The 41812-nt window shown below is 73.3% G+C and carries 37 protein-coding genes; 19 read left to right on the top strand and 18 right to left on the bottom strand.

What is annotated here, in order from left to right; genetic code table 11:
• Together B0E53_RS07395 and B0E53_RS07390 are read right to left on the bottom strand one after the other, a co-directional pair.
• Positions 1-1892: ATP-binding protein (locus B0E53_RS07395; protein WP_246835286.1), on the bottom strand; the 1892-nt coding region annotated here is incomplete at its 3' end.
• A 224-nt stretch (positions 1893-2116) separates the two neighbouring features.
• Positions 2117-3520, bottom strand: a complete 1404-nt coding sequence (locus tag B0E53_RS07390) for an FGGY family carbohydrate kinase (RefSeq protein ID WP_107075314.1) — start codon at positions 3518-3520, stop codon at positions 2117-2119.
• Between the two features lie 259 nt (positions 3521-3779).
• On the opposite strand from B0E53_RS07390, the gene B0E53_RS07385 reads away from it, so the two are divergent.
• Positions 3780-5699, top strand: coding sequence for a chorismate-binding protein (locus B0E53_RS07385; RefSeq protein ID WP_107075313.1), 1920 nt, complete (start codon positions 3780-3782; stop codon positions 5697-5699).
• 70 nt (positions 5700-5769) lie between these two features.
• Here B0E53_RS07385 and wrbA read toward each other — a convergent pair whose 3' ends face one another.
• Together wrbA and B0E53_RS07375 are read right to left on the bottom strand one after the other, a co-directional pair.
• Positions 5770-6387: an NAD(P)H:quinone oxidoreductase gene (wrbA, locus tag B0E53_RS07380; protein ID WP_107075312.1), complete on the bottom strand. Its 618-nt coding sequence runs from the start codon at positions 6385-6387 to the stop codon at positions 5770-5772.
• 302 nt (positions 6388-6689) lie between these two features.
• Complete coding sequence (locus B0E53_RS07375) at positions 6690-7028, bottom strand: hypothetical protein (protein WP_246835285.1); 339 nt, start codon at positions 7026-7028, stop codon at positions 6690-6692.
• Between the two features lie 230 nt (positions 7029-7258).
• Between B0E53_RS07375 and B0E53_RS07370 the strand changes: the two genes are divergently transcribed.
• A complete protein-coding gene (locus B0E53_RS07370; RefSeq protein ID WP_168215256.1) occupies positions 7259-7987 on the top strand; it encodes a YsnF/AvaK domain-containing protein in 729 nt (242 codons plus the stop codon).
• Between the two features lie 115 nt (positions 7988-8102).
• The gene (locus tag B0E53_RS07365) at positions 8103-9206 is read left to right on the top strand and encodes a winged helix DNA-binding domain-containing protein (RefSeq protein ID WP_107075309.1); all 1104 of its coding nucleotides are present in this window, start codon (positions 8103-8105) and stop codon (positions 9204-9206) included.
• 50 nt (positions 9207-9256) lie between these two features.
• On the opposite strand, the gene ugpC is transcribed toward B0E53_RS07365, so the two are convergent.
• The 4 genes from ugpC to B0E53_RS07345 are packed head-to-tail and all read right to left on the bottom strand — an operon-like array spanning position 9257 to position 13655.
• Positions 9257-10465: a sn-glycerol-3-phosphate ABC transporter ATP-binding protein UgpC gene (gene ugpC, locus B0E53_RS07360; protein WP_107075308.1), complete on the bottom strand. Its 1209-nt coding sequence runs from the start codon at positions 10463-10465 to the stop codon at positions 9257-9259.
• A gap of 11 nt (positions 10466-10476) precedes the next feature.
• Complete coding sequence (locus tag B0E53_RS07355; protein ID WP_107075307.1) at positions 10477-11313, bottom strand: carbohydrate ABC transporter permease; 837 nt, start codon at positions 11311-11313, stop codon at positions 10477-10479.
• Position 11314: 1 nt separating this feature from the next.
• Positions 11315-12316, bottom strand: coding sequence for a sugar ABC transporter permease (locus B0E53_RS07350; RefSeq protein ID WP_107075306.1), 1002 nt, complete (start codon positions 12314-12316; stop codon positions 11315-11317).
• 55 nt (positions 12317-12371) lie between these two features.
• Positions 12372-13655: an ABC transporter substrate-binding protein gene (locus tag B0E53_RS07345; protein ID WP_107075305.1), complete on the bottom strand. Its 1284-nt coding sequence runs from the start codon at positions 13653-13655 to the stop codon at positions 12372-12374.
• Between the two features lie 251 nt (positions 13656-13906).
• On the opposite strand from B0E53_RS07345, the gene B0E53_RS07340 reads away from it, so the two are divergent.
• From B0E53_RS07340 to B0E53_RS07330, 3 genes are all read left to right on the top strand, one after another.
• Positions 13907-14611 (top strand): VOC family protein, encoded by a 705-nt coding sequence (locus tag B0E53_RS07340; RefSeq protein ID WP_107075304.1) that lies wholly within the window; start codon positions 13907-13909, stop codon positions 14609-14611.
• A 182-nt stretch (positions 14612-14793) separates the two neighbouring features.
• Positions 14794-15225: a hypothetical protein gene (locus tag B0E53_RS07335; RefSeq protein ID WP_107075303.1), complete on the top strand. Its 432-nt coding sequence runs from the start codon at positions 14794-14796 to the stop codon at positions 15223-15225.
• A 47-nt stretch (positions 15226-15272) separates the two neighbouring features.
• Positions 15273-15548: a hypothetical protein gene (locus B0E53_RS07330; RefSeq protein WP_107075302.1), complete on the top strand. Its 276-nt coding sequence runs from the start codon at positions 15273-15275 to the stop codon at positions 15546-15548.
• A gap of 59 nt (positions 15549-15607) precedes the next feature.
• Here B0E53_RS07330 and B0E53_RS40055 read toward each other — a convergent pair whose 3' ends face one another.
• The 5 genes from B0E53_RS40055 to B0E53_RS07305 all read right to left on the bottom strand — a co-directional run bounded on the left by B0E53_RS40055 (position 15608) and on the right by B0E53_RS07305 (position 19918).
• Complete coding sequence (locus B0E53_RS40055; RefSeq protein ID WP_107075301.1) at positions 15608-16303, bottom strand: hypothetical protein; 696 nt, start codon at positions 16301-16303, stop codon at positions 15608-15610.
• 73 nt (positions 16304-16376) lie between these two features.
• Positions 16377-17309 carry a rhomboid family intramembrane serine protease gene (locus B0E53_RS40050; protein WP_107075300.1) on the bottom strand — a complete coding sequence of 311 codons (933 nt, stop codon included), beginning with the start codon at positions 17307-17309 and terminating at the stop codon, positions 16377-16379.
• Between the two features lie 42 nt (positions 17310-17351).
• Complete coding sequence (locus B0E53_RS07315) at positions 17352-17990, bottom strand: L,D-transpeptidase family protein (RefSeq protein WP_107075299.1); 639 nt, start codon at positions 17988-17990, stop codon at positions 17352-17354.
• 415 nt (positions 17991-18405) lie between these two features.
• On the bottom strand, positions 18406-19197 hold the full coding sequence (locus tag B0E53_RS07310) for a DUF4184 family protein (RefSeq protein WP_107075298.1): 792 nt from the start codon (positions 19195-19197) through the stop codon (positions 18406-18408).
• A gap of 22 nt (positions 19198-19219) precedes the next feature.
• Entirely contained in the window at positions 19220-19918 is a 699-nt protein-coding gene (locus tag B0E53_RS07305; protein ID WP_107075316.1) for an HAD family hydrolase, read from the bottom strand.
• A 210-nt stretch (positions 19919-20128) separates the two neighbouring features.
• Here B0E53_RS07305 and B0E53_RS07300 point away from each other — a divergent pair, with 210 nt between their 5' ends.
• Positions 20129-21466 (top strand): hypothetical protein, encoded by a 1338-nt coding sequence (locus B0E53_RS07300; RefSeq protein ID WP_246835283.1) that lies wholly within the window; start codon positions 20129-20131, stop codon positions 21464-21466.
• A gap of 35 nt (positions 21467-21501) precedes the next feature.
• On the opposite strand, the gene B0E53_RS07295 is transcribed toward B0E53_RS07300, so the two are convergent.
• A complete protein-coding gene (locus tag B0E53_RS07295) occupies positions 21502-24204 on the bottom strand; it encodes a glucosidase (protein ID WP_107075296.1) in 2703 nt (900 codons plus the stop codon).
• A gap of 42 nt (positions 24205-24246) precedes the next feature.
• Here B0E53_RS07295 and B0E53_RS07290 point away from each other — a divergent pair, with 42 nt between their 5' ends.
• The 12 genes from B0E53_RS07290 to B0E53_RS07240 all read left to right on the top strand — a co-directional run bounded on the left by B0E53_RS07290 (position 24247) and on the right by B0E53_RS07240 (position 38828).
• The gene (locus tag B0E53_RS07290; protein WP_107075295.1) at positions 24247-26190 is read left to right on the top strand and encodes an amylo-alpha-1,6-glucosidase; all 1944 of its coding nucleotides are present in this window, start codon (positions 24247-24249) and stop codon (positions 26188-26190) included.
• Positions 26191-26321: 131 nt separating this feature from the next.
• A complete protein-coding gene (locus B0E53_RS07285; protein ID WP_107075294.1) occupies positions 26322-27647 on the top strand; it encodes a glycosyltransferase family 4 protein in 1326 nt (441 codons plus the stop codon).
• A gap of 131 nt (positions 27648-27778) precedes the next feature.
• A complete protein-coding gene (locus B0E53_RS40045; RefSeq protein ID WP_281492840.1) occupies positions 27779-27913 on the top strand; it encodes a hypothetical protein in 135 nt (44 codons plus the stop codon).
• Positions 27914-28112: 199 nt separating this feature from the next.
• A complete protein-coding gene (locus B0E53_RS07280; RefSeq protein WP_107075293.1) occupies positions 28113-28922 on the top strand; it encodes a metal-dependent hydrolase in 810 nt (269 codons plus the stop codon).
• A 5-nt stretch (positions 28923-28927) separates the two neighbouring features.
• Positions 28928-29851, top strand: a complete 924-nt coding sequence (locus tag B0E53_RS07275; protein WP_107075315.1) for an amidohydrolase family protein — start codon at positions 28928-28930, stop codon at positions 29849-29851.
• 146 nt (positions 29852-29997) lie between these two features.
• Entirely contained in the window at positions 29998-31113 is a 1116-nt protein-coding gene (locus tag B0E53_RS07270) for a LacI family DNA-binding transcriptional regulator (protein ID WP_107075292.1), read from the top strand.
• Between the two features lie 36 nt (positions 31114-31149).
• A complete protein-coding gene (locus tag B0E53_RS07265; protein ID WP_107075291.1) occupies positions 31150-32451 on the top strand; it encodes an extracellular solute-binding protein in 1302 nt (433 codons plus the stop codon).
• Positions 32452-32517: 66 nt separating this feature from the next.
• Positions 32518-33492 (top strand): sugar ABC transporter permease, encoded by a 975-nt coding sequence (locus B0E53_RS07260; protein ID WP_107075290.1) that lies wholly within the window; start codon positions 32518-32520, stop codon positions 33490-33492.
• Positions 33492-34370 (top strand): carbohydrate ABC transporter permease, encoded by an 879-nt coding sequence (locus B0E53_RS07255; RefSeq protein ID WP_107075289.1) that lies wholly within the window; start codon positions 33492-33494, stop codon positions 34368-34370. The genes B0E53_RS07260 and B0E53_RS07255 overlap by 1 nt, the downstream gene beginning before the upstream one ends.
• Positions 34367-36589, top strand: a complete 2223-nt coding sequence (yicI, locus tag B0E53_RS07250; RefSeq protein ID WP_107075288.1) for an alpha-xylosidase — start codon at positions 34367-34369, stop codon at positions 36587-36589. The genes B0E53_RS07255 and yicI overlap by 4 nt, the downstream gene beginning before the upstream one ends.
• Positions 36586-37989 (top strand): GH1 family beta-glucosidase, encoded by a 1404-nt coding sequence (locus B0E53_RS07245; RefSeq protein WP_107075287.1) that lies wholly within the window; start codon positions 36586-36588, stop codon positions 37987-37989. Before yicI ends, B0E53_RS07245 begins: the two co-directional genes overlap by 4 nt.
• 290 nt (positions 37990-38279) lie before the next feature.
• Complete coding sequence (locus tag B0E53_RS07240) at positions 38280-38828, top strand: DUF1062 domain-containing protein (RefSeq protein WP_107075286.1); 549 nt, start codon at positions 38280-38282, stop codon at positions 38826-38828.
• Between the two features lie 60 nt (positions 38829-38888).
• Here the strand turns inward: B0E53_RS07240 and B0E53_RS38570 are convergent, their stop codons facing one another.
• The 4 genes from B0E53_RS38570 to B0E53_RS07220 all read right to left on the bottom strand — a co-directional run.
• Entirely contained in the window at positions 38889-39026 is a 138-nt protein-coding gene (locus B0E53_RS38570; protein ID WP_210405975.1) for a hypothetical protein, read from the bottom strand.
• On the bottom strand, positions 39023-39799 hold the full coding sequence (locus B0E53_RS07235; protein ID WP_146167611.1) for a hypothetical protein: 777 nt from the start codon (positions 39797-39799) through the stop codon (positions 39023-39025). The genes B0E53_RS38570 and B0E53_RS07235 overlap by 4 nt, the downstream gene beginning before the upstream one ends.
• A gap of 58 nt (positions 39800-39857) precedes the next feature.
• Positions 39858-40451, bottom strand: coding sequence for an NTP transferase domain-containing protein (locus tag B0E53_RS07225; protein WP_107075283.1), 594 nt, complete (start codon positions 40449-40451; stop codon positions 39858-39860).
• 142 nt (positions 40452-40593) lie between these two features.
• The coding region (locus B0E53_RS07220) for a bifunctional 3'-5' exonuclease/DNA polymerase (RefSeq protein ID WP_107075282.1) at positions 40594-41812 on the bottom strand (1219 nt) is incomplete at its 5' end.

Here is a 41812-nt window from a genome sequence, read left to right as displayed (position 1 = left end):
GCCCGCGCGGGCGCGGCGGCCAGCAGCTCGGCCGGGATCCGGACCCGGGCCACCAGGCCCTCGTGGCCGCCCCGCAGCCGCACCCGCACGCCGTGCCGGGCGCCCAGGTGGCTCACCACGAACAGGCCCATCCGCTCGGACGCGGCCACGTCGGCCGCCGGCGGCTCGGCCAGCACCGCGTTCGCCTCGGCCAGCGCGGCCGGGCTCATCCCCAGCCCCTGGTCGATGATCTCCACGTACGCGCCCGGGCCCTCGGCGCCGGCGACCACCCGCACCACCGTGTCCGGCCGGGAGAAGGCGGTGGCGTTCTCCAGCAGCTCGGCGAAAAGGTGCACCAGGTCACCCACCGCGTGCCCGACGACGTGCAGGTCGGACCGGGAGTCGTGACGCACCCGCTGGTACTGCTCGATCTCGGCACTGGCCGCCAGCAGCACCGCGCCGAGGCCGACCGGCCGGTTCCACCGCCGGCTGGACTCGGTGCCGGCGAGCACCAGCAGGCTCTCGTCGTTACGGCGCATGCGGGCGGCCAGGTGGTCGAGCTTGAACAGGTTCTCCAGCTGGTCCGGGTCGCTCTCCTCGCGTTCCAGCTCGTCGAGGAGTTCGAGCTGCCGCTCGACCAGCACCTGGCTGCGCCGGGCCAGGTTGACGAACATGGCGTTGACGTTGCGCCGCATCATCGCCTGCTCGACCGCCACGTCGACGGCGCTGCGGTGCACCGCCACGAACGCCTCGGCCAGCTCGCCGAGCTCGTCCTGCGAGTCGACCACCGCCGGCGGTACGTCGATCACGCCCACCGGGCGGTCGACCGCGCGCAGCCGGTCGAGGGTGTGCGGCAGCTCCACCTGCGCGATCCGCAGCGCCTGGCCGCGCAGCAGCCGCATCGAGCGGGCCACCGACCGGCCAACCAGCAGCGAGATCAGCACGGCCACCAGGAGCACGCCGACGATGCCGCCGACCACCAGCAGGGTGTCCCGCAGCTGCCGGGCGCTGGCGTCGTCGGCCTGGCGTACGGCGTCGTCGAGGACCTCGCCCTCGAGCTGGCGGAGCAGTTCCTGCCGCTGGTCGCTGGCCGCCCACCACTGCGTCGCGGGCAGCAGCGCCGGCTCGGCGGTCCCGCTGGGCAGGGTCTGCTCCTCCAGCCGGGCGGCCGAGACGAACGCCGGATCCACCGAGGTCTGGTCGTAGCGGCGGACCTGGTCGGCGGTCGCCGCCACCCGGAACGCGCCCAGCGCGGTGAGCTGCTGCGCCCGCAGGTCGGTCAGGGTGACCTGGTCGTCCACCTCGTACCGGCCGGATCGGGCGGCGGCGTAGAGCTCGGCGCGGATCCGCGAGGACAGCTCCTTGACCCGGGAGAGCTGCACGTACCGCAGCACCGCGTTGGTCAGCGCCCGCTGGTCGTCGCCCGGCGACGGCTCGGCGAGCAGGTCGAGCAGGGCCGCGATGGCCCGGTGGTAGTTGCTCAGCACGGTGTCGCTGGAGAGCACCGCCGGTGGCACGGCGGCGCGGATGTAGACGACCTGGTCGTACGCCTCCAACACCTCGGAATAGGCCACCCGCCAGGCGGCGTCGGCGTCGGCGAGGGGTTCGGCCGCGGCGCGCAGCTCGGTCATCGCCCGGTCGGAGGCGTCCTGCAGCGGCTTGAGCGCGGTGACCGCGGCGTCCCGGCCGGCGCTGCCCCCGGCCTTGCGCAGTGCGGCCAGCTCCCCGGCGGAGCGGTCCCGCTCCTGCTGGAGGCGGTCCACCGCGGTGCTGATCTGCCGGCCGATGCCGACCTGCTGGGCGAAGTCGCTCAACGCGGTGGTCTGCCCCACCAGCCCGCGGGTCTGCACGCCGGCGAGCACCAGGAACGCCACCGAGGGCAGCACCAGCACGGTGGCGAGCTTGGTGCGCATCCGCCAGTCCCGCAACCGGAAGCGCGAGCGCCGCCGGTGCGGCGCCACCCGGTCCTCGGACGTGCTCCGGCGCGACCGCGGCGCCGTTCCGCGAGCCGGGTCGGGACCTGCGCCCAATCTTTCCTCCTCGGTCCCCCTCGGCTCCACCGGTTCGGGGAGCGGAGTCCATCCAACCAGGCCGGCGGGCGGTGTCAAACGCTCAGCCAGCCGCACGACCAGGAAGGTCAGCGCGGTGGGCGGGAGCCTACGGTGTTCGGCGCGTTCCGGTCGTCCGTCCGGCCGATGCCGGCCACGTGCGCCGCCTCCGCGACCCGGCCGAGGGCCACCAGCGCGGCCCCGGTGGCCCCGATCTCCGGGTTGCGCTGGTAGTGCACCGCACGCGGGGCCAGCGCGTCGACGAACGCGGCCCGCCACCAGGCCGAGGCAGCCATCGCGCCGCCGCCCAGCACGACCTCGGCCGGCGCGCCCACGCCGGCCTCCACCAGGGCCAGGTCGTCGGCCACCAGCCGACACAGCTCGGTCATCAGCACGGCGAGGATGTCGACCGCGGTGGTGCCGAAGCTCAGGCCGCGCAGGTCCCCGGAGCCGGCCGGGGCGATCCCGGGCGGCCGGTCCCCGCCGAGGCGCGGGTTGGCGCGCAGGGTCAGCTTCGCGCCGGCCCGGGTCAGCGCGGCCTCCAGGTCGGCGCCGGGCGGCAGCCGCAGCTCGCGGGACGCCCAGGCGAACAGGTTCCCGCCGCTGGAGTACGCCGCCCCGGTGACCACGTGCTGGTGGTCGACCCGGTAGCGCCAGAGCTGCTCGGGCAGGGGCGGCAGCGGCGCCCCGGCCGGCACCGCCTGGATGAGGCGTACCGCGGCGGAGGTGCCGACGGTGACCGCGGCGCGGGAGGGGTCGACGCAGCCGGAGCCCACGTTGGACGCCGCGCCGTCGCCGACCGGGGCGGCCCAGCGGGCGTCGGCGAGCTGCGGCCAACGCTGGGCGTGCTCGACGCGGAGTCGGCCGCGCCACCGCTGCGGGGCCAGCGCCGGAAGCTCCTCGGGGCGTACGCCGGCCAGCTCGCACGCCTCGGGGTCCCATTCCAGCCGCCGCAGGTCGAGCAGCCCGGTGCCGGAGGCCATCGACACGGACATCGGCGCCTCGTCGAGCAGCACGCCGAGGACGTACTCGACCAGCCCGCCGAAGCGGGCGACCGGGCTGCCGCAGTGCGCCCGCAGCCAGGGCAGCCGCACGGTCCAGTAGCAGCGGTGCCACCAGGCGCCGGTGCGCTCGTGGAAGGCGTCCGGATCGGCCGGGCCGACGGCGCCGGCGGGGGCCTCCGGCCGGGTGTCCATCCAGGTGAGCACCGGGCCGAGCGGCGCGCCGTCGGCGCCCAGCGGCAGCACCGAGTGCCACTGCGCGGAGGTAGCCACCAGCTCCACGTCGCGCAGGTGCCCACCGGCGGCCAGCTCGTCCAGGCACTCCGCGAGGCAGGCCAGGTAGCGAGGGCCGTCCAGCGTGCCGCTGCCGTCGTCGCCGGTCGCCAGGTGCACCTTGCGGCGGGCCAGCGCGCCGGGGCGCGGGACGGCGTCCCCGTCCAGCACGAGCCCGCGCACCGAGGAGGTGCCCAGGTCAAGAGCGAGAATGTCCATCGCGGGTCAACCTACCCGCCGGGAGCGGCGGCGAAGCCAAGATCCGCCGGCCGGCACGGCGATCGGGTTCCCCGGCGCGGTCCGCTCGCGTACAGTGATCGCCATGCCCGCGCACCTGTCCTGCTGGTGGCCCGCCGACCCGGCGGCCCACTTCCGCGCGTAGCTTCCCCACGCGGCCGCCCGACGAGGCGGCCGCCGGTCTCTCCCCGGCACCCCGGGGCCGCCCCACCGGCGGCCTCCGGCCCACCGAGGAGACCCCATGACCCGCCCGCACGACCCGCTCGCCGCCGTCGCGGCCGGCCGCGACCCCGGCCCGTTCGCGCTCGTCCGCCGCGAGGGCGCCGACCACGTCGATTTGTTCGCCGGTCCGGTACGCACCGTCGACCGGCTCGCCGAGATTCCGCTGCCCGACGACGCCCCCGGACCGCGCACGCTGGCCCTGGTCCCCTACCGGCAGATCGCCGAGCGCGGCTTCGCCTGCGTGGACGACGGCCTCCCGCTGGAGTGCCTGCTGATCTCCGAGCACCGGCGGCTCCCGCTCGACGAGGTGCTGGCCGCCCTGCCCGACGCGCCGGTGGTGACCCGCGACGCCGCCTTCGACGTCTCCGACGCCGGGTACGCGGACACCGTCGGCCGGGTGCTGACCGACGAGATCGGCCGGGGCGAGGGCGCCAACTTCGTCATCCACCGCACCCTGCGGGCCACCGTGCAGGGCCCGCCGCTGGTGGCCGCCCTGGCCGCGCTGCGCCGGCTGCTGCTGCGCGAGCGGGGCGCGTACTGGACGTTCGTGGTGCACACCGGCACCCGGATCCTGGTCGGGGCGAGCCCGGAACGGCACGTCAGCGTGGACGACGGCCTGGTCATGATGAACCCGATCAGCGGCACCTTCCGGCACACCGGCGCGGCGGCCGACCGGGAGGAACTGCTGCGCTTCCTCGACGACCCGAAGGAGGTCGAGGAGCTGTACATGGTGCTCGACGAGGAGCTGAAGATGATGGCCACCGTCGCCGAGCACGGCGGCCAGGTGGTCGGGCCGTACCTGAAGGAGATGGCGCACCTCGCGCACACCGAGTACCTGCTGGCCGGGCGGGGTTCGTTGGACGTCCGGGAGGTGCTGCGGGAGACCATGTTCGCGCCCACGGTCACCGGCAGCCCGATGGAGAACGCCTGCCGGGTGATCGCCCGCCACGAGCGGACCGGCCGGCGCTACTACGCCGGGGTGCTCGCCCTGCTCGGCCGCGACGAGCAGGGCCGGCAGACCCTCGACGCGCCGATCCTGATCCGCACCGCCGAGCTGTCCCCCGCCGGCGAGCTGCGGGTGCCGGTCGGAGCGACCCTGGTGCGGCACTCCACCGCCGCCGGCGAGGTGGCCGAGACGCACGCCAAGGCGGCCGGGGTGCTGGCCGCGCTCGGCCTCGGCCCGGACGCCCCGGCCCGCGACGCCGGGCCCGCGCTCCGGTACGCCGACGACCCCGAGGTGCGCGCCGCACTGGCGGCCCGCAACACCCCGTTGGCCCGGTTCTGGCTGGACCAGCGCGTCGCGGGGTCGTCCGCGCTGCCCGGGCTGGCCGGCCGAAGCGCGTTGATCGTGGACGGTGAGGACACCTTCACCGGGATGCTCGCCCACCAGCTCGGCGCGCTCGGCCTGGCGGTGACCCGGCGGGACTGGCACCGGGCCGGCCCGGTCGACGGGTTCGACCTCGTGGTGGCGGGCCCGGGCCCGGGCGACCCGAACGACCTCGCCGAGCCGAAGATGGCGAGCATGCGGGCCCTGCTGGCCGGGCTGCTCGCGGCGGGCCGCCCGACCCTGGCGGTCTGCCTCGGCCACCAGCTCCTCGCCGGGCTGCTCGGGCTGCCGCTGCACCGACGCGACGCGCCCTACCAGGGGCTGCCGAGGGACGTGCCGGTGTTCGGGGCGACCCGCCGGGTCGGCTTCTACTCCAGCTTCACCGCCCGGGCCGACGCGGACCGGGTCGCCACCGGGTACGGCCCGGTGGAGCTGTCCCGGGACCCGGCGGACGGGGCGGTGCACGCGCTGCGCGGGCCGGGCTTCGCCGGGGTGCAGTTCCACCCGGAGTCGGTGCTCAGCCGCGATGGCATGGCGGTCCTGGCGGACCTGCTCGGGCATCTGCTGGCCCATCCCGCGCTGACCGGGCATGGACCGGCCGATCGGGGGTAGGGCGAGAGGCGACCGGTGGTGGGACGAGCCGAGAGCTCTCATCCCACCACCGGTCGCCACGGGTCCAGGGTCAGCCGGCCATGCCCTTCTTGAGCGCCGCACCCATCTGCACGGCCCGCTTGGCGGTGAGCGCCGTGGCGGCGAGGGCCACGTGGTCCGGGGCGATCTCGCCGTTGTTGCTGGTGTGCGAGGCGCCGTACGGGTTTCCGGCGACGAACTGGCTGGGGTCGGTGTAGCCGGGGGTCACCACGATGCCGCCCCAGTGGTAGAAGACCGTGTACAGCGACAGCAGCGTGGCCTCCTGGCCGCCGTGAGAGGTGGCCGTCGAGGTGAAGCCGCTGTAGACCTTGTTGGCCAGCGCACCCTGGGCCCAGAGTGGGCCGGTGGTGTCGATGAACTGCTTGAGCTGGGCGGCGACCATGCCGTACCGGGTGGGCGAGCCCATGATCACCACATCGGCCCAGGAGAGGTCGTCCGGCTGCGCCTCCATCACGTCCTGGGTCTCCAGCCGGTGCGCCTGCCAGCCCGAGTTCGAGCGGATCGCCTCGTCCGGCGCCAGCTCACGTACCTTGCGCAGGCGTACCTCCGCGCCGGCCTCCCCGGCGGCCTCGACCGCCGCCTGCGCCATCTGGTAAGTGATGCCGGTCGCGCTGTAGTAGATCACCGCGACCTTGACCTGGCCATCCATCAGACGATTCCTCCTCGGTGTCGGGTCAGCTCCGGCGACTACCCGTTGCTTGCGACGTCAAACGTCGGGCGTGTACGTGGACCTGCTGGTGGTGCACCGTCGACTGAGCTGAGCCGATACCTTGCCGCCGCTCAAGATTTGCGCAAGTTCCGCTGGAAACCGCTTCCCCCGGGTCCGGGCGCCCGGGGATCCTGATGCCACCGGTGCCGGCGTACCGCCGCCCCGCACCGGGCACCTGAACGGGGGATCGCGCTCCGCCGGCAACGCGGCTGGCGTAGCGCGATCAGGGGCACCGGCCGGGCTCAGTGGTTGAGCTTGTCGCGCAGGTCGGTCACCCGCTTCTCCAGCCGGTTCACCGCCTGCTCGTTGTTGATGAAGGTGCTGATGCCGGCGGCGAGGGCCAACCCGAGCAGCACCGCCAGGGCGCTGAGCACCAGACCGCCGATCGCCACCCCGCGTCCGGTGACGCCGGGACGCCGGCTCATCCGCAGTCCGACGATGGCCAGGATGACCCCGATGATCCCCAGCAGCAGCCCGACCGAGGCCAGGATCGCGGTGAGCACGCTGAGCAGGGCCGCCACGCCGAACACCAGCGAGAAGGTCGCAGCCGCGCTGGTCTTCGCCCCGCTCGCCGATCCCATGGGCCGAGCGCCGCCTCGCATGGGTTCACTGGACGCTGTCATCACGTACACCTCGCATTCTTCGCATCGGACACCGGCGGCGCTTCCCCGCTCTGCCGGCGCTCATGCCTCGCAACCCGGGTCGTTTCCGGCACCGCTGCCACTCCTCCTCCTATTCGTCCCGGTTCCGGGGAATGCCGGGCGGGCCGCCCGGGGATCCGGGTGGTGACCCACGAGAGGAAGGACGAACCATGCGACTGACGGAGCAGCAGGTCCGCTCGCTGTACGGGCAGGACGTCCAGGACCGCTCGGGCGCGAAGATCGGCAGCGTGGGCCAGGTCTGGGCCGATCCCAACGGCGAGGCGACCTGGGTCAGCGTGAAGACCGGGGTGATGGGCCACCACGAGTCGATGGCTCCGCTCGATACGGCCCGGATGCAGCCGGACGGCCGACTCCAGGTGCCGTACGACAAGGCGACGGTGCGCAGCGCTCCCAGTGTGGAGACCGGCACCGACCAGCCGCTCAGCACCGACCAACTCACCCAGCTCTACCGGCACTACCAGCTCGGGGAGCAGGCCGGGCCGGCGCCGCAGCGGATGCCGGGCGCCCCTGAGGTGGTCCGCTCCGAGGAGCGGCTGCGGGTCGGCACCCAGAGCGAGCCGGCCGGCGCCGCACGGCTGAACAAGCGCGTGGTCACCGAGAACGTGGAGACCAAGGTGCCGGTCGAGCATGACGAGGTGACCGTCGTCCACGAGCCGATCAGCGAGGCCGACCGGGACGCCGTCCGGGCCGGCATCGGCGAGGAGCAGCGCGAGATGGAGCTGCGCGCCGAGCACCCGGTGGTCGCCAAGGACCAGGTCCCGGTCGAGCGGGTCCGGCTGAACAAGGACGAGGTCGTCGAGGAGCAGCCGGTCAACGCGCAGGTCCGTCGGGAGCTGGTGGACGCCGACGTGCCGGAGCGGGCACGCCGCAACCGCTGACGCGACGGCATCCCGGGCGGGTGGGCCACGGCCCACCCGCCCGGTCGTCCGTCCCGCCGGGAACGTCGCACCGCCGACCTATGCTGACCGTCCACGTCGATGGGAAGGCCACCTCGTGACCGTACGTCTCACCGGCGCCGAGGCGCTGGCGCTGCGGATGACCAGCCTGCTGCTGCGCCCGCACCCGACCGCGCGCCCGGAGAGCGTGGCCGAGGTGGTCGAGTGGTTCGGCGCCATGCAGGCCCAGGACGCGGCGAGCGGCCTCTGGTCGCTCGGCGTACGCCTGCCCGGCCGGACCCAGGACGACGTGCGCGCGGCGCTGGAGCGGCGGGAGGCGCTGCGCACCTGGCCGATGCGGGGCACGGTGCACCTCGTGCCACCCCGGGACGCGCGGTGGATGCTGGCGGTGACCGGCGTGCGGGTGCTGGCCAGCGCGGCCACCCGGCGGGCCCAGCTCGGCCTGAGCGAGGCCGACGCGGACCGCGCCGCCGACGTGCTGGGCGAGGCCCTCGCGGGTGGGGGCCGGCTCACCCGGGCCGAGTGCCTGGCCACGCTGCGCGCCGCCGGCCTGGCCACCACCGGCCAGTGCGGCTACCACCTGCTCTGGTACGCCAGCCAACGCGGCGTCACCTGCATCGCCCCGCACGTGGGCACCGAGCAGACCTTCGCGCTGCTGGACGAGTGGGCGCCGGATCCGCGCCGCCCCGAGCGCGACGAGGCGCTGGGCGTGCTGGCCCACCGGTACGTCCGCGGCCACGGCCCGGTGACCCGGCACGAGCTGGCCCGGTGGACCGGGCTCACCGTCACCGACGCCACCCGGGGCATCGCGGCGGCCGGCGAGGCGCTCGCCCCGGTCGAGGTGGACGGGGTGCCGGCGGTGGTCGACGCCGCCCTGCTCGACGCGCCGCGGGCGCCGGTCGACGCCGTGCACACCCTGCCCGGCTTCGACGAGTACCTGCTGGGCTACCGCGACCGCACGCTGATGCTCGACCCCGCGCACGCGAACGCCGTCGTCCCCGGCAACAACGGGATCTTCCAGGCCACGGTGGTGCGCGGTGGCCGGGTGGTCGGCACCTGGAAGCGGACCGTGGGCAAGCGGGCGGTCACCGTGACCGTGCAACCGCTGGCGCCCTTCGACGCCGCGCTGCGGGCCGGCGTCGAGTCGACCCTCGCCGGCTACGCCGACTTCCTCGGGCTGCCACTGCGGCTGACCTGGTGACCCGCGGCCGGGCCGGCGGGCGGCGCCCACCGGCCCGGGCCCGGTGCCGTTCAGTCGGCCAGCGCGCCCGACGCCCGCCCCTCGTGCAGCGTGAGGTTCCGTCCGGTGGACGGGTCGAAGAGGTGGATCTTCTCCAGGTTGAACCAAACCCGCCGCGGCTCGCCCTCGCGCACCGGCGACTCCGCCGACAGCCGGGTGACCAGGCTCGACCCGGTCCCGGTGAAGTCGGCGGCGCCCGCGTCGGCGGCCAGTTCCTCCAGCTCGGCGGCGCTGGCCCGCTCCCCCTCGACCGTGAAGTAGACGTACTTGTCGGAGCCCATCGACTCGACGATGTCGACCGGCGCGTCGAACTCCAGGCCCCGGCGGCGGGTCTCGTCGTCGATCAGCGCGGCGTCCTCGAAGTGCTCCGGACGGATGCCGAGGATCAGCTCGCGCGGGGCGTCGCTGCCGTCGAGCTGCCGGCGTACCCGGTGCCCGATCGGCACGTCCCCCAGCGCCGTACGCAGGTGACCGTCCTCGACGGCGGCGTGCAGGAAGTTCATCGACGGGGAGCCGATGAAGCCGGCGACGAAGAGGTTGCGCGGGTGGTCGTAGAGCTCCTGCGGGGGGCCGACCTGCTGCACCGCGCCGCCCCGCATGATCACCACGCGGTCGCCGAGGGTCATCGCCTCGGTCTGGTCGTGGGTCACGTAGACGGTGGTGGTGCCGAGCTGCTTCTGCAGCCGGGACACGACGGTGCGCATCTGCACCCGCAGCTTCGCGTCCAGGTTGGACAGCGGCTCGTCCATGAGGAACGCCTTGGGCTGGCGGACGATCGCCCGGCCCATGGCCACCCGCTGCCGCTGCCCGCCGGAGAGGTTGGCCGGCTTGCGGTCCAGCAGCGGGGTCAGCTCCAGGACCTTGGCCGCCTCCTCCACCTTCTGGTGGATGGTCTCCTTGTCCAGCTTGGCCAGCCGCAGCGGGAAGGCCATGTTCTCCCGAACGGTCATGTTCGGGTAGAGCGCGTAGGACTGGAAGACCATGGCGATGTCGCGGTCCCGGGGCGCCTTGTCGTTGACCCGCTCCCCCGCGATGCGCAGTTCCCCGGAGCTGATGTCCTCCAGCCCGGCGATCATGTTCAGGGTGGTGGACTTCCCGCAGCCGGAGGGGCCGACCAGGATGACGAACTCGCCGTCGGCGATCTCCAGGTCGACGTCCCGCACCGCGGTGGTCCCGTCCGGGAACCGCTTGCTCACCTTGTCCAGCACGATGTCAGCCATGACAACACCACCTATCCCTTGACTGCGCCGGAGGTCAGGCCGGAGACGATGCGGCGCTGGAAGAAGAGCACGAACAGGATGATCGGAACGGTGATCACTACGGCGGCGGCGCAGATCGCCCCGGTGGGGTCCTCGAACTGCGACGCGCCGGTGAAGAACGACAGCGCGGCCGGCACCGTGCGGGAACGCTCGGTGGAGGTCAGCGAGATGGCGAAGAGGAAGTCGTTCCAGCAGAAGATGAAGACCAGGATGGCCGTGGTGAACAGCCCCGGCGCGGCCAGCGGGGCGATCACCCGCCGGAACGCCTGGCCCTGGGTGGCGCCGTCCATCTTCGCCGCCTTCTCCAGGTCCCAGGGGATCTGCTTGAAGAACGCCGAGAGCGTGTAGATCGCCAGCGGCAGGGCGAAGGTGATGTACGGCAGGATCAGCCCCGGCCAGGTGTCGAAGATGCCGAGCTGCCGCTCGATGTCGAACAGCGGCGACACCAGCGACACCTGCGGGAACATGGCGATCAGCAGGGACACCCCGACCAGCAGCTTCTTGCCGGGGAAGTCCAGCCGGGAGATCGCGTACGCGGCCATCGCGCCCAGCACCACCGCGACCAGGGTGGCGATCAGCGCGATGCCGATGGAGTTGACCAGGGCCCGGACGAACTGGTCGGTGTCGAAGATCGTCCGGTAGTTGTCCAGCGTCCACTCCCGGGGCCAGAACTTCCCGTCGGTGAGGGTGGCCGGGGTCTTGAACGACAGCGAGGCGATCCAGAGCACCGGGACGAGCGCGAAGACGACGACGATGACGTCCAGCAGGCCCCAGCGCACCTTCGCCCGCGTGGTGGTTTCGACTGCCATCTCAGCGCCTCTCCCCGTCGTCGCTGCCGGGAGCAGCGGTGCCGAACAGCTTCACGAACACGAACGCGATGATCGCCACGGTGAGGAAGATCAGCACCGACATGGTGGAGCCGATGCCGAGGTTCAACCCCCGGATCAGGTTGTTGTAGGCGAGCATCGACACCGACGAGGTCTCGTTGCCGCCGGCGGTGAGCACGAAGATGTTGTCGAACACCCGGAACGCGTCCAGGGTGCGGAACAGCAGGGCGACCAGGATGGCCGGCTTCATCACCGGCAGCATCACCTTGGTGAACCGCTGCCAGGCCGTCGCGCCGTCGGTGGAGGCGGCCTTGAGCAGGTCCTCCGGCACCAGCGCCAGCCCGGCCATCAGCAGCAGCGCCATGAACGGGGTGGTCTTCCAGATCTCGGCCAGCATGATGATCGCCAGCGAGCTGGCCCGCTCGGTCAGCGGGGCGCTGCCGTCGAACAGGTTGGCCAGGTAGCCGGTGCCGGGCGTCCAGGCGTACCGCCAGGAGAAGGCGGCGACCACCGTGACGATGCCGTACGGGATGAGCGCCGCGGTGCGGACGATGCCCCGGCCGACCAGCGTCCGGTGCATGATCAGCGCCAGGCCCATGCCGAGCACCAGCTCGACCGCGACGGTGACCACGGTGATCAGCGCGGTCACCCCGAACGCCGTCCACCAGAACTGGTTGGTCAGCACGGTCGCGTAGTTCTCCAGCCCGATGAACTCGCGCTGGTCGGGGAAGCGCAGGTCGAAGCGCTGGAGTGACAACCAGACCGAGTAGAGGATCGGGTAGGCGGTGACCAGCACCATGACCAGCGCGGCCGGCGCGCAGAGCAGCCAGCCGAGGCGCCGTTCGGCGCGCTTGTTCTCGCTCAGCGGGGGCCGGGCCCGGCGGCCGGCCCGCTGGGTCGGGACGGCCGCGTGCCGGCCGCCGCCCCGGGCGGCGGTCTCGTCGGCGGCGACGTCCGCGCCGGCGGGAGTGGCGTTCACACTCACGGTGCCACCTTCTTTCGCGACTGCGGGGCTCGCGGGATCGGCTCACTCCTCGCGCTCACGGCAGGACCCCCTTCGACTTCAGGGCGTCGGCGATGGCGTCGCGCAGCTCGTTCGCGGTCTGCTCGGGCCGGATGGCCGACGGCGGCGACAGGATCGCCGACATGACCGTGGAGATGCTCTGGTATGCCGGGGTCAGCGGCCGGACCGCCGGCTCCTTCAGCTCCTCCAGGATGGTGTCCTTCATCGGGTACGCCTTGTCCATCTCCGGGTCGGCGTAGACCGACTCGATGGTGGGCGGCACGCCGTCGTTGACCGCGGAGAACTTCTGGTGCTCGGCGTCGCGGATGCACTTCGCCGCCTCGAAGGACTCCGTCGGGTGCTTCGAGTAGGTGCTGACCGCCATGTTGACCCCGCCGATGGTGACCTTGCTCGGGGTGTTCGCGTCGATGCCGGGCATCCGCGCCCACTTGACCTTCTTCGCCAGGTCCGGGGCCGCCTCCTGCATCGCCGGGTAGACGAAGGGCCAGTTGACCTCGAAGGCGCCGCCGCCGGACTGGAACTCCAGCCGGACCGGGTCCTCCGTGGCGTTGCTGAACGACGGCGACGTCACGCCCGAGGTGGCGAACTTCTTCAGCTGGTCGAGGGCCCGCACCGTGCCCGCGTCCATCACGGCCTGCTTGCCGTCGTCGCTGAGGATCTTCCCGCCCGCGCTCTCGGCCAGGGTGTTGTAGAGGACGACGAGGCCCTCGTACTGGGCCCCCATGGTGAGCACCTGGTACGGCTTGCCCTGCTGCTTGAGCTGCTGGGCGGCGGAGATCATCTCGTCCCAGGTCTTCGGCGGCTCCTGGACCAGGTCGCTGCGGTACCAGAGGAGCTGCACGTTCGTGTTCTTCGGCGCCGCGTAGAGCTTGTCCTCGTAGCGCGCGGTGTCCAGCGGGCCGGCGAGCGTGCCCTGCTCCACCTCGGCCTTGTCCTGGCCGGTCCACTCCCGGAGCCAGTGGGCGCTGGCGAACTCCTGGGTCCAGGTGACGTCGAGACCGAGCACGTCCATCCCGCTGTCCTGCGCCGCGAGCCGCCGCACCATCTGCACCCGCTGGTCGTCGGCCTGCCGCGGCAGCACCCGGTAGACGATCCGGTAGCGCCCCTGGGCCTGCGCGTTGCAGTCGTCGACCACCTTCTGCAGGTTCTGCTCGGGCGGGTAGTACAGGTTGATCGTGGGCGGGCCACCGTCGCCGCCGGAACCGCAGGCGGCCAGCGGGGCCACCAACGCGAGTGCGGCGGCTGCCGCCGCCGCACGCCGGGCCGGCCGCCGCGCGGCCGGGTCGGGGTCTGTCGTCATCGCCCTCCCCCTTTCTTCGGCGAAGAGCCGGGGAAGTCGCCCGTGCCCCGGCGCACGGCGAGACGGTCGGGGCGCCGGCGGTCGCCCCGCGCCCCGGGGCGTCTCGTGCGGCAGACAGTGCCCTGCCTGCGACGCTGCGAAACCTGACGGTCACGAGACGGATACGACAGCCACCTTCGTGGGGCGGATCACCTGGACCGGCCGCACCCCGCGAGCGGGTGGACGTCCGACCCGGCCGGCATGATGGCCGGATGATCGCACGCTTCAAGGACCTCTGCCTCGACGCCGCCGACGCCCACCGGCTCGGCGGCTTCTGGGCCGACATCCTCGACGGCAAGCTGGTCGACACCGGCGACGGCGACGCCCGGATCGACCCCCGCCGCGCCGCCTCCGCCGCCGAGTCGATCTGGGTCAACACGGTGCCCGAGCCGCGGACCGGGAAGACCCGCGTCCACCTCGACCTGCGGCTCGCCGAGCCGGAACCGGCCACGCTGCTGGCCGCCGGCGCGCGCCTGGTCCGCGAGCCGGACGCGGAGATCAGCTGGTGGGTGCTGGCCGACCCGGAGGGCAACCAGTTCTGCGCGTTCCCGCCGCACGAGGGCGCCCGGCCCGGCGTCTTCGAGCTGGTCGTGGACAGCGCCGACCCGGCGGCCCAGGCCGCCTGGTGGGCGCGGGTGGCCGGCGGCCGGGTGGAGACCACCGCCGAGGGCGCCGCCTCGGTGGTCGGCGCGGCGGGCTTCCCCTGGGACCACTGGGTCTTCGACCCGGTGCCGGAGCGCAAGCGGGTGAAGAACCGGGTGCACTGGGACGTCGAGCTGACCGGCACGGAGGTCACCGCACTGATCGGTGCCGGGGCCACCCTGCTGCGGGAGCCCACCCCGGCGACGTCCTGGTGGGTGCTGGCCGACCCGGAGGGCAACGAGTTCTGTGCCTTCCGGCCGCGTCCCATCCAGTGAACGGCGAGGCTACCCAGCGTCCGCCGGGTCGACTAGCGTTTTCGTAGCTCCGCAGCCAGCGCGTCGCCGTCGAAGTCGATACGCCTCCGGCCGACCCCAGCCCGTCCGATCGGTTGGTTCTCGCGCGAACCCCCTTCTGCGGTCCCACCGGTTGGGCAGGATTCCCACAAGGAGGTGCCGTCGTGCAGGACACCCGCGCTCTCGCCCTGACGTTCGAGGTGAGCGGCCTGCCCCCGGTCAAGACCGAGGCCCTGTCCATCTTCGCCGCCGGCCACCGGCAGGCGACTAGGGTCCGCACTCTGCTCCAGGCCGCCTGCACGGCGGCCCAGCGCACCGGGTGGACCCCGCTCGACGGTCCGATCGAGGTGGACGTGACCTTGCGCTGCCCGCCCGGACACCGCACCTCCGACGCCAGCACGCTGGTGGGCGGGGTCTGCGCGGTGCTCCAGGACAAGAAGCGGGTGGCGAACATCGGCCTGGCCCACCTCGGGGTCCTGGTCGACGTCGCCCTCTGGTCCGACGACCGGCAGATCCGCCGGCTGTCCTACGTCGAGGAGCCCGCGGAGGACTTCTCGTACCAGGTCCGGGTGGCGGCCGTACCGACGATGGTTTGACCGACGACAGCGGTCGGGTACCGCGGTCGCCGACGAAGGGAGCGCCGATGTCGGAGCCACATGTCACGCTCGATCCGAGCGGGCTCGATCCTGTGCAGCAGAAGCTGCGCGGCCCGCTGGAGGATCAGCTGACCTCGGCCCTGCAGGCGGCCGCCGATCGGGTCCGCGCCGGCTACGCGGGTGAGCCGGTCGAGGAGGTCTGCCGTCGGCTGCTCGAGGAGACCCGCGCCGGGCTGCACCCGGACATCGCCGCCGGCTTCCAGCCGGACATGGACGAGATGTGCCGGGTCGCGGTGGCCATCGTCCGCGGCGAGGTCGGCTGACGCACGCGTACCCCGACCGCGCCGGCCACCGGGGCCGGCGCGGTCGGTCCGCGCGCCGGTCAGGCGCGTCGCACGTCGACCGCGACGACGTGGGTGCCGTCGGGGCGGGTGGACTCGCCCAGCCGCACCGGGGGCGTGCCGCCGGCCGGCGGCCGGAGCCCGAGCCCGAAGCTGAGGTGCCCCTCGAAGTCGCCGGCCGCGGCCCAGCCGCGCAGGGTCGGGTAGCCGATCCGCGACGGCGGCACGTCGGCTGTGCCGGCGCCGCGCGCGTCGTGCGCCTGCGCCGGGTCGAACCGCACCGACAGGTAGGCCGTGCCGGGCAGTTCGACGGGCGCGCCGCGCCCCTCGGTCAACACCTGCGGGACGTAGCCGACCTGGTAGGAGGGCGTCGGGCCGCGGAAGGCGAAGGTGATCCGGCTGAACCCCTCGGCCGGGTGGTCACCGACCCGTACCTCGACCAGGACGGGCAGCGGCTCCCCCGGCGCCGGGGTGACGGGCACCCGGACCTGGTGGGTCACCCGGGCGGGCGTGGCGGGGACCGCCCAGCCGTAGGTCACCTGCCAGGAGCCCTCGACGGGCGCGCCGGTGGTGGGCGCGGCCGGGGTGGTGGCGGGGGCGGTCGCGCCGGAGGTCGCGCCGGGCGCCGGCGCCGTCGCGGTCGTCGGGGCCGCGCCGTCGTGGTCGGTCGTCGTCGTGCAGGCCGCCGCGAGCAGCACGACCAGGCTGGCGAGCAGTGGTACGCGCTGAGGTGTCATGGCTCAGTGTCGCGCCGGGCCGCGTCCGTGCACCAGAGCCGTTCGTCCGCCCTGCCGGGGGCGCTCGGCGGGGTCAGCCGGCGAGGGCGAGCGACTTCACCACGACCAGCGCGACGAGGAGCACGGCGACGGCCACGGTGACCGCCACCTGCACGGCGGTCCGCCGCCGGGCCGGGGCGTACGCGAACCCGAGGCCGACCACGCCGCCGACCAGCAGGCCACCCAGGTGGCCCTCCCAGGAGGTCCAGCCGGCGGAGAGCACCATCCAGATCACGAACGGGATGAGCACCCGCTGCGGGTCGATCGGGTGGTGGTGCAGCCGCCGGGTGAGCACCACGTAGCAGCCGGCCAGGCCGTACACCGCGCCGGAGGCGCCGACCGCCGCCTGGTGCGGCGAGATCAGGAAGCCCAGGACCCCGCCGCCCAGCGCGGAGAGCAGGTAGACGGCGAGGTACCGGGCGTGCCCGAGCCGCTCCTCGATGACCCGGCCGAGTTCCCACAGCCACCACAGGTTGAACGCGATGTGCAGGAAGCCGAGGGCGCCCTGGGTGGGCAGGAGGTGCAGGAAGGACGAGGTGATGAGGCGGTACCACTCGCCGTGCGCGACGCCGATCGGCTCGTACCCGGGGCGGGCGACGCCGTCGTCGACGTAGCGCTGGCCGGCGTCGTCGACCAGCCCGGTGCCCAGGCTGTCGAACTGGTCCAGGACGGCCGGGTGGACCAGCTCGACCAGGTACGCCAGCACGATGAGGGCGACCAACGCGTACGTGACCAGGGGGCGGGCCACCGGCCGGCCGCCGAAGACCGTGCGGGCCTGCCGGACGGTCCGGTTGTCCGCCCGGACGCACTCCGGGCAGCGGTGCCCGACCGGCGCCTCGCGCATGCAGTCGGGGCAGATGTGGCGGTCGCAGCGGGTGCAGCGCAGCAGCGTCTCCCGCTTGGGGTGCCGGTAGCAGGTGCTGGCGGCGTTCTCGGCGGGCGGCTGGCCGGTGCTGATCGTGTCCATCAGAATGCGGTCCTGGCTGGCTCGTGGGGGCGGGGCGGCGGGTCAGTACCGGTCGAGCCGCTCGGCGGGGCTGAGCACGATGTGCGGCGCCGCCTCGGGGTCGAGCCAGGTGAGCACCGCGACCAGGTGCTCGTGGGACAGGCTCACGCAGCCGGCCGTGGGGTTGCCCTCGGTGCGGCTGAACTGGTGCAGGAAGATGCCGCTGCCGGCGTGCGCCACCGGGACCGGGACGGTCGGCGGCATGTTGTAGGTGATCACCGCGAAGTGGGTGTATGCCGGGTCCTCCCGCCACAGCGCCTCGCTCTGGCCGCCCAACGGCTCGGCGGAGCGCTGGAAGCTGTTGTAGTGCGGGGAGTCCGGCTCGGCGTTCCACCAGTCGCCGACGGCCACCCGGTGGTACGGGTGGCGCACGCCCGGGTCCGCGGCGATGCCGTAGACGGTCGGGCCGATGGCGTAGACGCCGGTCGGGGTGGTCGGCACGCCCTCGACGTGCCGGTCGCTGAAGCCGTCGGCGCCGATCCGGGCCGGCAGCGGGGGCAGGGCCGGCCGCCAGTGGTCGCCGGCGCGGTCGTACGTCTCCAGGGTGGCGTGGGTGGTGCGCCAACCCTCGCCGGTGACGATGACGACCTGCGCCGTACCCGCTGGCAGGGAGGTCAACTGGGCGGCCTTCGTCGGCTTCACGCGGAGGATCCTCGCACGGCACCGGGGCCGCGCACCGCCCCCGTCCGGGTGATCTTCGCGAGGTCGCGGGAGGTGGCCGGATCGAGGTGACGGGAGGTGGCCGGACGGGTCAGGACCGGGTCCGCAACTCCCCGGTCCTGACCCCCAGCCGTCCGGCGTGGTAGCGGTCTCCGCCGTTGCGAGCGCGGCAGGCGTGGCACGCCGCCAACGCCGGGCTCAACACGGCGAGCCGGCCCGCCTGCACTCAGCTCCACGGTGCCCAACTACCGGACTTCGGCGCGCCCCCGTCTCACCCCGAAGAGGCGTGGGCGCGGGCTCAGGTTAGGCAGGTTCCCGCAGGTCGGACAAGGTTCGGCGGGCCCGGGAGAATGTGATTGATACCAACGTTGAAATACGGCATGTCGGCGTAACAGGGTCAGCCGGACGGGCGCTGTTTGTCTTCGAGGCGATGACTGCGCCCGGCGGCCGGCGGCGGCGCGGCCAGGGCTCCGGCCGCGGCCGCCCCGGCGATCAGGGCGAGCGCCGAGAGGTGCAGCAGGCGCACCCCGGCCGGCGCCGGGACGGTGGCCGCCGGCAGGCCCGGCAGCAGCAGCGTGCCGAGCCCGGTGACCGCCAGGGCCACTGCCCAGAACACGCCCGGCCGGGCCGGCGGCACCGGCGGCCGGACACCCTCGAAGATCTCACGCCGGCGGGCGGCGCGCACCGCCAGGGCGGCCACCAGCAACCCACCGCCGAGGGTGCCCACCACGTCGGACAGCTGCCACCAGTAGAGCCCGGTCAGGGCGTGGAAGTCGGCGATGCCGAGCAGGCGCGGCCACCGGTCGCTGTGGGTGATCCGGTCCCAGGCGACGTGGCTGAACGCGCCGATCAGCGCCGAGCAGACGGTGACCTGCCAGGGGTGCCGGACGCCGGCCAGCGCGGCGTGGTCCGGCCAGCCGAACAGCCGCTGGCCGGGCAGGTGCACGGCGACCCCGGCGATCACCCGGCGGACGATCCAGGCGTAGCCGAGGGCGACCGGCAGGCACCACCAGAGCAGCCCGCCGAGGGTGTGCGTACGCAGCCCGGGGGCGAGCGCCGTGCCGGTGAACAGGTACCCGACGTCGGGCGCGACCGCGCCGGTGGACAGCGCCACCCCGTCGAACCAGTGCGGCCGCCAGAGCTTCAGCGGCAGCACCGGCGCCAGGTGCGACGGGAAGGTCAGCGGCATTCCCCCGACGTTACCGGCCGGATCAGAAGTGCCGGACCAGGTCGGGGAAGGCGGCCAGCCGGATCACCCCGGGGTCGGACGGGTCCAGCTCGTCGTGCTCCAGCACCCAGGTGTTCTCGTTGGGAATGAAGACCGCGTTCAGGCCGGCGGCCCGGGCGGGCAGGATGTCCGAGCGCGGGGAGTTGCCGACCATCCAGGCGGCGGCCGGGTCGAAGGCGTGCTCCCGGGCCAGCCAGCGGTAGGTGTCCACGTTCTTCTCCGGCACGATGTGCGCGGCGCGGAAGTGGTGCAGCAACCCGCAGGCGTCGAGCTTGCGCTGCTGCTCCTCGCGCTCCCCCTTGGTGAGCAGCAGCAGCTCGTGCCGGGTGGCCAGGTCGTCCAGGGTCTCCGCCACGCCGGGCATCAGCTCGACCTGGTGGCCGATCAGCGCCGCCGCCAGCTCGTCGATCTCGGCGCGCTCCCGGTCGGTGGCCGGGCGCGCCCGCAGCTTCTCCAGGCACTCACCGAGGCTGCGGAGGAAGACCTTGCTGCCGTAGCCGTGCGCGACCGCGTTGGCCCGCTCGATGTCGTCGAGCACCGACCGGATCTGGATCCGGTCCAGCGTCGGATGGTCCAGCCAGGTGAGGAAGTCGTCGATCACCCGCTCGAAGAGGACGTTGTTCTCCCAGAGCGTGTCGTCGGCGTCGAAGACCAGCACGGCGGCCTCCCGGCGCTGTGGCATCGCGTTCTCCTCCCGTGTGCCGGACCGGGACACGGTACTGCCCGCGGCCGGCCCCGGCACCCGGGTTTCCGGCACGCCGGGCCCGCGCCTCCGGCATCCACCGACAAGATCATCCCCGGCCGGACGGACCGTCCGGACTGGCCGAACGCCGTGCGACGGGCGGCGGGAACCCGACTGCGCGTACCCGGGTCGCGGCGGGATGCTTCGGCGATGACGACCTCACGCGATCAGCCCCGCGCGACCCCGGCCCGGCGCCGGCGTCGCCGGAGGGCGGCCACCGCAGTGGTGGCCGCGCTCGCCGCCGCGGGCGGCGCGCTCCCCCCTTCCCCGGCCCTCGCGGTCAACGCCGCACACTCCACCGTGGTCGGCGCCAACCCCGCGGACTGGACGCCGCACGCGCTCGACGGGACCGTGTACCGGATCCTGCAGATCGGCAACCGGGTGTACCTGGCCGGCTCGTTCACCAAGGTCCGCAACGCCGGGCAGACCGCCCAGCTGGCGATGCCGCGGCTGCTGGCCATCGACGCCACCACCGGCCGGATCGACACCACGTTCCGGCCGGTGGTCAACGGCACGGTGAAGGCGCTCGCCGCCTCGCCGGACGGCCGCTCGCTCTACCTCGGTGGCGCGTTCACCACGGTCAACGGCGTGGCCGCCCCGCGGGTGGCCCGGGTCGACGCGGCCACCGGCGCCCGGGTCGCCGGGTTCGCCCCGGCCGCGCTCAACAACCAGGTCAACGACATGCGGCTGGTCGGCAACCGGCTGATCCTCGGCGGGGCGTTCCAGACCGTCGGCGGGGTGACCCGCCGCGCGCTGGCCGCGTTGAACGCCACCACGGGCGCCGCCGACGCCTCGGTGAACCTGCGGATCGAGGGACCCCGGAAGACCACCAGCGGCGCCACCGCCCCGGTCAAGATCGAGGCCCTGGACGTGTCCGCCGACGGCCGGCGGCTGGTCTTCGTGGGCAACTTCAGCTCCGTGGCCGGCGTGGCGCGCCACCAGCTCGCGGTGGCGAACCTGACCGACACCGGGGCGACGCTCTCCGGCTGGTCGACGCTGCGCTACCAGCCGCAGTGCGCCGCGTCCATGCCCACCTACCTGCGCGGGGTGGACATCTCCCCGGACGGCACCTGGTTCGTGGCGGTCACCACCGGCGCCGCGTTCCCCGGCACGCTCTGCGACGCGGCGTCCCGCTTCGAGTTCGGCACGGAGACCGGCGGCAAGCAGCCGACCTGGGTGAACTACACCGGCGGGGACACCCTGCTCTCGGTGGCGATCACCGGTGCGGCGGTCTACGTCGGCGGCCACCAGCGCTGGCTGGACAACCCGTACGGGCGCAACTCGGCCGGCGCGGGCGCGGTGTCCCGGCCGGGGATCGGGGCGATCCACCCGACCACCGGCAAGGCGCTGGCCTGGAACCCGACCAAGGACCGGGGCGTCGGCACCGCCGAGCTGTACGCCACCGACCGGGGTCTCTGGGTCGGCAGCGACACCGTCACGGTGGCCGGCGAGTACCACGCCCGGGTGGCGTTCCTCCCGCTGCCGTGAGTTGGTGGGGCGCGGCGTTCCGTCGCGCCCCACCGTCAGCGGCGCAGGGTGAGGATCAGGTCGGCGACCAGGGCCGTCCACCCGGTCTGGTGCCAGGCGCCGAGGCCGGCGCCGTTGTCGCCGTGGAAGTACTCCGGGAAGCAGATCAGGTCCCGCCAGTCCGGGTGGGTCTGGAAGAGCTGGGCCGCGCCGTAGATCGGCCGCCGGCCCCAACCGTCGCGGGTGAACAGCGAGATCAGCCGGGCCGACAGGTCGTCGGCGATCTCGTCGAGGGTGCGCTTCACCCCGGACCGGGTCGGGTATTCCACCTGGAGGTCGTCGCCGAAGAAGGCGGCGTAGTCGCGCAGCGCGCTGATCAGCAGGAAGTTGGTCGGCATCCAGATCGGGCCCCGCCAGTTGGAGTTGCCGCCGAACAGGCCGCTGGTCGACTCGGCCGGCTCGTAGCCCACGCCGAACTCCTGGCCGCCGAGGGTGACCGTGAACGGCTTGTCCAGGTGGGCGCGGGAGAGCGTGCGCAGCCCGTACTCGGAGAGGAACTCGTCGGTGTCCAGCATCCGGGCGAGCAGCCGGACCACCTGGTCCGGGCCGACCATGGAGAGCAGCCGCTGCTGCCGGCCGTCCGGGCCGAGCCGGCGGGCGCCGATCACCTCGGCGTACTCGGGGCGGTTGGTGAGGAACCAGCGCAGCCGGGCGCCCAGCTCGGGCAGCCGGCGCAGCGTACGCGCGGTGAGCCGGGTGACCGCGGCGAGCGGCAGCAGCCCGACCACCGAACGGACCTTCAGCGGCACCTTCGTGCCGTCGGCCTGCCGCAGCACGTCGTAGAAGAACGCGTCCTCGTCGTCCCAGAGCCCCTGGTCGTACGCGGCCGCCGCGATGTACGCGAAGTGCTCGAAGAACTTCGTCGCGGTGTCCACGTACGCCCGGTCGTGCTCGGCCAGCACGATGGCCATGTCGAGCAGGTTGAGCGCGTACATGGCCATCCAGCCGGTGCCGTCGGACTGCTCCAGCACCCCGGCCACCGGCAGCGCGGCCGACCGGTCGAACGGGCCGACGTTGTCCAGCCCGAGGAAGCCGCCCTCGAACACGTTGTTGCCGCCGGTGTCCTTCCGGTTGACCCACCAGGTGAAGTTGAGCAGCAGCTTGTGCATCACCCGGGCGAGGAACTCGTGGTCGCGGGAGCCGTCGATCTCGAACACCTTCAGCGCCGCCCAGGCGTGCACCGGCGGGTTCACGTCGCCGAACGCCCACTCGTACGCCGGAATCTGCCCGTTCGGGTGCAGGTACCACTCGCGGAGCAGGAGCAGCAGCTGCTCCTTGGCGAAGCTCGGGTCGACCCGGGCGATGGTGACGCAGTGGAAGGCCAGGTCCCAGGCGGCGTACCAGGGATACTCCCAGGGGTCCGGCATGGAGATCACGTCGAAGCTGTTCATGTGCCACCAGGCGCTGTTGCGCCCGTGCCGGCGGCCGGCCGGCGGCGGTGTGGAGCCCGGGTCGCCCTCCAGCCAGCGCTTGACGTCGAAGTGGTAGAACTGCTTGCCCCACATCAGCCCGGCGATGGCCTGCCGGGCCACCAGCGCCTCGTCGGCGCTGGCGGCGGCCGGGATGACGCTGTCGAAGAACCGGTTGGCCTCGGCGCGCCGGGCCCAGAGCACCGTGTCGAACCCCTCGCCGAGGTCGGCCGGGGGCGGCGGGGAGCTCGCCGGGGGCGGGGCGGTGCGGGTCAGCCGCAGCCGGATCTGCCGCTGCCCGCCGGCCGGCACGTCCAGCACGTAGTGCAGCGCGCCCTTGGTGCCCTCCCGGTCCGGGTTGACGGTGTCCGCGCCGGCCACCACGTGGTCGTTGATCCCGTCCTTCGGGTACGCCGACCGCCCGGGCAGCCCCCACAGCCGCTCGGCGTTGGTGTCGTTGTCGCAGAGCAGCGGCGTGGGCGCGCCGTCCCCCTCCAGCAGGAGCTGGCCGAGCACCCGGTGCTCGCCGACCAGCCGGGCGCCGTCGCCCACGAGCCGGGGCACCCGGTCGCCGCCGGGCAGCCCCCACGCCCAGGTGTTGCGGAACCAGAGGGTCGGCAGCACGTGCAGGGTCTCGTCGGTGTCCCCCCGGTTGGCCACCGTGATCAGCACGCACAGGTCGGTCGGGGACGCCTTGGCGTAGTCGACGGTCACCGCCCAGTACCGGTCGTCGTCGAAGATCCCCGTGTCGACCAGCTCGTACTCGGTGTCGTCCCGGCCGCGCAGCGCGTTCACCGCGACCAGCTCGTCGTAGGGGAAGGCGGCCTGCGGGTAGTGGTAGCGCCAGCGCATCCAGGAGTGGGTGGGCGTGGAGTCCTCGTACCACCAGTACTCCTTGACGTCCTCCCCGTGGTTGCCGCCGTCGCCGCCGAGGCCGAACATCCGCTCCTTGAGGATCGGGTCCCGCCCGTTCCACAGGGCCAGGGCGAAGCAGAACGTCTGCCGGTCGTCGCAGACGCCCGCCATGCCGTCCTCGTTCCAGCGGTAGGCTCGGGACCGCGCGTGATCGTGGGGGAAGTAGTCCCACGCCGTGCCGTGTTCGCTGTAGTCCTCCCGTACCGTCCCCCACGCCCGCTCGGACAGATAGGGACCCCATGCGCGCCAGTCCTGCTCCCCGGCGTCGGCCTGGGCGAGCCGGTGCCGCTCGGGGTCGGGGGTCGCGGAGGTCGGGCGGTCAGTGATCACCTGCACATCTTCGACGCCGCCGGGGTACTTCTCCACAGCGGCCATTGTCGTCGTGGCGGGTGACACCCCGCCGGTGGTGGAGGAAAAGTGATCGACATTCGCTTCGGTCCGCAGGTCTGCGGGGAGCTGTCCGCCTCGTCGACCCGGGAGTGGCTGGTCACCGACGGGCGGGGCGGCTACGCCATGGGCACGGTCGCCGGGCTGCGTACCCGGCGCTACCACGGGCTGCTGGTGGTGGCCGGGGAGACGCCCGCCGCCCGCAAGGTGGGACTGGTCAGCCTCGACCCGGCGGTGACCCTGCCGTCCGGGCAGCAGGCCCGGCTCGGCGCGCACGAGTGGTCCTCCGGCGTGGTCGACCCGCGCGGCTTCGAACTGCTGGAGCGCTTCGACCTCACCGACGGGGTGCCCCGCTGGCGCTGGCGGGTCGGCGACGTGGTGATCGAGCGGGAGATCGCCATGGCGTACGGCCGGTCCTGCGTGGCGGTGGTGCACCGGCTCATCTCCGGCGGCCCGGTCCGGCTGGACCTGGCCGCGGCCTGCACCTGGCGGGACGCGCACGGCGAGCGGCGGGCGGACGGCCCGGCCCCGCGGCTGGAGCAGGTGGCCGGCGGCGCGGTGGTGGACGGCGCGTTCCGGCTGGCCGGGCCCGACTGGAACCCCGAGGGGCAGTGGTGGCTCGGGGTGCGGCACCGCGAGGAGGCGGCGCGCGGCCTGCACCCCGACGAGGACCTCTGGTACGCGGGCCGGTTCTCCGGCGCCCTCGACGAGCCGGGCGCCGAGGTGTCCGTGCTGGCCTGGGCGGACGACCTGGCCGAGGAGCCGCCGCCGGCGACCGCGCTGGTCGAGGCGGCCCGGCGGCGGCACCGGGCGGTGGTGGCCGCCGCGAAGCCGGACGACGACGTCGACGCGACCCTCGCCCTGGCCGCCGACGCGTTCGTGGTGCGCACCGCCACCGGCCCGGACGTGGTGGCCGGCTACCCCTGGTTCGGGGCCTGGTCGCGGGACACCATGACCTCCTACGAGGGGCTCTTCCTCCGCACCAACCGGCCCGACGAGGGGCGGGACCTGCTGCGGGCGTACGCGGCCACGCTGTCCGAGGGGATGCTCGCCAACACCGCGGACACCGGACGGGTGGAGCACAACACGGTCGACGCGACGCTGTGGTTCCTGCACGCGGTGAGCCGGCACGTCGCCGTCACCGGGGACACCGACCTCGGCGCGGAGCTGCTCCCGGCGCTGCACGGCGTGGTGGCGGCGCACGTGGCGGGCACCCGCTACGGCATCCGGGTCGACCCGGCCGACGGGCTGCTCACCCAGGGCGGTCCGCCGGACGTCGCGCTGACCTGGATGGACGCCCGGGTCTACGGGGTGCCGGTCACCCCGCGCACCGGCAAGCCGGTCGAGGTCAACGCGCTGTGGGTGAACGGGCTGGCCGGGCTCGCCGAGCTGACCGAACTGGCCGGCCGGGACGCCACCGAGCTGCGGGACCGGCACGCGCGGGCCGTCGCCGCGTTCAAGGAGCGCTTCCCCACGCCGGCCGGCTGGCTGCACGACGTGGTCGACGCGCCGGCGCCCGCGTACCCGCTCGGCGGGGCACCGCACCACGACGACGACCTGCTCCGCCCCAACCAGCTGCTCGCCTGGTCGCTGCCGTACGCGCCCCTGGAGCCGGACGAGGCCACCCTGCGCCGGGTCACCGAGGGCCTGTTCACCCCGCTGGGGCCGCGCAGCCTCGCCCCCGACTCCCCCGGCTTCGTCGGCCGGCACCGGGGCGGCCCGGCCGAGCGGGACTCGGGCTACCACCAGGGCACGGTCTGGCCCTGGCTGATCGGGCCGTTCGTCGACGCGTACCGCCGGGCCGGCCTGCCCGCCGACGACCTGCTGGTGGGGCTGGAGGGGCACCTGACCGAGTACGGCCTGGGCTCGGTCAGCGAGACCGCCGACGGGCTGGCCCCGCACGCCGCCACCGGCTGCCCGTTCCAGGCGTGGTCGGTGGCCGAGCTGCTGCGCGTCCGGCGACTCGGCCGGTAACGCGTTACAGACCGGCAACCGGCGCGTCTCCGCTGGTTATCGACCGCTGGGCAGGATGGGCTGCGACCCCACGACGCGCCCCCACGCGGTGCCGTCGGGCGGTGCGGGAACCACAACTCAGAGGGGGCCGCATGTCAGCTGACGCCGAAGTGATCGACATCCAGCCCGCCCGGCACCACCGGGTGCTGATCCTCTCCTGGGAGTACCCACCCGTGCTCGTCGGTGGCCTCGGCCGCCACGTGCACGCGCTCTCCGTGGCACTGGCCGCCGCCGGCCACGAGGTCACCGTCGTCACCCGGCACGCCGAGGGCGTCCCCCTGGAGGAGTACGCCGAGGGCGTGCGCATCCTGCGGGCCGCCGAGGACCCGGTCCGGTTCCCGCTCGCCACCGACTCGCTGCTGGCCTGGACCATGGCCTTCAACCACACCCTCACCCGGGTGGCGCTGCGCGCCGCCGAGTCCGGCGCGTACGACGTCATCCACGCCCACGACTGGCTGGTCGCGCACACCGCGGTGACCCTGGCCGAGCACCTGGACCTGCCCCTGGTCACCACCATCCACGCCACCGAGGCCGGCCGGCACCAGGGCTGGCTGCCGGCGGAGATGAACCGCACCATCCACGGCGTCGAGCACTGGCTGAGCAACGCCTCGGCCCGGGTGATCGCGTGCTCCGGCTACATGCGCGACCAGGTGGCGCGGCTGTTCGACGTGCCGGCCGGGCGGATCGACGTGGTGCCCAACGGGGTGGACGACCGGGCCTGGCACGCCCGTCCCCGCGCGGTCGCCGCCGCCCGGGCCCGGTTCGCCGGGGACGGCCCGCTGGTCGGGTACGCCGGCCGGCTGGTGTACGAGAAGGGCGTGCAGCACCTGGTGCACGCCGTGCCGTACCTGCGGGACCGGCACCCCGGCCTGCGGGTGGTGATCGCCGGCGACGGCCCGTACCGGGACGAGCTGGTCGACCAGGCGCGCCGGCTGCGCCTGGCCGACACCGTACGGTTCGCCGGCTTCCTGGACACCACCCAGCTCCCGGCCGTCCTGGCCGCCACCGACGCGACGGTGGTCCCCAGCCTCTACGAGCCGTTCGGCATGATCGCCCTGGAGGCGGCCGCCGCCGGTGCACCCCTCGCGGTGGCGGACACCGGCGGCCTGGCCGAGATCGTCGAACCGGGGGTGACCGGGGTGACCTTCCCGCACGGCGACGCGGACGCCCTGGCCGGCGCGGTCGACCGGCTGCTCGGCGACGAGGTCTTCGCCCGCCGGGTCGCCCGCCGCGCCCGCACCATGGTCGCCGAGCGCTACGCCTGGTCCGCCATCGCCGCCCGGACCACCGGCAGCTACGCCACCGCCCGCCGCGAGCACGGCGCGTTCCAGGCCCGCCGGGCGACGGCGTTGCTGGCCGGTGGCCGATCCGCCATCGCCATCCCCGACGGGAACCTGCTGACCGGAGCCGCGAGCTGAGCCGGGCCGCCCGCACGGGCTGCAACAGTTCTGCCTCGCTCTCGGTCTGGCCGTGGACGAGTGGATCAGCGAGGTCGGCGGCGGGATGAACCTTCGCCGCAAGAAACGGCGAGCGGCTGCACGCGCTGCGGGTGCTGCCCGGCGACGCCGGCGGATGGACGCTGGGCTGGACCACCTCCGACGCCGACTGGTCCGCCGGGGCCGGGCAGCTGGCGCTGATCCGGAACAGTTTCCGGCCGGGCCGCTCCAGCCACGCGGCCGGCTGACACGCGGCGTCCCATCCCCGACAGTTGTCCGGGCCCGCCGGGGTCGGGACGACATACTTCCTGGTGATTCGGCGGCGCCCGCCGGGCCGGTCCGCGAACCCCTCCCCAGTGGACCGTCCGGGTGATGGCCCCGCGACCCGGTGCCTAACTACAGTGGCGTAGTTTTGTCGATCAAGATCTCTGGGGAGGGCGAGCCGAGATGATGGGACCATCCCACGCGCTGTCCGGCGCGGCGGTGTGGCTGACCGGCTCCTGGGCGCTGGACCAGTTCGCCGACTATCACCAGACGCCGCTCGCGCTGGCGGTCGGCACCGCGGTCTGCGCGGGCGGGGCGCTCTTCCCCGACCTCGACCTCTCCGGCAAGGTGACCCGCAACCAGGGCGGCGCCACCGTGGCCCGGACCTTCGGGGTGTTCAGCCTCTTCATCGCCGAGGTGATGGAGAAGATCTCGCTGGGCGTCTACTACGCGACCAAGCTCAGCAAGGATCCGCGCCGCAACAACGGGCACCGGACGCTGACCCACACCATCCCGTTCACCCTGCTGGTCGGCTGGGGCACCACGGCACTCTGCGCCGCCTACGGCAAGTGGGCGGTGGTCAGCATCCTCTTCTTCATGATCGGTCTGGCGCTGCGCGGGCTCTTCGACGAGTGGGCCGAGCGGGCCGGCTGGGTGGTCGTCACCCTGCTGTCGGCGGCCGCGGCCTGGTTCACCTTCGCCAACCTGCCCGGCGACCGTGGCTATCCGCTGATCGGCACCGCGGTGGGGGTGGGCTGCTTCGTGCACATCCTCGGCGACATGATCACCAAGGCGGGAGTGCCGATCCTCTGGCCCATCCCGATCAAGCGGCGGATGTGGACGATGGTCGGGCTGCCCAACGGCATCGCGCTGCGTACCGGCAGCAAGGCCGAGACGATCGTGCTGCGCGGGGTACTGACCGTGCTCGCCGTGCTCGCCGCGGTGGGGCTGGTCGCGCCCTCGGTACTGCAGCGGTTCAACATCGAGGTGTGACAGACCTGGTCGACGGCTTCGAGGCACCGGCGGACCAGTTCCGGCCGCCGGCCGAGGACGGGACGGTACCCGGGTTCTGGCGTGAGCTGGGGCTGCCCGGGCTCGCCGACGTGCACACCCACTTCCTGCCGCCCCGCATGCTGCGCAAGGTGTGGGCGTACTTCGACGCGGCCGGGCCGCTGGTCGGCACCGAGTGGCCGATCCGCTACCGGTGGGACGACGAGGCGCGGGTGGCGCACCTGCGCCGGCTCGGCGTGCGGGCGTTCACCGCGCTGGCGTACCCGCACCGGCCCGGCATGGCCGAGTCGCTGAACACCTGGACGCTGGACTTCGCGGCGCGTACCCCGGGTTGCCTGCCCTCGGCGACCTTCTTCCCGGAGCCGGCGGCCGCGCGCTACGTGGCGGACGCGCTCGCGGCCGGCGCCCGGGTGTTCAAGGTGCACGTCCAGGTGGGCGGCTTCGCGCCGACCGACCCGGCGCTGGACGAGGTGTGGGGGCTGCTGGCCGAGGCCGGCGTGCCGGTGGTGGTGCACGCCGGGCACGCGCCGGTCGGCACCGCGCACACCGGACCGGCGTCGTTCGCCGCGCTGCTGGCCCGGCACCCCGCGCTGACCGCCGTCGTGGCGCACCTGGGCGCGCCGGACTACGCGGCCTTCCTGGACCTGGCCGAGCGGTACCGGCACGTACGGCTGGACACGACGATGGCGTTCACCTCGTTCTTCGACCGGTTCATGCCGTTCCCGGCGGCGGAGCTGCCCCGGCTGCGCGAGCTGGGGCTGGCCGGGAAGGTGCTGCTCGGCAGCGACTTCCCGAACATCCCCTACCCGTACGCGACGCAGCTGACCGGGCTGGCCCGGCTGGAGCTGGGCGACGACTGGCTGCGGGCGGTCTGCTGGGAGGCCGCCGCCGCGCTGTTCGACCTGGCCTGAGCCGGCCGGCCGCGCCGGCGACCCCATCTTGTCACCGGCTATTGACGTGGGCGTAACACCTGACCTACCTTCTGTCGAAACGCTTCGTCGAAGCGCTTCGACAACCACCCGGGCAGCCCCCGGGGGAGGGCCGGAGGAGGTGCGGGATGGCCACCATGCAGGACGTCGCCCGCCGCGCCGGCGTATCGGTCAGCACCGTGTCGTACGTGCTCACCGGCGCCCGCCCGATCTCCCAGGCCACCCGGGACAAGGTGCACGCCGCCATGGCGGAGCTGGACTACCAGCCCAACGCCATGGCGCGCGGGCTGGCCAGCCGGCGCAGCCGGATCCTCGGGCTGCTCATGCCGATGGACGAGCGCGGCCTGGGCGCCACCGAGACCGCCTTCGTCACCGGCGCGGCCGCCGCCGCCAGCGCCGCCGGCTACCACCTGGTGCTCTCCCCCATCGGCGTGGAGGACACGGACGAGCTGCGCCGGCTGGCCAGCCAGCGGATGCTCGACGGGGCGCTGCTCATGGAGGTGCAGCTCGACGACCCCCGGGTGGACCTGCTGCGCGGCCTGGGCGTCCCGCTGGTGCTGATCGGGCGAACCGCCGACACCACCGGCCTGTCGTACGTCGACATCGACTTCGACCGCACGGTCCGCGACGCCGTCGACCACCTGGTCGGGCTCGGGCACCGGCGGATCGTCTACGTCAACCACTCCCCGGCGACCATCGCGCACGGCTACGGCCCGGCGCTGCGCACCCGGGACGCCTTCGTGGCGGCGATGACCGGGCACGGCCTCGACCCGCTCATGATCGCCGCGGAGGACAGCGCGGCCGGCGGGCGGGCCGCGCTCAGCGAGGCGTTCGGCCGGGCGCCCGACCTCACCGCGGTCCTCGCCATGAACGAGAACGCCGTCTTCGGCATCCTCGGCGAGCTGGCCGGTCGCGGCCTGAGCGTGCCCGGCGACGTCTCGGTGGTCTCCATGGTCACCTCACCCCAGGTCGCCGAGCTGGCGACACCGGCGCTCACCGCGATGACCTCACCCGGCTCCGCGCTGGGCCGGATCGCGGTCGAGACGCTGCTGCGGCACCTCGACGGCGGCAGCGGCGAGATCCACCAGCAACTGCTGCCCTGCGTCCTGGAGGTCCGCGGCTCGAGCGGACCACCCCGTGCGGCGGGTGGCGACAGCACGACCGGGGCCGGCCCTGCCAGGCCGGCGCCGGCACGTACCGAGGAAGCAGCCCGCCGCCGCGCTGCCACGCGACGACGGGCCTGAGGGAGTACCGGCTCGATACTCACAAGGAGATTAGCAATGCAGCGACTCCGGAGAGTCGCCGCGGCGGCCGTGGTGGCCGCGCTCGCGGCGACCGGCGTGACCGCCTGCGGCGACGACGGCGAAGACGGCAGCGGGGCGAAGGTCCTCAAGCTCTGGCACTACGAGAGCGCGAACAGCGCGATGGGCGTCGCCTGGGACAAGGCGATCGAGATCTTCAAGCAGGAGCACCCCGGCGTCGAGGTCCGCTTCGAACGTAAGGCGTTCGAGCAGATCCAGCAGAACGCCGGCATGATCATCAACTCGTCCGAGGGCCCGGACATCATGGAGTACAACAAGGGCAACGCCACCGCCGGCCTGCTCTCCTCCCAGGGCCTGCTCACCGACCTGACCGCCGAGGCGACGAAGCGCGGCTGGGACAAGGCCCTCAGCCCCAGCCTGCAGACCACCGCCCGGTACGACGACAAGGGTGTGATGGGCTCGGGCAACTGGTTCGGCGTGCCGAACTACGGCGAGTACGTGATGGTCTACTACAACAAGGACCTGTTCACGAAGTACGGCGTCCCGGTGCCGACCACGCTCGACGGGATGACCGCGGCCATGGACACCTTCGTCGGCAAGGGCGTCACCCCGCTGGGCACGGCGGGCGCCGAGTACCCGGCCGGGCAGCTCTTCTACCAGCTCGCCCTGTCGAAGGCGGACCGGGCGTTCGTGGACGACTACCAGCTCTACAAGAACCCGGTCGACTTCCACGCCGACCCGCTGAAGTACGGCGCGGAGACCTTCGCGCAGTGGGTGGGCAAGGGCTACGTGTCGAAGGACTCCGCCAGCGCGAAGGCGGAGGACATGGGGACCGCGTTCATCGCCGGCAAGACCCCGATGATCGTCTCCGGCAGCTGGTGGTACGGCCGGTTCAAGGACGAGATCAAGTTCAACTGGGACACCTTCCTCTTCCCCGGCAACAAGCTCAACGCCGGCTCGTCGGGCAACCTCTGGGTGGTCCCGGCCACGAGCAAGGCCAAGAACCTGGCGTACGACTTCGTCGACATCACGCTGCGGCCGGAGGTCCAGGCGCTGATCGGCAACAACGGTGGCGTCCCGGTCGCCGGCGACCCGACCAAGATCAGTGACCCGAAGGACAAGAAGCTGATCGAGAACTTCAACGCCGTCAGCGGCCAGGACGGCCTGGCCTTCTACCCGGACTGGCCGGTGCCCGGCTACTACGACGTGCTCGTCTCCGGTTTCCAGGGGCTGATCAACCGGTCCAAGTCGCCCGAGCAGGTGCTCGACGCGATCGCCAAGCCCTACCAGGACGGCGTCGCGGAGATCAAGCGCGACTGACGACGGCGGGGGCGGCGGCGCCCGGCGCGACCGGGCGCCGCCACCCCACCGCGGAAGGACCCTCCCATGGCAGTGCCCGACACCGTGGCCGCCCCCGAGCGGGCCACCACACCATCCCCGCCGGCGGCGACCGCCCGGCGGCCCCGCTCCCGCCCCGACCGGGCGTACTGGCTCTACCTGCTCCCGGGCGCGGTGCTCTTCCTGCTGGTCATCGGCGGCCCGCTGGTCTACACCGGCTACCTCTCGCTCACCCGCTGGTCCGGGGTCGGCGACCCCACCTGGATCGGCTTGGAGAACTACCGGAACCTCTTCCACGACGACGTCTTCTGGACCTCGTTCCGCAACACCCTGGCGATGATCGTCGCGATGGTGGTGCTGCCCACCCTGGTCGGCCTGGTGCTCGCCGCGGTGCTCTTCGACGCCATCGGGCGCAGGTTCCGGCCGCGCACCGCCGCCGCGCTGCGGGCCGCCTTCTACCTGCCGCAGGTGCTCCCGGTCGTGGTGGCCGGCATCGTCTGGGGCTGGATCCTGCGGCCGGACGGCGCGTTCAACGGACTGCTCGACGCGGTCGGGCTCGGCGCGCTGCGGCACGACTGGCTCGGCGACCCGGACACCGCGCTGCCCGTGGTGATGGCGGTGATGATCTGGGTGCAGATCGGCTACCCGGTGGTCGTCTTCATGGCGGCGCTGGAGCGGGTCGACCCGGAGCTCTACGAGGCCGCCGAGCTGGACGGCGCCGGCTGGTTCCGCCGGTTCCGGGCGATCACCCTCCCGCAGATCCGGCCCGAGACGTTCGTGGTCGGGCTGACCTGCACCATCGCGGCCATGAAGGTGTTCGGGCCGATCTACGCGCTCACCCGGGGCGGGCCGGAGAACGCCACAAACGTCCCGTCCTACTTCGCCTACTACACCTTCTTCAAGAAGCTGCACGTCGGCTACGGCTCGGCGATCTCCATGGTGCTCACGCTGATCATCGTGGTGGTGAGCGTGCTCTTCATCCGGGCGCAGAACCGGGCCGAGCGACGGGACGGAGGGCTCTGATGGCCGTCACGACCACACCGGCCGCCGGACGGGCCCGCCGGGTCCGGGACCGGCACCACCGCGGCGCGGGCCGCTGGGTGGTGCTCGCCCTGGTCACCGTGGCGGCGCTGGTCATGCTGGTGCCGTTCGCGTTCATGCTGCTCAACGCCTTCAAGTCGCCCGGCGACTACTCGACGAACGGCCCGCTGAGCTGGCCGTCGGAGTTCTACACGAAGGGGCTGCGGACCTACTGGGAGCAGGTCGACTTCCCGGTGAAGCTGTGGAACTCGATCCTCATCTCCGGCTCGGTCGCCGTGGCCGGCGTGCTGGTCTCGCTGCTGAACGCGTACGCGCTGGGTATCGGCCGGGTCCGCGGCCGGCTCTGGATCATCGGCCTCTTCCTGCTGGCCAACATGCTGCCGCAGGAGGCACTGATCTACCCGCTCTACCACTTCGCCAAGGAAGCCGGGCTCTACAACACCCGGCTCGCCGTGATCATCATCTTCACGGTGATCCAGAGCGCGTTCGGCACCTACCTGCTGGCCTCGGTGCTCAGCACCTTCCCGCGCCAACTGCTGGAGGCCGCGGCGCTGGACGGCGCAGGCAGATGGCGGATCCTCTGGCGAGTGGTGCTGCCGAACCTGCGACCCACCCTCGCCGTGCTGCTGGTCTTCTTCTTCATCTGGACCTGGAACGAGTTCCTCATCCCGCTGGTCATGCTCATCGACAACCAGACGCAGACCGTCCCGGTCGCGCTCGCCTCGTTGCAGGGCGACCGGCTGATGGACGCCCCCACCACCAACGCCGGATCGCTGCTCAGCCTGGTCCCGGCGATCCTGTTCTTCCTCATCTTCCAGCGCACCCTGGCGCGCGGCATCACGGCAGGAGCCGAGAAGTGAAGTTCACCGACGGGTACTGGCAACTGCGCCCCGGGGTCCGGGTGCTGCGTCCCGGCACGGTCGAGTCGGTGGAGCCGGACGAGCGCGGGTTCACCGTGTTCGCCCCGACCGGCCGGACCACCGGGCGCGGCGACACCCTCAACCGGCCGGTGGTCACCGTCCGGTTCTTCTCCGCCGCGCCCGGGGTGGTCGGGGTGACCATCGGCCACCACACCGGCGGGCTGCCCCGGCAGCCCCGCTTCGCCCTCGCCGACTCCGCCGAGCACCCGGTGCACGTCGAGATCACCGGGCTGCACGCCCTGCTGACCACCGGCGAGCTGACCGTCCGGGTCGCCCTGACCGGCCCGTGGCGGGTCGACTTCCTCCGCGGCGACCGGCTGGTCACCTCCTCCACCGAGCGCAGCGTCGGCGTCGTCACCGACGCCGACGGCGGGACGTACGTGCACGAGCGGCTCGCGCTCGGCGTCGGCGAGACGATCCACGGCCTCGGCGAACGGTTCGGGGCGTACGTGAAGAACGGCCAGACCGTCGACATCTGGAACGCCGACGGCGGCACCGCCAGCGAGCAGGCGTACAAGAACGTGCCGTTCTACCTGAGCAGCGCCGGGTACGGCGTCTTCGTCGACCATCCCGAGCACGTCTCCTTCGAGATCGGCTCGGAGGTGGTGTCGCAGACCCAGTTCAGCGTGGCGGGGCAGTCGCTCACCTACCACCTGATCGACGGCCCCACCCCGAAGGACGTGCTGCGCCGGTACACCGCGCTGACCGGCCGCCCGGCCCGGGTGCCCGCCTGGTCGTACGGGCTCTGGCTGTCCACCTCGTTCACGACCTCCTACGACGAGAAGACGGTGAACGAGTTCATCGACGGGATGGCCGAGCGGGACGTGCCGCTGTCGGTGTTCCACTTCGACTGCTTCTGGATGCGGCAGTTCCACTGGGTCGACTTCGTCTGGGACCCGGCGACCTTCCCCGACCCGGAGGGCATGCTGCGCCGGCTGCACGAGCGCGGCCTGAAGGTCTGCGTCTGGATCAACCCGTACATCGCCCAGCGGTCGTACCTGTTCGAGGAGGGCCGACAGGCCGGCTACCTGGTGCGCCGGCCGGACGGCTCGGTCTGGCAGTGGGACATGTGGCAGGCCGGCATGGCGCTTGTCGACTTCACCAACCCGGACGCGGCCGCCTGGTACGCCGGCAAGCTCAAGGTCCTGCTCGACATGGGCGTCGACTGCTTCAAGACCGACTTCGGCGAGCGGATCCCGACCGACGTGGTCTGGCACGACGGCGCCGACCCGCAGCGGATGCACAACTACTACTCCTACCTCTACAACAGGACAGTGTTCGAGCTGCTGGAGGCCGAGCGCGGGGAGGGCGAGGCCGTCCTCTTCGCCCGGTCGGCCACCGCGGGCGGCCAGCAGTTCCCGGTGCACTGGGGCGGCGACTGCGAGTCCACCTTCGCGGCGATGGCCGAGTCGCTGCGCGGCGGGCTGTCGCTGGCCGCGTCGGGCTTCGGCTACTGGAGCCACGACATCGGCGGCTTTGAGGGCACCCCCGACGCGGCGGTGTTCAAGCGGTGGATCGCCTTCGGGCTGCTCTCCTCGCACTCGCGCCTGCACGGCTCCGGCTCGTACCGGGTGCCGTGGCTCTTCGACGACGAGGCGGTGGACGTGCTGCGCCACTTCACCCGGCTCAAGCTGCGCCTCATGCCGTACCTGGCGGCGGCCGCCGAGGAGGCGCACCGGGAGGGCGTGCCGATCATGCGGCCGATGCTGCTGGAGTTCCCGGACGACCCGACCGCCGCGTACCTGGACCGGCAGTACATGCTCGGCCCGGACCTGCTGGTGGCGCCGGTGCTGAGCTCGGACGGCCAGGTGACCTACTACGTGCCGGCGGGCACCTGGACCCACCTGGTCACCGGCGAGCGGGTGAACGGCCCGGGCTGGGTGACCGAGAAGCACGACGTGGACAGCGTGCCGGTGCTCGTCCGGCCCGGCGCGGTGATCCCGACCGGCGCCCGCGACGACCGGCCGGACTACGCCTGGGCCGACGGGGTGCGGCTGCGGCTCTTCGCGCCGGTGCCGGGGCAGCGGACCCGGGTCCGGGTGCCGGCCCCCGACGGCGGGCCGGGCGCCGAGTTCGAGGTGCGCTACCAGGACGGTACGGCCGGCGCCGAGCTGGTGTCGGGGACTTCGTCGGGGTACGTGGTGGAGGTGACGGGATGAGCACGGTCGAGTTTCCCGAGGGCTTCGTCTGGGGTACGGCCACGGCGGCCTACCAGATCGAGGGGGCGGCGCGGGAGGACGGCCGGGGACCGTCCATCTGGGACACCTACAGCCACACGCCGGGGCTGACGCGCAACGGGGACACCGGGGACGTGGCGGCCGACCACTACCACCGGTGGGCCGAGGACCTGCGCCACCTGGCCGAGCTGGGGGTCGGGGCGTACCGGTTCTCGATCTCCTGGCCGCGGGTGCAGCCGGGCGGCGCCGGCCGGCTCAACCCGGCCGGGGTGGACTTCTACTCCCGGCTGGTGGACCGCCTGCTCGACCTGGGCATCCAGCCGGTCGCCACGATGTACCACTGGGACCTGCCGCAGGAGGTGGAGGACGCCGGCGGCTGGCCGGCCCGGGACACCGCCCTCCGGTTCGCCGACTACGCCGCCGGCATCGTCGGTGCGCTCGGCGACCGCGTGCACACCTGGACCACGCTCAACGAGCCGTGGTGCTCGGCCTACCTCGGGTACGCCTCCGGGGTGCACGCCCCGGGCCGGACCGAGCCGGCCGCGGCGCTGGCCGCCGTGCACCACCTGAACCTGGCGCACGGCCTGGCCGGGCGGCTGGTCCGCGAGCTGGCCCCGGCCGCCCGACTCTCGGTCACGCTGAACCTGCACGTGATCCGGCCGGCCTCGGACTCGCCGGCCGACCACGACGCGGTACGCCGGATCGACGCGCTGGCCAACCGGGCGTTCCTCGGCCCGGTGCTCGACGGGACGTACCCGGCCGACCTGCTCGCCGACACCGCAGGGGTGACCGACTGGTCGTTCGTGCGCGACGGCGACGAGCGGACCGCCGCCGTGCCGCTGGACGTGCTGGGCGTCAACTACTACTCCAGCACCCTGGTCCGGGCCTGGGACGGGGTGTCGCCCCGGTCCGACGCGGACGGGCACGGCGCCTCGGCCCACACCCCGTGGGTCGGCGCCGGCGACGTCGACTTCCTGCCCCAGCCCGGTCCGCACACCGCGATGGGCTGGAACATCGACCCGGGCGGGATGACCGAACTGCTGCTGCGCCTGCACCGGGAGCACCCCGACCAGCCGCTGATGATCACGGAGAACGGCGCCGCCTTCGACGACGTGGTCTCCCCCGACGGCGCCGTGCACGACGACCGGCGGGTGGACTACCTGCGCCGGCACGTCGGTGCCGTGGCCGACGCGATCGCGGCGGGCGCCGACGTCCGCGGCTACTTCGTCTGGTCGCTGCTGGACAACTTCGAGTGGGCGTACGGCTACGACCGCCGGTTCGGGATCATCCGGGTCGACTACGACACCCAGGCACGCACCTGGAAGGACAGCGCCCACTGGTACCGCGGCCTGGCGACCACGAACCGGGTCCCGGACGCCTGACGGTCAGGGAAGCCGCTCGTCCGCCCAGCGGGCGAGCAACTCCAGCACCGGCCGGCGGCCGCTGCGGCCGGCCGTCGGTGTTCTGTCCGGACCTGGCGGCGAGTCTGCTGGAAAACCGGTGGAACAGCGCCGTTGTACGCCGTTACCGTGCTGCCGAGCCAGATCGTCCAGGCAGAGGACGTGCCGTTGTACACCCTGTGAGACCTCCCGAGCGCTGATTCGTCGCGCGTCGCGCATGTGCGCCGCGCTTCTTCTTGCTGCGGACTTCTCACTGAAACCGGTGTATTTCTGTGCTCATCAATTGGGTCGTCGCACCCACCTGCGTGCCCCTCGTCATCCGCCGTTGCCACGCGTGCCCGTCCGAGCGCTTCCGGGCGAGCGGCAAATTCCGCGTCAACGCCAACCACAAGCTCCTCGACGCCTGGCTCCTCGTGCTCTGTACCGGGTGCGGGGATACGGCGAAGCTCACGCTCCTCGAACGCACGAATGTCCGCTCCATCCGACCCGAGCTGCTGGGCCGGCTGCATGACAACGACCCGGGCCTGACCGCCGAGCTGCTCCAGGATCCAGGCGTGCGGCACCGTAATCGCATCGCCCTCGACTGGAACAACGCCTGGCGCCTCGACACCGGCGGATCGGATCACCTGGACCGCGAGGTGATCGACGTCGCGGTCCGCTTCGCGGCACGGATTCCGGTCCGGCCGGTGCGACTGATCGCGGAAGGCTGCGGGCTTTCGCGGGCCGAGGTCGAGAGACTGATCACGGAGGGGAAACTCGTGTCGGCGGTCCGGCTCAGCGGCAGGCTCTCCGGCGACTTCACCTTCACGCTCAAGCGCTGAGCCCTCATCGGGGCCAGGGCCTGTCCGGCACGATCCGCCGGACAGGCCCCGGCGCCGGCCCTACTTCGCCTCGAACCCGGGCTCGCGCCCGACCAGTTCCCGGTCCGCGAGGTCCTCGTCATACGCCATGCCCGCATCCTGGCACCCGTGCACGGCGTGCGGGAAGCAGCGGCCACGAGCGGCTCCGTCGACGGTCACGGCCTGGGCAGGTCGGCGCACAGCTTCCTCGGGAATGCCGGCTCCACGGTGCGGACCGGTCCGCAGCCGGCCTCCGTCGAACCGGCGATCGTGGCCCAGCCGCGCTGGCCGGCCCACCGCAGGAAGTAGCGGCGCACGTTGACCGTCGGCTCGCAGCCCGCCCTCGCCTCGGCGCCGCACGGCACCGGATCGAACGGCACCGTCATGACCAGCCACGTGCCGTCGCAGCCCTCAGGCGAGCCGACCGAGTGCCGCGACACGTCCATGCCCCGTACGGCGACGCTGATCCAGGCGGGGTCACAGTGGTCTGCCGGCATCGGGTCACAGCCGAACGTCGGATCGCAGCGGTGGTACTCCGCGCCGTCGCGCTTCCACGGCTCCTGGTTGAGCACGACGACGCGGCCGGCGATCGGCCCCGGCGCGGTCAACCTCACCTCGCCCGGTGTGTTGGTCGGGCAGGCCCCGACCACCCCCGACAGGCGCGAGTCCTGCACCACGTTGGCGAAGATGCGGTTGTTCTCCTCGACGAAGTAGGTGATCCGCGGATTCCGGGAGCATCCGTCGGCGTCAGCCAGCAGCGCCACGGTCAGCACGAGCGAGCGCGGGTCGTCGCTGAGGCGCACCGCCGTCACGTCGGCCTGGTAGGTGCCCCAGCGGGTGCCCTCGGCGGAGTCGGCCGGCGTGGGCCCGTCGCCCGGCGTGGGCACGTGGCCGGGTGTGGCGCAGCTCAGGAGCGCGGCCAGGCACAGCAGGGCGATGGCGAGTCGACGCATGGCGGTGAGTCTGGCCGCGCCGCCGATCCGCCGCATCCGTACGGGTACTCAGTCCACCTCAGACGCCGACCCGCTGCTCCGGGATGCTCAGGCCGTAGAGGGCCATCAGTTCCGGGCTGTCGATCCGGCTGCCGTCGGCCACCGCGTCGCAGGCGATGTCGACGATCTGGTCCTTGTGCGCCAGCAGGTAGGGCCGGGCGCCGACGTCGGCGCTGGCCAGGGTGGCGATGCCGGACCAGTGCCGGCGGCCGAAGAGCATCGGGTAGCCGCGCAGCCCGTCGTAGGTGGCGCAGGCCAGCACGTCCGGGTACGGCAGGGCGGCGACCCGGCGGATCGCCACGGCGGTGAGCCCGGGCATGTCCACCGGCACCACGACCACGGCCTCGATGGTCTCGTCGGTCAGCGCGGCCAGCCCGGCCCGGATCGAGGAGCCGACCCCGGTCCCCCAGGCCCGGTTGACCACCACGGTGGCCGCGCTCAGGTCGGTCGTCTGCCGCACCTGGTCGGCCGCCGCACCCAGCACGACCACGACCTCCACGCAGCCCGCCTCGGCCATCGTGTCGATCATCTGGCTCACCAGGGGCTTCTCCCCCTGGTGCAGCAGCGCCTCGGGTCCACCGATCCGGCGGCCCCCACCAGCGGCGATGATCATTCCTGCGATCCGGTTCAGCGGTGCCCCCTCGACCTGGGGGACAGACCGGAGGCAGCAGCGCCCGGTCCGTCCCGTCGTACGCACACCGGGCCCAACGAGCGCGCCGGGGTGCGGGTAGCGGGGCAAAACGGAAAATTGCCAACTATGCCGCGTCGGCGTAGCAGTCCACCACGGACAGGTCGAGCGGGAAGCGGACCGGCGTCTCACCGAAGAGCAGCCGGGTGGCCCGCGCCCCGGCCTCGGTGACCGCCGCGGCGACCGCCTCGGCGGCCTCGGCCGGACAGTGCACGATCACCTCGTCGTGCTGGAAGAAGACCAGCTCGGCCCCGCTGCCGGCCAACTCGGTGCGGAGCGTGGCCAGCAGCGTGGAGGCCCACTCGGCGGCGGTGGCCTGGATGACGAAGTTGCGGGTGAACCGCCCCCGCGAGCGGGCCGCCCGGGCGCGGGGGCTCTGCGGATCCGCCCCGGCGTCCACCACCGCCTCGTCGCCGTCGCCGAAGCCGACCGACCCCGGCGGGCAGGTACGCCCCAGCCACGAGCGCACCAGCCCGCCCGCCTCGCCGGTGCGGGCGGCCGCCTCGACGTGGCCGAACGCGGTCGGGTAGTTCGTCCTGAGCACCGCCAGGGCGGGCACCGCGGCGCCGCCGGTCTGCCCGTACATGGCGCCCAGCAGGGCCACCTTGGCCCGGGCCCGGTCACCGGCGAAGGCGTCCCGGGCCAGCGCCGCGTAGAGGTCACCGGCGCCACCGGCGGCGGCCAGCCGCTCGTCACCGGAGACCGCGGCGAGCACCCGCGGTTCGAGCTGGCCCGCGTCGGCCACCACGAAGGTCCAGCCCGGATCGGCCACCACGGCCCGCCGGATCACCTTCGGGATCTGCAACGCCCCGCCGCCCCGGGTGGCCCACCGGCCGGAGACCACGCCGCCCGGCACGTACTCCGGATGGAAGCGGCCGCCGGAGACCCAGGCGTCCCGCCAGGCCCAGCCGTGCGCCGTCCAGATCCGGTAGAGCTCCTTGTATTCCAGGACCAGCGGCACCGCGGGATGCTCCACCCCGCGCAGCACCCAGGCCCGGGTGTTCGGCAGCTCCACGCCGGCGCGGGCGAACGCCTTGAGCAGCTCGGCCGGGGAGTCGGCGTGCAGCTGGCGGACGCCGAACGCCTCGGCGATCCGGGCGGCCAGCTCGGCCAGCCGGCGGGGCGGACCGCCGACCGGGGACGCCTCGCCGAGCAGGTCGGCCAGGATCGCGTCGTGCACGTCGGCGCGCCAGGGCAGCCCGGCCGCGCCCATCTCGGCGGCGATCAGCGCGCCGGCCGACTCGGCGGCCACCAGCAGCCGGAACCGGCCGGGGTGCGCGGTCCGC

Source organism: Micromonospora sp. MH33, from assembly GCF_003013775.1.
Taxonomy (GTDB): Bacteria; Actinomycetota; Actinomycetes; order Mycobacteriales; family Micromonosporaceae; genus Micromonospora; species Micromonospora fulviviridis.
Note: the sequence above shows the minus strand (reverse complement) of the source record. Positions and strands in the feature narration are given on the sequence as shown.

Bases quoted from the DNA above. Each gene is read 5' to 3' on its own strand.
- B0E53_RS07390 (WP_107075314.1), bottom strand. From the start codon at position 3,520: ATGGACATTCTCGCTCTTGACCTGGGCACCTCCTCGGTGCGCGGGCTC.
- B0E53_RS07385 (WP_107075313.1), top strand. From the start codon at position 3,780: ATGACCCGCCCGCACGACCCGCTCGCCGCCGTCGCGGCCGGCCGCGAC.
- wrbA (WP_107075312.1), bottom strand. From the start codon at position 6,387: ATGGATGGCCAGGTCAAGGTCGCGGTGATCTACTACAGCGCGACCGGC.
- B0E53_RS07375 (WP_246835285.1), bottom strand. From the start codon at position 7,028: ATGGGATCGGCGAGCGGGGCGAAGACCAGCGCGGCTGCGACCTTCTCG.
- B0E53_RS07370 (WP_168215256.1), top strand. From the start codon at position 7,259: ATGCGACTGACGGAGCAGCAGGTCCGCTCGCTGTACGGGCAGGACGTC.
- ugpC (WP_107075308.1), bottom strand. From the start codon at position 10,465: ATGGCTGACATCGTGCTGGACAAGGTGAGCAAGCGGTTCCCGGACGGG.
- B0E53_RS07355 (WP_107075307.1), bottom strand. From the start codon at position 11,313: ATGGCAGTCGAAACCACCACGCGGGCGAAGGTGCGCTGGGGCCTGCTG.
- B0E53_RS07345 (WP_107075305.1), bottom strand. From the start codon at position 13,655: ATGACGACAGACCCCGACCCGGCCGCGCGGCGGCCGGCCCGGCGTGCG.
- B0E53_RS07340 (WP_107075304.1), top strand. From the start codon at position 13,907: ATGATCGCACGCTTCAAGGACCTCTGCCTCGACGCCGCCGACGCCCAC.
- B0E53_RS07330 (WP_107075302.1), top strand. From the start codon at position 15,273: ATGTCGGAGCCACATGTCACGCTCGATCCGAGCGGGCTCGATCCTGTG.
- B0E53_RS40055 (WP_107075301.1), bottom strand. From the start codon at position 16,303: ATGACACCTCAGCGCGTACCACTGCTCGCCAGCCTGGTCGTGCTGCTC.
- B0E53_RS40050 (WP_107075300.1), bottom strand. From the start codon at position 17,309: ATGGACACGATCAGCACCGGCCAGCCGCCCGCCGAGAACGCCGCCAGC.
- B0E53_RS07310 (WP_107075298.1), bottom strand. From the start codon at position 19,197: ATGCCGCTGACCTTCCCGTCGCACCTGGCGCCGGTGCTGCCGCTGAAG.
- B0E53_RS07305 (WP_107075316.1), bottom strand. From the start codon at position 19,918: ATGCCACAGCGCCGGGAGGCCGCCGTGCTGGTCTTCGACGCCGACGAC.
- B0E53_RS07300 (WP_246835283.1), top strand. From the start codon at position 20,129: ATGACGACCTCACGCGATCAGCCCCGCGCGACCCCGGCCCGGCGCCGG.
- B0E53_RS07295 (WP_107075296.1), bottom strand. From the start codon at position 24,204: ATGGCCGCTGTGGAGAAGTACCCCGGCGGCGTCGAAGATGTGCAGGTG.
- B0E53_RS07285 (WP_107075294.1), top strand. From the start codon at position 26,322: ATGTCAGCTGACGCCGAAGTGATCGACATCCAGCCCGCCCGGCACCAC.
- B0E53_RS07280 (WP_107075293.1), top strand. From the start codon at position 28,113: ATGATGGGACCATCCCACGCGCTGTCCGGCGCGGCGGTGTGGCTGACC.
- B0E53_RS07270 (WP_107075292.1), top strand. From the start codon at position 29,998: ATGGCCACCATGCAGGACGTCGCCCGCCGCGCCGGCGTATCGGTCAGC.
- B0E53_RS07265 (WP_107075291.1), top strand. From the start codon at position 31,150: ATGCAGCGACTCCGGAGAGTCGCCGCGGCGGCCGTGGTGGCCGCGCTC.
- B0E53_RS07260 (WP_107075290.1), top strand. From the start codon at position 32,518: ATGGCAGTGCCCGACACCGTGGCCGCCCCCGAGCGGGCCACCACACCA.
- B0E53_RS07255 (WP_107075289.1), top strand. From the start codon at position 33,492: ATGGCCGTCACGACCACACCGGCCGCCGGACGGGCCCGCCGGGTCCGG.
- B0E53_RS07245 (WP_107075287.1), top strand. From the start codon at position 36,586: ATGAGCACGGTCGAGTTTCCCGAGGGCTTCGTCTGGGGTACGGCCACG.
- B0E53_RS07235 (WP_146167611.1), bottom strand. From the start codon at position 39,799: ATGCGTCGACTCGCCATCGCCCTGCTGTGCCTGGCCGCGCTCCTGAGC.
- B0E53_RS07225 (WP_107075283.1), bottom strand. From the start codon at position 40,451: ATGATCATCGCCGCTGGTGGGGGCCGCCGGATCGGTGGACCCGAGGCG.